At 52.1% G+C, this 55,387-nt stretch carries 47 protein-coding genes; 35 read left to right on the top strand and 12 right to left on the bottom strand.

The features are described 5' to 3' along the window. Positions 1-205 precede the first annotated feature (205 nt). On the top strand, positions 206-1,477 hold the full coding sequence (locus B2067_RS07095; protein ID WP_068438910.1) for a diguanylate cyclase: 1,272 nt from the start codon (positions 206-208) through the stop codon (positions 1,475-1,477). Between the two features lie 3 nt (positions 1,478-1,480). Here B2067_RS07095 and pgm read toward each other — a convergent pair whose 3' ends face one another. Then, the gene (pgm, locus tag B2067_RS07090) at positions 1,481-3,124 is read right to left on the bottom strand and encodes a phosphoglucomutase (alpha-D-glucose-1,6-bisphosphate-dependent) (protein WP_068438912.1); all 1,644 of its coding nucleotides are present in this window, start codon (positions 3,122-3,124) and stop codon (positions 1,481-1,483) included. 176 nt (positions 3,125-3,300) lie between these two features. Between pgm and B2067_RS07085 the strand changes: the two genes are divergently transcribed. Both B2067_RS07085 and modF read left to right on the top strand, forming a co-directional pair. Continuing rightward, positions 3,301-3,645 carry a histidine triad nucleotide-binding protein gene (locus B2067_RS07085; RefSeq protein ID WP_068438914.1) on the top strand — a complete coding sequence of 115 codons (345 nt, stop codon included), beginning with the start codon at positions 3,301-3,303 and terminating at the stop codon, positions 3,643-3,645. Positions 3,646-3,810: 165 nt separating this feature from the next. Further along, a complete protein-coding gene (gene modF, locus B2067_RS07080) occupies positions 3,811-5,232 on the top strand; it encodes a molybdate ABC transporter ATP-binding protein ModF (protein ID WP_068438916.1) in 1,422 nt (473 codons plus the stop codon). Between the two features lie 305 nt (positions 5,233-5,537). On the opposite strand, the gene serA is transcribed toward modF, so the two are convergent. After that, on the bottom strand, positions 5,538-6,767 hold the full coding sequence (gene serA, locus B2067_RS07075; RefSeq protein ID WP_068438917.1) for a phosphoglycerate dehydrogenase: 1,230 nt from the start codon (positions 6,765-6,767) through the stop codon (positions 5,538-5,540). Between the two features lie 200 nt (positions 6,768-6,967). Here serA and B2067_RS07070 point away from each other — a divergent pair, with 200 nt between their 5' ends. Continuing rightward, complete coding sequence (locus B2067_RS07070) at positions 6,968-8,371, top strand: FAD-binding oxidoreductase (protein ID WP_301387911.1); 1,404 nt, start codon at positions 6,968-6,970, stop codon at positions 8,369-8,371. 82 nt (positions 8,372-8,453) lie between these two features. Here B2067_RS07070 and B2067_RS07065 read toward each other — a convergent pair whose 3' ends face one another. Then, on the bottom strand, positions 8,454-10,925 hold the full coding sequence (locus tag B2067_RS07065) for a penicillin-binding protein 1A (protein ID WP_301387909.1): 2,472 nt from the start codon (positions 10,923-10,925) through the stop codon (positions 8,454-8,456). Positions 10,926-11,119: 194 nt separating this feature from the next. Here B2067_RS07065 and B2067_RS07060 point away from each other — a divergent pair, with 194 nt between their 5' ends. The 18 genes from B2067_RS07060 (at position 11,120) to B2067_RS06975 (ending at position 34,192) form a co-directional block, all read left to right on the top strand. Beyond that, positions 11,120-12,223, top strand: a complete 1,104-nt coding sequence (locus B2067_RS07060; RefSeq protein ID WP_348655068.1) for a pilus assembly protein PilM — start codon at positions 11,120-11,122, stop codon at positions 12,221-12,223. After that, a complete protein-coding gene (locus B2067_RS07055; RefSeq protein ID WP_068438921.1) occupies positions 12,223-12,789 on the top strand; it encodes a PilN domain-containing protein in 567 nt (188 codons plus the stop codon). The genes B2067_RS07060 and B2067_RS07055 overlap by 1 nt, the downstream gene beginning before the upstream one ends. Beyond that, positions 12,773-13,405, top strand: coding sequence for a type 4a pilus biogenesis protein PilO (locus tag B2067_RS07050; protein WP_301377926.1), 633 nt, complete (start codon positions 12,773-12,775; stop codon positions 13,403-13,405). The genes B2067_RS07055 and B2067_RS07050 overlap by 17 nt, the downstream gene beginning before the upstream one ends. A 1-nt stretch (position 13,406) precedes the next feature. Then, positions 13,407-13,949, top strand: coding sequence for a pilus assembly protein PilP (locus B2067_RS07045; RefSeq protein ID WP_068438925.1), 543 nt, complete (start codon positions 13,407-13,409; stop codon positions 13,947-13,949). A 2-nt stretch (positions 13,950-13,951) separates the two neighbouring features. Next, positions 13,952-16,051: a type IV pilus secretin PilQ gene (pilQ, locus tag B2067_RS07040; RefSeq protein WP_068438927.1), complete on the top strand. Its 2,100-nt coding sequence runs from the start codon at positions 13,952-13,954 to the stop codon at positions 16,049-16,051. Next, entirely contained in the window at positions 16,048-16,566 is a 519-nt protein-coding gene (aroK, locus tag B2067_RS07035) for a shikimate kinase AroK (RefSeq protein WP_245820122.1), read from the top strand. Before pilQ ends, aroK begins: the two co-directional genes overlap by 4 nt. After that, the gene (gene aroB / locus B2067_RS07030; RefSeq protein ID WP_068438931.1) at positions 16,566-17,651 is read left to right on the top strand and encodes a 3-dehydroquinate synthase; all 1,086 of its coding nucleotides are present in this window, start codon (positions 16,566-16,568) and stop codon (positions 17,649-17,651) included. Before aroK ends, aroB begins: the two co-directional genes overlap by 1 nt. 20 nt (positions 17,652-17,671) lie before the next feature. Next, the gene (locus B2067_RS07025; protein WP_068438933.1) at positions 17,672-19,168 is read left to right on the top strand and encodes an SPOR domain-containing protein; all 1,497 of its coding nucleotides are present in this window, start codon (positions 17,672-17,674) and stop codon (positions 19,166-19,168) included. Between the two features lie 175 nt (positions 19,169-19,343). Beyond that, positions 19,344-23,795, top strand: a complete 4,452-nt coding sequence (gltB, locus tag B2067_RS07020) for a glutamate synthase large subunit (protein ID WP_301387908.1) — start codon at positions 19,344-19,346, stop codon at positions 23,793-23,795. 30 nt (positions 23,796-23,825) lie between these two features. Then, the gene (locus B2067_RS07015) at positions 23,826-25,244 is read left to right on the top strand and encodes an FAD-dependent oxidoreductase (protein WP_068438938.1); all 1,419 of its coding nucleotides are present in this window, start codon (positions 23,826-23,828) and stop codon (positions 25,242-25,244) included. A 175-nt stretch (positions 25,245-25,419) separates the two neighbouring features. Further along, the gene (locus B2067_RS07010) at positions 25,420-27,033 is read left to right on the top strand and encodes a VWA domain-containing protein (RefSeq protein WP_068438941.1); all 1,614 of its coding nucleotides are present in this window, start codon (positions 25,420-25,422) and stop codon (positions 27,031-27,033) included. Between the two features lie 84 nt (positions 27,034-27,117). Continuing rightward, positions 27,118-28,182 (top strand): uroporphyrinogen decarboxylase, encoded by a 1,065-nt coding sequence (gene hemE, locus B2067_RS07005; RefSeq protein ID WP_301376576.1) that lies wholly within the window; start codon positions 27,118-27,120, stop codon positions 28,180-28,182. A 151-nt stretch (positions 28,183-28,333) separates the two neighbouring features. Further along, entirely contained in the window at positions 28,334-31,135 is a 2,802-nt protein-coding gene (locus B2067_RS07000; RefSeq protein WP_301376577.1) for a monovalent cation/H+ antiporter subunit A, read from the top strand. Continuing rightward, positions 31,135-31,563, top strand: coding sequence for a Na+/H+ antiporter subunit C (locus B2067_RS06995; protein ID WP_301376578.1), 429 nt, complete (start codon positions 31,135-31,137; stop codon positions 31,561-31,563). The genes B2067_RS07000 and B2067_RS06995 overlap by 1 nt, the downstream gene beginning before the upstream one ends. Next, the gene (locus B2067_RS06990; protein WP_301387914.1) at positions 31,563-33,068 is read left to right on the top strand and encodes a monovalent cation/H+ antiporter subunit D; all 1,506 of its coding nucleotides are present in this window, start codon (positions 31,563-31,565) and stop codon (positions 33,066-33,068) included. Before B2067_RS06995 ends, B2067_RS06990 begins: the two co-directional genes overlap by 1 nt. After that, complete coding sequence (locus tag B2067_RS06985) at positions 33,065-33,553, top strand: Na+/H+ antiporter subunit E (protein ID WP_349676796.1); 489 nt, start codon at positions 33,065-33,067, stop codon at positions 33,551-33,553. The genes B2067_RS06990 and B2067_RS06985 overlap by 4 nt, the downstream gene beginning before the upstream one ends. Next, complete coding sequence (locus B2067_RS06980) at positions 33,547-33,816, top strand: K+/H+ antiporter subunit F (protein WP_076517879.1); 270 nt, start codon at positions 33,547-33,549, stop codon at positions 33,814-33,816. Before B2067_RS06985 ends, B2067_RS06980 begins: the two co-directional genes overlap by 7 nt. Continuing rightward, entirely contained in the window at positions 33,809-34,192 is a 384-nt protein-coding gene (locus tag B2067_RS06975) for a Na+/H+ antiporter subunit G (RefSeq protein ID WP_301387907.1), read from the top strand. The genes B2067_RS06980 and B2067_RS06975 overlap by 8 nt, the downstream gene beginning before the upstream one ends. Before the next feature lie 34 nt (positions 34,193-34,226). On the opposite strand, the gene radA is transcribed toward B2067_RS06975, so the two are convergent. Further along, complete coding sequence (gene radA / locus B2067_RS06970; RefSeq protein WP_301387906.1) at positions 34,227-35,597, bottom strand: DNA repair protein RadA; 1,371 nt, start codon at positions 35,595-35,597, stop codon at positions 34,227-34,229. Positions 35,598-35,982: 385 nt separating this feature from the next. Between radA and B2067_RS06965 the strand changes: the two genes are divergently transcribed. Beyond that, positions 35,983-36,663, top strand: coding sequence for a hypothetical protein (locus B2067_RS06965; protein WP_301179595.1), 681 nt, complete (start codon positions 35,983-35,985; stop codon positions 36,661-36,663). Here the strand turns inward: B2067_RS06965 and B2067_RS06960 are convergent. From B2067_RS06960 to pomA, 4 genes are all read right to left on the bottom strand, one after another. Next, positions 36,626-37,366, bottom strand: a complete 741-nt coding sequence (locus B2067_RS06960; RefSeq protein ID WP_301387905.1) for a 16S rRNA (uracil(1498)-N(3))-methyltransferase — start codon at positions 37,364-37,366, stop codon at positions 36,626-36,628. The genes B2067_RS06965 and B2067_RS06960 overlap by 38 nt on opposite strands. Positions 37,367-37,465: 99 nt before the next feature. Beyond that, a complete protein-coding gene (locus B2067_RS06955) occupies positions 37,466-38,053 on the bottom strand; it encodes a PilZ domain-containing protein (protein ID WP_301387904.1) in 588 nt (195 codons plus the stop codon). 14 nt (positions 38,054-38,067) lie between these two features. Next, positions 38,068-39,045, bottom strand: a complete 978-nt coding sequence (locus tag B2067_RS06950; protein ID WP_297533104.1) for a flagellar motor protein MotB — start codon at positions 39,043-39,045, stop codon at positions 38,068-38,070. A 6-nt stretch (positions 39,046-39,051) separates the two neighbouring features. Further along, positions 39,052-39,810 carry a flagellar motor protein PomA gene (pomA, locus tag B2067_RS06945; RefSeq protein ID WP_076517870.1) on the bottom strand — a complete coding sequence of 253 codons (759 nt, stop codon included), beginning with the start codon at positions 39,808-39,810 and terminating at the stop codon, positions 39,052-39,054. Positions 39,811-39,953: 143 nt separating this feature from the next. Between pomA and B2067_RS06940 the strand changes: the two genes are divergently transcribed. The 5 genes from B2067_RS06940 to B2067_RS06920 all read left to right on the top strand — a co-directional run bounded on the left by B2067_RS06940 (position 39,954) and on the right by B2067_RS06920 (position 45,531). Beyond that, positions 39,954-40,199, top strand: a complete 246-nt coding sequence (locus tag B2067_RS06940; protein ID WP_076517868.1) for an exodeoxyribonuclease VII small subunit — start codon at positions 39,954-39,956, stop codon at positions 40,197-40,199. Beyond that, the gene (ispA, locus tag B2067_RS06935; RefSeq protein ID WP_301387902.1) at positions 40,196-41,071 is read left to right on the top strand and encodes a (2E,6E)-farnesyl diphosphate synthase; all 876 of its coding nucleotides are present in this window, start codon (positions 40,196-40,198) and stop codon (positions 41,069-41,071) included. Before B2067_RS06940 ends, ispA begins: the two co-directional genes overlap by 4 nt. Positions 41,072-41,220: 149 nt before the next feature. After that, entirely contained in the window at positions 41,221-43,092 is a 1,872-nt protein-coding gene (gene dxs / locus B2067_RS06930) for a 1-deoxy-D-xylulose-5-phosphate synthase (protein WP_301387901.1), read from the top strand. A gap of 119 nt (positions 43,093-43,211) precedes the next feature. Then, positions 43,212-44,210, top strand: coding sequence for a sensor histidine kinase (locus B2067_RS06925; protein ID WP_068440558.1), 999 nt, complete (start codon positions 43,212-43,214; stop codon positions 44,208-44,210). After that, positions 44,200-45,531 (top strand): HD domain-containing phosphohydrolase, encoded by a 1,332-nt coding sequence (locus B2067_RS06920; RefSeq protein WP_068440555.1) that lies wholly within the window; start codon positions 44,200-44,202, stop codon positions 45,529-45,531. Before B2067_RS06925 ends, B2067_RS06920 begins: the two co-directional genes overlap by 11 nt. A gap of 16 nt (positions 45,532-45,547) precedes the next feature. On the opposite strand, the gene ribA is transcribed toward B2067_RS06920, so the two are convergent. Beyond that, positions 45,548-46,162: a GTP cyclohydrolase II gene (gene ribA, locus B2067_RS06915; RefSeq protein ID WP_068440551.1), complete on the bottom strand. Its 615-nt coding sequence runs from the start codon at positions 46,160-46,162 to the stop codon at positions 45,548-45,550. Positions 46,163-46,339: 177 nt separating this feature from the next. Here ribA and B2067_RS06910 point away from each other — a divergent pair, with 177 nt between their 5' ends. The 5 genes from B2067_RS06910 (at position 46,340) to B2067_RS06890 (ending at position 51,432) form a co-directional block, all read left to right on the top strand. Then, the gene (locus B2067_RS06910) at positions 46,340-48,385 is read left to right on the top strand and encodes a hypothetical protein (RefSeq protein ID WP_301387900.1); all 2,046 of its coding nucleotides are present in this window, start codon (positions 46,340-46,342) and stop codon (positions 48,383-48,385) included. Beyond that, complete coding sequence (locus B2067_RS06905) at positions 48,378-49,202, top strand: mechanosensitive ion channel family protein (RefSeq protein WP_297533107.1); 825 nt, start codon at positions 48,378-48,380, stop codon at positions 49,200-49,202. The genes B2067_RS06910 and B2067_RS06905 overlap by 8 nt, the downstream gene beginning before the upstream one ends. After that, positions 49,202-49,879 carry a zinc metallopeptidase gene (locus B2067_RS06900; protein WP_301387899.1) on the top strand — a complete coding sequence of 226 codons (678 nt, stop codon included), beginning with the start codon at positions 49,202-49,204 and terminating at the stop codon, positions 49,877-49,879. Before B2067_RS06905 ends, B2067_RS06900 begins: the two co-directional genes overlap by 1 nt. A gap of 75 nt (positions 49,880-49,954) precedes the next feature. Beyond that, positions 49,955-50,563 carry a hypothetical protein gene (locus B2067_RS06895; RefSeq protein ID WP_301387898.1) on the top strand — a complete coding sequence of 203 codons (609 nt, stop codon included), beginning with the start codon at positions 49,955-49,957 and terminating at the stop codon, positions 50,561-50,563. Beyond that, complete coding sequence (locus B2067_RS06890; protein ID WP_301387897.1) at positions 50,560-51,432, top strand: ATP-grasp domain-containing protein; 873 nt, start codon at positions 50,560-50,562, stop codon at positions 51,430-51,432. The genes B2067_RS06895 and B2067_RS06890 overlap by 4 nt, the downstream gene beginning before the upstream one ends. A gap of 13 nt (positions 51,433-51,445) precedes the next feature. Here the strand turns inward: B2067_RS06890 and B2067_RS06885 are convergent, their stop codons facing one another. The 3 genes from B2067_RS06885 to B2067_RS06875 form a co-directional block, all read right to left on the bottom strand. Beyond that, positions 51,446-52,075 carry a hypothetical protein gene (locus B2067_RS06885; RefSeq protein ID WP_301387895.1) on the bottom strand — a complete coding sequence of 210 codons (630 nt, stop codon included), beginning with the start codon at positions 52,073-52,075 and terminating at the stop codon, positions 51,446-51,448. Positions 52,076-52,210: 135 nt separating this feature from the next. Further along, on the bottom strand, positions 52,211-52,696 hold the full coding sequence (locus B2067_RS06880) for a phosphatidylglycerophosphatase A family protein (protein WP_068440532.1): 486 nt from the start codon (positions 52,694-52,696) through the stop codon (positions 52,211-52,213). Positions 52,697-52,785: 89 nt separating this feature from the next. Beyond that, positions 52,786-53,748, bottom strand: a complete 963-nt coding sequence (locus B2067_RS06875) for an integron integrase (protein ID WP_301387893.1) — start codon at positions 53,746-53,748, stop codon at positions 52,786-52,788. A 356-nt stretch (positions 53,749-54,104) separates the two neighbouring features. On the opposite strand from B2067_RS06875, the gene B2067_RS06870 reads away from it, so the two are divergent. Both B2067_RS06870 and B2067_RS06865 read left to right on the top strand, forming a co-directional pair. Then, positions 54,105-54,350 carry a hypothetical protein gene (locus B2067_RS06870; RefSeq protein WP_301387892.1) on the top strand — a complete coding sequence of 82 codons (246 nt, stop codon included), beginning with the start codon at positions 54,105-54,107 and terminating at the stop codon, positions 54,348-54,350. Between the two features lie 119 nt (positions 54,351-54,469). Further along, positions 54,470-55,276 (top strand): AadA family aminoglycoside 3''-O-nucleotidyltransferase, encoded by an 807-nt coding sequence (locus B2067_RS06865; RefSeq protein ID WP_301387891.1) that lies wholly within the window; start codon positions 54,470-54,472, stop codon positions 55,274-55,276. Positions 55,277-55,387: the final 111 nt, after the last annotated feature.

Genomic DNA, 55,387 nt, shown 5'->3' with positions numbered 1-55,387 from the left:
CGCCGATGGTAGTGTGGGGTCTCCCCATGTGAGAGTAGGTCATCGTCAAGCTCTTATTCGAAACCCCTGATTGCCTACGCAGTCAGGGGTTTTTTCATTTGCTCACATCCCTGTCCAACCCTGAACAATTCTCCTGTCATATCTGTATTCCCCAGCGCACTACTCTGGATTATGCCTACACTCAATAGAGCTTCAGGAGGTGTATGTGTTTCTTATTATCGAAGACAGTCCGATCGTTCAGAAGATTTTGCAGCACACGTTGCGACAGCAGGGCATTGAGCCGGTGGTGTTTGCTTCTACCAAAGCCGAAGGAATTGAGCTGTATAACGAACACAAAGACAGCGTGGTCGCCGCACTGGTTGATCTGAACCTTCCTGATGCGCCTGATGGTGAAATGGTCAGTTACCTGCTTGATCAGCGTTTACCGGTTGTTGTTCTTACGGGTAGTGACGATCTGAATCAGCGTAAAGAGCTCCTCAAGAGCGGGGTCGTTGATTACGTTATTAAAGAGAACCGCTTCTCCTATCAGTATGCAGCGCGAATGCTTAACCGACTTGAGCGTAATCGCTCAATTACAGCGCTTGTGGTGGATGACTCTTCCACGATGCGACAGGCTGTGACGTCTTACCTCAGACTCCAGAATTTTCAGGTTGTTGAGGCTCATAATGGGGCTGAGGGACTTGAGAAGTTAGAGTCAGACATCTCTATCAAGCTCATCATTACTGATTATCATATGCCTGAGATGAATGGCTTTGCTTTTCTCCAGCAGGTGAGACATCGCTACGATAAGCGGCCACTGGCCATCATTGGCCTGTCGAGTCAGGAAGACGCGGATATCTCTGTGCAGTTTATTAAAAAGGGCGCGAACGACTTCCTCCAGAAGCCTTTTCAGCAGGAAGAATTCAGCTGTAGGGTGACGAACAATATCGAGGCGCTTGAGCAATTCGTTGCCGTTCAGGAGCAGGCCACTCTGGATTATCTGACAGGCCTCAGAAATCGTCGTTACTTTATCGAAGAAGGGGATGCGCTGGTTAAAAGGCTTCAGGCAGAGGGCAAGCCCTTTACTGTGGCACTAATGGATATCGACAGCTTTAAGGGGATTAATGATGAGTACGGTCACGATGCCGGGGATGCCGTCCTGAAGCAGTTGGCCGGATATCTACAGCAGACTTTCTTCAGGTTCCATATGGCTCGATATGGTGGCGAAGAGTTTGCGCTTATTCTGCCAGGTCTGGATACTGATAAAGCCTATGGACTGTTAGATCAGTTCAGATCTTATGTGGCTGATCAGTTATTTATTCTGCCCGATGATGATTACATCAGGGTGACGGTAAGCACGGGCGTAGCGCCTTTTTCACCTTCCAATAAGAGCATGTTGCATCAATTACTGCTGGATGCGGATGAAGCTCTGTACGCTGCGAAAGAGGGTGGCCGGAACCTGGTTGTGGTTCATGACCCGACCCTCTCTGCAGATTAGGTATCAGACTCCAGCTGAATCAAAAGTAGCACTGACTATCGCCTGAGCTTCTTCAATGATCTGAGCGAGATGCTCCTCACCTTTAAAGCTTTCTGCGTAGATCTTATAGATCTCTTCTGTGCCGGATGGGCGTGCAGCGAACCAGCCGTTCTCTGTGGTGACTTTCAGACCGCCAATCGCCGCACCGTTGCCTGAGGCATGGGTCAGTTTTTCTTTGATCTCTTCACCGGCAAGTTTTTCGGCGGTCACGTCACCGGCACTCAACTTTTTCAGTACGGATTTCTGTGGGCCAGTCGCTGCAGCATCAATACGCTTATAGACGGGTGCTGAGAATTTTTCGGTCAGGGCGATGTAGTGTTCACCCGGATCTTTGCCGGTCACGGCTTTAATTTCAGCGGCTAAGAGTGCGAGGATGATGCCGTCTTTGTCGGTCGACCATACCGTGCCGTCTTTCCGCAGGAAGGAAGCGCCTGCGCTCTCTTCACCGCCAAAACCGAACTTACCTGTGTACAGACCATCAACAAACCATTTAAAGCCCACAGGGACTTCTGAGAGTGTGCGGCCCAGATCAGCTGCTACGCGGTCGATCATGCTGGACGACACCAGTGTTTTACCAATGGCGAGATCCTGTGACCATTGTGGGCGATGGGTATACAGGTAGTTAATCGCTACGGCGAGATAGTGATTAGGATTCATCAAACCAACAGATGGCGTGACAATGCCGTGGCGGTCGTAATCCGGGTCGTTGCCCAGTGCGATGTCGAAATCGTCTTTTAAGTCGATGAGGCCCGCCATGGCGTATGGGCTGGAGCAGTCCATACGGATGTTGCCGTCTTTGTCTAACGTCATAAACGAGAAGGTCGGGTCAATGTTTTCGTTAACGACTGTAATATCCAGACCGTAGGTCTCAGCAATGACATCCCAGTATGCGATACCGGAACCACCGAGTGGGTCCACACCAATCTTAACGCCTGCTTTGGCGATGGCATCCATATCGATCACACTGGCAAGATCATTTACGTACGGTGTGATGTAGTCGTATTTAGTTACCAGATCCGATGCCCAGGCCTTGGCAAAGTCCATGCGCACAACGTCGTTACTGCCGCTGTTAATTATGTCGTTGGCGCGGTCCTGGATCTGAGAGGTTACGTCCGTATCGGCAGGGCCACCATTCGGTGGATTATATTTAAAGCCACCGTCCTGAGGAGGGTTGTGCGATGGGGTAATCACGACGCCATCGGCCAGCTCTGAGGTTTTACCTTGGTTGTACGTCAGGATCGCATGAGAGATTACTGGCGTTGGTGTATAGCCTCGGCCTTGCTGAACGCGAACGCAGATACCGTTAGCGACCAGCACTTCCACTGCGGTGATAAATGCACACTCGGACAGGGCGTGGGTATCCATACCGATGTAGAGCGGGCCGGTAATATCATTCTGTTGGCGGTATTCAACTAACGCCTGACAGATAGCGGCAATATGCGTTTCGTTAAAGGAGCCGTTTGCGGAACTGCCGCGGTGGCCGGAGGTGCCGAAGCTCACCAGTGTGTCGGCGGATGGCTGGCGGACATAATAGTCGGCGACAAGGCGTGGAATATTGGCAAGATCAGAAGCGAGTGCTTTCTGGCCGGCTCTTTCATGGTGACTCATGCAGAGAGTTTCCTTACAGAATGTCTAATAATGATAGGTATTGTGCCTTCTGCGTGTGACAGCTTCCAGATAGTTTCGGAAGAATGGCGGATGCATCGGTACTGTTGAACCGGACAGTGGTGATCACTGGGGCATTCGGTTACTCTCAGGCTAACGTTCATTAACGAGACTCTGTTATGTCAGAAGATACTATTTTCGGGAAAATCGCCCGCGGTGAAGCGGATGCTAAGATCGTTTATGAGGACGATCAGTGTCTGGCGTTCCGCGATATGTTTCCTGCGGCGCCGATGCATATTCTGGTGATCCCGCGTAAGCCGATCCCGCGTTTATGTGACGCCGAAGAAACGGACGCAGCGCTTCTGGGGCACATGATGCTGGTTGCCAATAAAGTTGCCGAGCAGGAAGGTCTTGGGGATAAATTCCGTTTGGTGATTAATAATGGTGAAGGTGCGGGGCAATCCGTATTCCATTTGCATATGCATGTCATAGGCGGCCGTGATCTGTCTTGGCCTCCGGGCTGATAATAAAGCTACCTGCGTCGCTGTGGCGGTGTTAAAAGTTCGCTCAAAGTGCTCGCTTACAACCAGTAGGCTCCGCCTTCTCGCGAACTTTTGCCTTGCCACACCTTCCTCGCTGACGCTTTTTCAAAAAACCCCTTCGTTAATTTAAGCTCCTTAAGTTTCGCTATGAAAACTGAATTTAAAGAACTCCGTGCGCGTCTGCATGACGGGCGAAATCTTGTTGTTGATGACTGGTCGGTGTCGGCGGATCAGACCTGGGGCATTATCGGGACGAATGGCAGCGGTAAGACAGTGCTGTCGCGCTTGTTTGCCGGTGATGTTCGCCTGAGTCACGGTGAGGTCTCAGGTCTGCCAGAGCGCGTCGCGTTCGTGTCGCTGGAAGCGCAGGCGGCGCTGATTGAACAGGAGCGTCGGGAAGATGAATCTGATCTTATGGATCAGAAGGATATCGGAACGCTGGTCAGTGAATTGCTGGCACCGGTCGAGGAAGTCGCCGAGTGGATTCAGTTACTGGGGATGGAGCATATTCTGTCGCAGGGTTTCCGCTCGTTATCTACCGGTGAGAGTCGTAAGGTGATGCTGGTGAATGCGGTACGGCAGAAGCCTGACCTGTTGATCCTGGATGAACCGCTCGAAGGTCTGGATGCAAACAGTCGCGAGGCGCTTGCAGAGGCGCTGTTTAAGCTTCATGAAAGTGGCCAGCGTCTGCTGTGGGTAGCGAACCGTTTGGATGAACTGCCAGACTGGCTGACGCATCTGGCGTTTGTTCACGATGCCCGCTTATTAGTTCAGGGCGAACGTGAGTCGGTACTTACCTCGCCTGAAGTCCATTCTTTACTGCATTTTGATAAGCCTTTGTCGGAATTCCCGGAAGCGCCGGTGAAATATGGACTGAACTCTGGTGAGCCGCTGGTGCGTCTGGTGAATGGCTCGATCGTCTATGGCGAGCGCACTTTGTTTTCTGAGCTCAACTGGCAGGTCGATCCGGGAGCGCACTGGGCGATTACAGGCCCGAACGGTTGCGGTAAGACCAGTCTGTTGCAGATGATCACAGGCGATAACCCACAGTGCTACCGCAACGAGCTGTATCTGTTTGGTATGAAGCGTGGCAGCGGCGAAACCATCTGGGACATCAAAAAGCATATAGGTCTGGTGTCGTCGTCGCTGCAGTGGGAATACCGGGCAACCACGAACGTGCTGACGACGGTGATTTCTGGTTTATACGACAGCATTGGTTTGTATCAGGCGGCGGGGGATGACGACCGGCGTCTCGCGGAGCAGTGGCTGGAGATTATCGGCTTGCGCCATAAAGCCAATCAGAGCCTGCATCACCTGTCGTACGGAGAGCAGCGTGTGGTGCTTATCGCTCGTGCTCTGATCAAGCAGCCGCCGCTGCTGATTCTGGATGAGCCTTGCCAGGGATTGGATGACCCAAGCCGCGAAATGGTGCTGGCGTTTATCCGTCGTTTATCAGAACAGAAAACCATTACGCTTCTGTATGTGACCCACCACGCGGACGAGATTCCGGCGGGGGTAAGTCATCACTTACGGTTGGGTGCCGAAAACACCTACAGGTACGAGATTTGAGCCGTTGGTTTGTCGATACTGAGCGGAAGGACGCAGCGAGTACATCCCTGTATGCTCAGTTGTGACATCTATCTCTACAGGGAATGGGTCACAAATACCTTCCTTCTCAGCATCGGCAACTCATCGTGATAAATCTCAGCCAATAAAAAAGCACCCGAGGGTGCTTTTTGTTTTCGTGCGTCGCGGAAGCGTTATGAGCGAAGGTCAGGCTAGGCGGAAGTGGCTGAGGACGCGCAGTTTACATGGGGTAAATGAGCATTCCGAAGCCACTTCCAACAACGCATGGCCGAGCGCAATAGCTTCTATCAGTAAAGGACGCGGGCGCGAATGGTGCCCTCAACCTCTTTGATTTTCTCCAGCGCCAGATCTGACGCATCAGCCGCAACATCGATCACAACGTAGCCAACTTCTTCAACGGTCTGCAGGTACTGACCACAGATGTTGATGTTGTTGTCGGCGAGAATGCTGTTTATGGCATTCATAACGCCAGGTACGTTTTTGTGGATGTGCAGAATACGGTGAACGTTCGGGTTGGATGGCAGAGCCACCTCAGGGAAGTTCACTGAAGAAGTGGTGGTGCCGTTGTCGCTGTACTGAGCCAGCTTCTCACCTACTTCTTTACCGATGTTTTCCTGAGCTTCCATGGTAGAACCACCGACGTGCGGGGTCAGGATCACGTTGTCGAATTCGCGCAGTGGTGAGACAAACTCTTCGCTGTTAGAGCGTGGTTCAACCGGGAATACGTCGATGGCCGCACCCAGGAGTTTGCCGCTGCGTACGGTATCTGCCAACGCATCGATATCAACCACAGTGCCGCGTGACGCGTTCAACAGGATAGAACCCTGTTTCATTTGCTCAAACTGCTCTGGGCCCATCATCCATTTAGTGGAAGGTGTTTCCGGAACGTGCAGAGATACAACGTCAGCAATGTTCAGCAGTTCGTTCAGAGTCCCGACCTGCTTAGCATTACCGATTGGCAGTTTCGTTACGACGTCGTAGAAGAGTACTTCCATACCCATGCTTTCGGCCATGACCGACAGCTGAGTACCGATCGAACCGTAACCCACGATACCCAGCTTCTTGCCACGGATCTCGTAAGAGTTAACCGCAGACTTGCTCCAGCCGCCGCGATGACATTCGGCGTTTTTCGCAGGGACACCGCGCATCAGCATGATGATTTCTGCCAGTGACAGTTCTGCTACAGAGCGGGTGTTTGAATATGGAGCGTTAAATACCGCGATACCACGCTTGGTTGCTGCTTTCAGGTCAACCTGGTTGGTGCCAATACAGAAGCAACCGACGGCAATCAGCTTCTCAGCAGCGTCGAAGATCTCTTCGGTTAGCTGAGTGCGTGAACGAATGCCCACAAAATGAGCGTCTTTGATGGCGGCTTTCAGCTCGTCATCCGGCAGCGAAGTCTTTAGATACTCGATGTTGGTGTAGCCAGCAGCCTGCAGTGTATCGAGAGCAGACTGGTGTACGCCTTCCAACAAGAGGAACTTGATCTTGCTTTTATCCAGGGACGTTTGTGCCATGGTGGTACCTATAGTCAGTAAGTAATAGCTGTCAGGTCCCCTCCGCCTTGCAGCGAGCGGGGCTGGGCGGCTTAAAACCGCTCCGAAAAATAAGGCGCGTATGCTAGCATATACCTTTATTAAAGTGAGCCTCAGAGCATGAATTCAACACGAATATTGCTCAATTCGAGGTGAATATGATTCAAACATCGGGTAACTCCATGACCACGTTGACACAAGACGCTCTGGTTGAGCAGCTTTCAGCCATCGTTGGCGCAGACAAAGTGCGCACTGATGCCGATTCTCTTGAGACCTTTGGTAAGGACTGGACCAAGATCTATCCACCGAAGCCATCTGCAATTGTTTTCCCGAAGACAACGCAGCAAGTCGCTGACATTGTAAAATTTGCAAACGCTCAGAACGTTGCCCTGGTACCATCGGGTGGACGTACAGGTCTGAGTGCTGGTGCTGTTGCTGCTAACGGCGAGGTTGTGGTTGCCTTTGATTACATGAATCAGATTTCTGATTTCAATGCGACTGACCGTACGGTTAAGTGTGGTGCGGGTGTCATTACAGAGCAGCTGCAGACCTTCGCTGAAGATAATGATTTGTTCTATCCGGTTGATTTTGCCTCTGCGGGCTCCAGTCAGATTGGTGGAAACATCTCAACGAATGCCGGCGGTATTAAAGTGATCCGATGGGGTATGACCCGGGACTGGGTTGCTGGTATGACGGTCGTGACGGGGGAGGGCGAGATCCTCGAACTGAATAAAGACCTGATGAAAAACAACACCGGTTACGATATGCGCCAGCTTTTCATCGGTGGTGAAGGTACGCTCGGCTTTGTGACTGAAGCGACCATGCGCCTGACTCGCACACCGAAAAACCTGACCGTGCTGGTGCTTGGTATCCCAGAACTCGACGACGTAATGAAAGTACTGAGCCAGTTCCAGTCGACTATGGACCTGACCGCATTTGAGTTCTTCTCTGACAAAGCGATGCAGAAAGTACTGGCACGAGGCGATGTGCCTGCTCCGTTTGAAACCAGCACAGACTTTTACGCTCTGATCGAATTTGAAGCTGTGACTGATGCCGATATGGATCAGGCGATGGTGCAGTTTGAGAAGTGCATGGAAGAAGGTTGGGTCGTAGATGGCGTCATCAGCCAGAGCGAAACTCAGGCGGCGAACCTGTGGCGTCTGCGTGAAGACATTTCAGAAACGATTTCGGAATGGACACCGTATAAAAACGACATCTCGGTTGTTGTTTCTAAAGTACCACCGTTCCTGCGTGACATTGATGAAATCGTGACCCGCGAGTATCCAGACTTCGAAATCATCTGGTTTGGTCATATCGGTGACGGCAACCTGCACCTGAATATCCTCAAGCCTGATGACCTGGCGAAAGAAGAGTTCTTCGAACGCTGCAGCAAGGTATCAACCTGGGTATTTGAAATCGTGGAAAAATATCAGGGCTCTGTGTCCGCGGAACACGGCGTCGGTATGACCAAAAAACCATATCTGGAATATACGCGCTCAGCGGCAGAAATCGCTTATATGCGTGCAGTTAAAAAGGTGTTTGACCCGAACAACATCATGAACCCGGGTAAGCTGATCGACGCCTGAGTAGACGACTGAATAGACACCCAGACAGTAAAAAGCCCGGCAATTGCCGGGCTTTTTTGTTTCTGAGTGACGGGTGCCGCAGTCAGAAAAGCTGTTCTGGGATGACGCTGCCTCCCCCTGAACCACCTTCGTCTTCCTGATAGGGGATGATGTCTTTCGTTCTGGCATATTCCGTTGGAGCAGATCCAGCCTTGAAGTATTCAAATATGGCATCTTTCTGGCCCGGTGAAGCCAGTAGCCCACTGTCTGGATCAATTCGAACAGTGACAATCCCTTCAGGCTGTTCGAAATGCTCTTCCGGAGCGCCATCAAGAGCTTCTCTCATATAATCGACCCACACCGGAAGCGCGGTACCGCCACCAGATGCCCAGCGTCCTAATGTGGTTGGTTGGTCGAAACCGATCCAGACAGTGGCTACGAGGTCGGGATTAAAGCCCGAAAACCAGGCATCCTTCTGATCATTGGTCGTACCTGTTTTTCCTGCAAGATCATTTCTACCCAGCGCCAGCGCTTTTCTACCTGTGCCTCTGCGCACAACATCCCGCATCATACTTACTGTCAGATAATGGTTCTCTGGAGACATTATGCGCTCTGCATAAAGTGTGGGCACTTCAATGTTCTCTACTTGCTCGGAGTCATCCTCAGTCGGCGAATTGTTATTGTTAAGCCCTTCGCTGATTAAGTTACCGGTTGCATCCTCTTCTGGCGGTGTCATTGCGAGTGTTGGGTTGGCCTCGTAAAGTATTTCGCCCGTGTCGGAGATAATACTCTGCATAACGAAGGGGCTGACCTTGTAGCCACCATTGGCGAAGGCACTATAGCCAGTCGCCATGTCGAGAGGGGTAACAGCTGATGCGCCCAGTGCCAGTGAGAGATCTTTGTTCAGACGTGCTGGGTTAAAACCAAAATCCTGAATGTAGCGAACGGCTGTGGCCGGCCCCATCTGTTTCAGAATGCGGATCGACACCAGGTTCTGTGAGCGATAAAGAGCCTGCCGTAGGCGGGTCGGACCGTAAAACTTGCCGCTGTAATTTTCGGGGCGCCAGGTGCTTTCGAGGCTGGCATCTTTGAATACGACAGGTGCATCGTTAATCAGGCTGGCTGTAGTGAAGCCATTGTCCAGCGCCGCGCTGTAGATAAAGGGTTTAAAAGCGGAGCCTGGCTGGCGCTCGGCCTGAGTCGCCCGGTTAAATTGGTTGTCTGAGTTTGAGAAACCACCTACAAGGGCTTCGATCGCTCCGTTGTGAGGGTTCATAGACACCAGAGCGCCTTCTGCTTGCGGGACCTGGGCAAGTTTCAACCCCGATGAAGTTGATTCGAGCCAGATCAGGTCACCGTTACTGATAACATCGAGGGCATTCTCGGGAGCATTTCCAACCGAATTAACGCTCAGGTACGGCGCTGCCCAAGTCATTCCTGCAAAAGGTAGCCAGCGTATTTTACCGATACCGTATACCCAGGCACCCTCTTCAGTAGCGTTCATGACGATGCCTGGTTCGATAATACCGAAGTCGCCCAAGTCACGAAGCTTCTCTTCCCATGCTTCAAGGGTCTGCGGCCAGTCTACATCCTTTGCTGGGTCGGCCTGTGCTATCCACTCTTCGAGCTCCGGCGCCTCCGGAACGTTCAGGGGAATAACAGCATAGGAGGTCTGAGCACCGCGGTAACCATGGTCCCGGTCGTACTTCAGCAGGCCTTTCTGTAAGGCTGCGTTGGCAGCACGCTGTCGCGCTGAATTAATGGTGGTGTAGACGCTGTACCCAGAAGTGTAGGCCTTGTTGCCGTAACGTCTGATCATTTCCTGACGAATCATCTCGGCAACATAAGGAGCACTGATCTCGGAGGTTGCACCGTGATATCGAGCTGTTGCGGGCTGACGGATACTCTGTTGGAACTCGGCTTCGGAGATTTTTCCGAGGTTATGCATGCGAGCAAGCACGTAGTTACGACGAGAAACAGCCCGCTCCGGGCTGCGTATCGGATTTGCTGCCGAGGGTGCTTGCGGCAAGCCGGCAATCATCGCCAGCTCTGCCAGGTTCAGCTCGGTGATTGACTTACCATAGTAGACCTGAGAAGCGGCCTCGATCCCGTATGCGCGCTTACCCAGATAGATTTTGTTTACATAGAGCTCAAGGATTTCTTCTTTGGTCAGTGCCTTCTCAATTTTGAGTGCCAGCAGGATCTCGGTGAACTTCCGGGTAAAGGTCTTTTCGCTGCTCAGGTAGTAGTTTTTGGCTACCTGCATGGTGATCGTACTGCCCCCTGATTTCTTCCGGCCGGTGGTCACCAGATCAAATACTGCCCTCGCGAGGCCTTTCAGGTCTATTCCTGAGTGCTCAAAAAAGCCGTCATCTTCAGAAGCGAGAAGTGCGTCAATGAATTGAGGGGGGATTTCCTGATATGTAATAGGGGTTCGGCGCTTCTCGCCATACTCCGTTATCAGAAGTCCGTCTGCCGTGTAAACGCGCAGAGGGGTTTGAAGATCTACATCCTTCAGGGTTTCTGCATCGGGGAGCGTCGGCGCTAAATAAAGATAAACACCGGTTATGGCCATGGTCGTTCCGGCTCCGATAGACAAAAACAGCCAGATTGTGAACTTAAGGAGCGGAGTTGCCATATTCATATAAAAAGATCGTTAAATTCCTGAAAAAGCCAGCTATCATGCGGGATGCGGCATTATAAGGGTTTTTTGTTCTTTTCGCAGGATTGTGCTTATAATGGCCGGAATTATATAGGATCTGTGTGAGCTTGCGCGCGCAAGTTCGCGAAACAGAAGGGGATTTTGTCGTGCTGGGCAGCCTGTTTAAGAAGAAAAATAAGGCGCTTCTCGGGGTGGACATAAGTTCAACGTCCGTCAAAGTGCTGGAGTTGAGTCGCCAGGGGGAACGCTATCAGGTAGAAGCCTACGCAACGGTAGCCTTGCCTCCTAATGCCGTTGTTGAACAGGGTATTAACAACGAAGAAGCCGTCGGTGATGCAATTCGTCAGGCGGTAGTTCGCTCGCGTTCTAATGCTAAAAACGTTGCTCTTGCTGTCGCGGGTTCGGCAGTTATTACGAAAACCATTGATATGAGCGCTGGTCTTAGCGACGACGATATGGATTTTCAGATCCGAACTGAAGCTGATCAATATATTCCTTACCCCCTGGAAGAGGTTGCTCTTGACTGGGAAGTGACCGGTCCGAGCGATAAATCTCCAGATATGGTCAGCGTTCTGCTGGCTGCTTGTCGTTCTGAGACTGTTGAACGCAGAAAAGATTCCGTAGAAATCGCGGGTTTTGAAGTCAGCAAAGTAGATGTTGAAGCTTTCTGTACCGAACGCGCTTTCTCCTTGCTCGATGCACAGCTGGAAGGCGAAGAAATAGAGACGGTGGCAGTAATTGATATCGGCGCCACGATGACAACCCTGAGTGTTATGCACGAAGGTAGGTCGATATATACCCGTGAGCAGCTGTTTGGTGGCAGTCAGCTGACAGAAGATATTATGCGTCGCTATGGTTTGAGTGAAGAGGATGCCAATCGAGCCAAGCTTGAGGGTGGCGTGCCTGACGATTATGAGTCTGAAGTGTTGGGTCCCTTCCGCGAGGCGGTTGTTCAGCAAGTGAGTCGCTCTCTGCAGTTTTTCTATTCCTCCAGTCAGTTTAACGACGTTGACTATATTGTTCTCGCCGGGGGTACCTCCTCCATTCCGGGGCTGGAAGAACAGGTTCAGTCTGCGCTGGGCACGCCGACAGTCGTCGCCAATCCATTTATCAGCATGACGCTCTCGCAGCGAGTGAATGCTACCTGGCTTGCGAATGATGCGCCTTCGCTCTTAATTGCAGCTGGCCTGGCAATGAGGAGCTTCGACTGATGGCGAATATTAACTTATTACCTTGGCGTGAAGAGCTACGAGAAGAACGTAATAAAAATTTCTACGTTGTTATCGGGGTTGTTGTTGCAGTAGCGGCTGCATGTGTGTTTGGCGTATATCGTTACTATGATGCAGCGGCAGCGACTCAGAACTCGCGTAATGCTTTCCTGAGAAATCAGATAACAGCAATGGATCAGAAGATTGTCGAGATTCAGGAACTGAAAGAAACCCGGGCAGAGCTGGTAGAGCGCATGGAGCTGATTCAGCGTCTGCAAGGGGATCGTCCGGTTATTGTTCGTGTATTTGATGAGATCGTGCGCTCGGTTCCCGAGGACCTTTATTTCCGGGAGCTTGAGGTCGAAGGCAATAAAGTCCGGATTTCTGGCATTGCATCGACAAATAACCGTGTTTCAGCCTTAATGCGTAATTTCGATCAGTCAGAGTGGTTCAGAGATCCGTCGTTGATCAAGGTGGAATCTAAATCTCCGGGTGTGAACGAATTCGAAATTGTTATGACGAGGATTAATCCGAGAGCAGAGGAGGATGACAATGGCGGAGTCAAATAAGCCATCAGGCTCTGTTCTGGAGCAGCTGCAAAGCTTCGATATTAATGATATCGATTGGCAAAATATGGGATCCTGGCCTCTTGTCGGTAAGGTGTCTTTTTGTATAACCGTGGTCGTGGCCTCGGGTGTGCTTGCTTACATAGGGCTTGTTCAGGGGCAGCAGGCGTCGCTGGATTCTCTTGAGAGGCAAGAGCAGCAGCTCAAGCGGGATTTTGAAACTAAAGCATTTCGCGTCGCGAATCTGGATGAATATAAGGCGCAGATGGTTGAGATGGAGGCCAGTTTTGGCTCGCTACTCAAACAGTTACCCAAAGACACTGAAGTCCCGGGGCTTATCGATGATATCAGTGCAACTGCGCTGAATTCTGGTCTTGACCTGAAACGGATTGACCCTGCAGATATGAAGAAAGAGGAGTTCTATAAAGAACTACCGATAAATATCGAAGTGACAGGGGGCTACCATGAGATGGGGGCCTTTGTTTCTGGGGTCGCTTCTCTGCCGCGAATTGTAACGTTGCACGATTTTAATATCGTGAAAACTCAGGGGCAGGATCGCCTTTCAATGGAGATCCAGGCTAAAACCTATCAATACGACGCAGATAGTAAGGGACAGTGATATGAAGACAATACGATTGCTGTTTCTGGTTGCTGCATCTTTGGCCACTGTAGCTTGTTCATCATCAGGTGATGTTGCTGATCTGCAGGTTTACGTTGATGATGTGGGCTCGAAGCCGAGAGGGCGGGTAGAGCCCATTCCTGAGTTTAAACCATACGAGGCGTTTACCTATCGCGCGTCTGCGTTGAGGTCGCCATTCAGCCTGCCAGCAGTGCCAGAAGAGTCGGAAAGACTGAACTCTAACGGTATGGATGTCCGCCCAGATAACGACCGCTCGAAAGAATATCTGGAACAGTTTGATATTGATCAGCTGGGCATGGTGGGTACGCTTCAGAAGCCGAAAGGAGATCTCTTTGCACTGATTAAAGACGGCTACGGTGGAGTTGTCCGGGTGCGGGAAGGTGAGTATATGGGTCGAAATCACGGACGTATCGTGTCGATTCAGAGCGACAGAATGAATCTAATTGAAATCGTACCTGATGGACAGGGTGGGTGGCTTGAGCGGCCCAGAACGTTGGCTCTGAATGGGGCGCCAGGAGAATAACTATGAAAATCATGAACAACATTAGCACCCTTGCCCGCGCTTTTGTGTGTGTGACTGCAATCTGGTCGGTTGAGGCTGTTTCGGCCACTCTGACTGACCTGAACTTTTCCACCGCCCCGGGTGATGTTACTCAGTTGGAGCTGGTATTTGACTCTGCACCACCAGAAGTCAGCGGCTACACCATTGAAAAACCAGCGCGGATTGCTTTGGATTTACCAGGTGTTGATAGCGCGCTTACTACTAAGCGACACAATATTGGTAACGGTAATGCGCGAAGCGCTACTGTAGTAGAGGCAAAAGACCGTTCCCGGCTAGTGATCAACCTGAATCAGCTGGTTGGCTATACCACCACAGTGCAAGGTAATCGTCTCTTTGTCCGTATCGGTGAGGCTGATGTGAATGAAGAGTTCGCAGGTAATCAGCAAACGACTCTAACAGGAGAGGTTGTTCAGCCTGGTTCCGAAGTTAAGGTTGTAAACGTTGATTTTCGCCGTGGTAATCAGGGCGAAGGTCAGGTTCAGATTACTTTGAGTGATGATAGCGCCTCGGCAAATATCCGCCGAGAGGGTGCAAAAATCATCGCTGATATCGAGGGAGCATCACTGCCAGACGCCTTAAGTCGTCGCCTTGATGTCACCGACTTCGCTACGCCTGTGAAATATGTAGACACGACGGCTACCGCTGGTCGCGCGCGAATCGTTATCGAGCCTGTTTCTTCTGAGTTTGAGTACCTGGCGTATCAAACTGATAAGTTACTCTCAATTAATGTTTCTGAGCCACCGGCTGATGAAGAGGCGGTGGCTGAGAAGCAATTTCCTTTCACTGGTGAGAAACTGTCCCTGAACTTCCAGGATATTGAAGTGCGTGCGGTACTTCAGTTGATTGCAGACTTCACCGGCCTCAACCTCGTCGCTTCAGATTCAGTCGGCGGCAACATTACACTGCGCCTGCAGAATGTGCCTTGGGACCAAGCGCTGGACCTTGTGTTGAAAACCAAGGGGCTTGGCCAGCGTCAGATGGGGTCGGTATTGCTCATCGCTCCTGCTGAAGAGATCGCAGCCCGTGAAAAAGTTGAACTCGAAGCTGTGCGCCAGGTTGAAGAGCTTGCCCCTCTAGTTACAGAGTATATGCAGCTCAAATATGCGAAAGCATCGGATCTTGCTGAGCTCCTGACATCTGAGCAGGGCTTGCTGTCTGAGCGTGGCACTGCGGTGGTTGATGGTCGTACCAACACGCTGTTGATGAAAGATACCGCTAAGAATCTTGAGAAAGTTCGTGAAGCTCTTCAAATGCTCGATGTGCCAGTGCGGCAGGTGTTAATTGAAGCCCGCATCGTGGTTGCCAGTACAAGTGTCGGTGAGGAATTAGGTGTGCAGTGGGGTGGCGCTGGTTTCCAGAATAATGGCGATAACTGGACTACCTTCGGGGGCAGCAAGACTACTCTGCGTGAAGGCAATCAGATTTTGTTTGACCGGGCGACTACCGGTTCATCAACTCAAACCATTGATCTTGAGGCTTCGGATGTTGTCGATTTCGGTGTTGAGGATGCTGCAGCATCGACCTTTGCTATTGGTTACCAGACCGCTGATTTCCTATTGGATCTGGAGCTATCTGCTATTGAAACTGAAGGGCGCGCAGAAATTGTCTCTCAGCCTCGCGTAATCACTGCTGATGGCCAGACTGCATCCATTGAGTCGGGTACTGAGATTCCTTATCTGCAGGCAAGCTCAAGTGGTGCTGCGAACGTAGCGTTTAAGTCAGCGGTACTGCGTCTTGAGGTTACTCCTCAGATTACGCCGGATGATCGTATTATCATGGATCTGGTGATTAATCAGGATTCCGTTGGAGAGTTGACTACCGCTGGTCCTGCTATTGATACCAATGCAGTTGAGACTCAGGTGCTGGTTGAAAACGGTGAGACCATTGTGCTTGGCGGTATTTTCCGCTCAGAGGAAATTCGCCAGGTATCTAAAACGCCATTCTTTGGTGATCTGCCATTAATCGGAGCTCTGTTCCGTCGTACTAGTGAGCAGGAAGAGAAGAGTGAGCTTCTCGTATTTATCACTCCTCGACTGGTTAAGGAAACGCTCTCAGCACGTTGAAGATGACACAGTCTGTATTTCTTATTGGGCCGATGGGTGCTGGAAAAAGCACCATCGGCCGTCTGCTTTCTCAGGAACTTAAATACGAGTTCTTTGACTCAGATAAAGTAATAGAGGAACGTTGCGGCGCCGATATCCCCTGGATCTTTGATAAAGAAGGTGAGGCGGGCTTTCGCGAACGTGAAGAGTCTGTCATAGATGAACTGACTCAGCAGAAGGGGATCGTACTATCTACGGGTGGTGGCGCTGTGTTACGAAGTGAGAATCGCCAGCACCTCGCCTCGAGAGGAACGGTCATCTATCTGTGTACTTCTGTGGATCAGCAGCTGGCCAGAACGGCTCGAGACCGTAACCGCCCGTTACTCCAGACGGCCGACCCTGAGGCAGTATTGCGCAAGCTTTTTGCGGAGCGCGATCCGTTGTATCGCTCTGTCGCCGATATCATTATTGAAACGGATCAGCGCAATCCAAGATGGGTAATTCAGGAACTCAAAAAACGTTTAAAAGGTGAATAATGCAGACCCTTACCGTAGATCTTGGCGATCGTAGTTATCCAATTTACATCGGCCCTGGCCTTCTGCGGAACAAAGAGCTGTACTCTCCCCACATTAAAGGGCGGCAGGTGCTTATTGTCACCAATGAAACGGTCGCTCCAATCTATCTCGATGATGTGAAGTCGGCGCTGACCGATTATCAGGTCGACACCGTCATTCTGCCGGACGGTGAAAAATACAAAGATCTCGATACCTTGAATATGATCTTTGATGAGCTCCTCGACAGACGCCATAACAGAACGACTACTCTTGTTGCGTTGGGTGGAGGCGTTATCGGCGATATGACGGGTTTCGCTGCGGCCACTTATCAACGCGGTGTTAATTTTATTCAGGTACCCACGACGCTGCTTTCACAGGTTGATTCGTCAGTAGGCGGTAAGACAGCGGTCAATCACCCTTTGGGCAAGAATATGATCGGTGCTTTCCATCAGCCGCAGGCTGTGATTGCCGATACCGGCACGTTGGAAACTCTGCCGCTTCGTGAAATGGCAGCAGGGATGGCAGAGGTGATCAAATATGGCTTGATCTCTGACTCTGAGTTTTATCTCTGGCTACAGGACAATGTAGCAGGCCTGATGTCGGGGGATGATGAATCACTTGCTGAAGCTATATATCGTTCCTGTGAAAACAAAGCGGATGTCGTTGCTCAGGATGAGCGCGAGGGCGGAATTCGCGCGACACTGAATCTGGGGCACACGTTTGGCCATGCCATAGAAGCGCATCAGGGCTACGGAAAGTGGTTGCATGGTGAGGCGGTCGGTGCGGGTATGATGATGGCAGCTGATCTGAGCAAAAGACTGGGTTACCTGACTGAAAAGGACGAACACGATCTTTTACGTTTGCTGCAGGCGGCGCACCTGCCAGTGAAAGGGCCAAAGGACATGTCTTGTGATGACTACATCAGTCGTATGGCGGTGGATAAAAAAGTTCTTGATGGCGCGCTGAGGCTGGTCTTGCTTAAGGGGATTGGACAGGCCTATATTACCTCAGACGTTCCACGAGACCTGCTTGAAGAGACTCTGATGGCTTATGGCGCAACTCGCTGAATATAACAACTGGGGGAGTTATGGAAACGGATTTTGATCTGGACCTTTCAGGTGTGAATGTGGCGCCCAGTTCCGCCGGTAACGAGGCATTTTCTATGCACAGCCTTCTTGATTCTCAGAAACGTCATGTCGAGCTCCTATCCCACCTGGCGTCCTACAGCGAGCTGCTGGTTGCGGTCACCGGCTTCGAGGGGGCTGGAAAGTCCTTTATTGCCAATAACCTGGCAGCGCAAAGAGAGGCTCCTGATGAAACCTTGTTATTAACAGCAAGCGTCATGTTGGGGATGCCTGGGATACTTTCTTCAATCGCTGCTCATTGGGATATGCCGGCTATTCATGAAGATGGTGCTCAAGCACGTGAGGCCATCCGTAACGAGGCAATAGACAGAAGCCAAGCCGGTGGCAACCTGTTACTGATTATTGATCAGGCGGATCAGTTAGATGCTGAGACGCTGAATGATATCGCTCATTTTGCGTTGTTAGCGCCTCAGGCGATATCTGTGATTCTGTTCGGTGCACCAGGCTATGAAACTCACTTCAGAAATTCGCCGGCTCAGGCTCCTGTCCATGTATTGGCGGTCGAACCTTTAACCGATTCTGAAATCGCCGCTTTGATGGCCAGTGTTTTCGGTGATGGTGAGGTCTGTCCGTTCGGTGATAAGGAATTGGCAGACATTATGATGGACTCCGGGTGCTTGCCTGGTCCTGCACTACGTCAGGGTGAACGGATACTTTCTTCCTCGACGCGCCCAGCGGCGACGGCATCAGCGGCTGGCTTTCCCCTCCGCAATATCCTTGCTATTGCTGGTGTAGTTACTGCTATCGCAATGGTATTCATTTATCAGTGGGGAGCTTCCTCGCAGGATGATGAACTGTCGCCCGAGATTCAGGCTCAGTTGGATTCCGTTAAGGACTTTAATTACCCCGGCTCTGACGTTGGTCATCAGGCTGAGGCAGGGAACAGCGAAGGGGTAACGCTTGCCGACAGAGTCGTCGTGGAAGCCACGGATGGAGAGGAGGCAGGTGCTGTAAATGAAGAGACGCCGAGCGCCGACTCAGGTAGCGAAATCGTCAAAGCAAATACAGAAAGTTCTTCTGAAATAGATGCAGTCTCGATGACTGAAGGCGCTGGCTCAGGCACTCCGGCTGTGAGAGCTGAAGCAGCTCAGCCTCAGGCGGCACAAGTAGAAGCCATAACTGCTCAGCCAAAGACTCCGTCTTACACTCCTGACGAACAAGCCTTGTTGGCGCCTGAGTCAGGGTATATCGTGCAACTACTGGGGTCGCACAGCTCCACGGGTGCTGAAACCTTTCGCGATCAGTGGCAGAGTCAGGTCACCGGGACTTTGTATCGATACCAGACAACCTACAAAGGTAAGGACTGGTTTGTGGTGGTGTCGGGTGTCTACTCCAGCCGTGCGGAAGCGAGAGCAGCGGTAAATGCAATGCCATCCTCGCTGCGTAAACAGTCACCTTGGGTTCGTCCTGTGGGAGATGTACAGAAGGTTATCCGGTAAGTCCTGAGCCTGTTTATCCCGGGGGTGTCAATCCGGGCCTTTCCTCTGTTCATTTGTGGCAACCGCCTCAGATGTGTAGAATGAGCGTCCTTTTGTCTCAAGGCTGCTTATTTCTTGATCGCTTTTCGATTGTAAGCCCTTGATATTTAAACGATTTATTGGTGAGAGCTGTTCTATGAGAACTGGTCTGTATACTCCAGGCGAATTTAAGGATAACTGCGGCTTCGGTCTGCTTGCCCATCTTGAAGGTGAGCCAAGCCACAAACTGCTGCAGACATCTATTGAGTCCCTGACCTGCATGACACACCGTGGCGGTATCGCTGCGGACGGTAAAACCGGCGATGGCTGCGGTCTGCTGATTCAGAAACCAGACTCATTCCTGCGTGCCGTCGCTCAGGAACAAGGCATTGAGCTGCCTGAGCAGTATGCTGTGGGCATGCTGTTTATGGATCTGGACGATGCTGTTTACGAAGAACAGAAAGCGGCTGTTGAAGCGGCTGTTTCAGGCCAGGGCCTTAAGGTTCTGGGCTGGCGCACAGTGCCAACCAGCAATGACTGCCTCGGTCCTATGGCCATTGACTGCCTGCCACGCTTTGAGCAGATCTTCATTGCGCCAGCCGAAACGCTGGACGATACCGACCTGTCGGTAAAACTGTTTTATGCCCGTCGCTTTGCTGAAAAAGCGCTGGAGCAGTACCCTGATTTCTATATCGCCAGCTTCTCTGATCGCGTACTGTCGTACAAAGGTCTGATGATGCCGGTCGATCTGCCGAACTTCTATCTGGACCTCGGCGACGAGCGTCTGGAAACCGCTATCTGTGTTTTCCATCAGCGCTTCTCGACCAACACCATGCCGCGCTGGCCTCTGGCTCAGCCATTCCGCATGTTGGCGCACAACGGTGAGATCAACACCATTCGTGGTAACCGCAACTGGGCGAATGCCCGTGCGAGCAAGTTCGCCAGTGAGCTGCTGCCAAACCTCGAAGACATCTCTCCAGTCGTGAATACCACCGGTTCAGACTCTTCCTCCATGGATAACATGCTGGAACTGCTGGCGACTGGCGGTATGAATGTATTCCGTGCGATCCGTATGATGATTCCGCCAGCATGGCAGAATGTTGAAACTATGGATCCTGATCTGCGTGCCTTCTACGAGTACAACTCCATGCACATGGAGCCGTGGGACGGTCCTGCAGGTCTGGTAATTACAGACGGCCGCTACGCGGTATGTGGTCTGGACCGTAATGGTCTGCGTCCATCCCGTTGGGTAATCACCAAAGATAACTTTATTACTGTTGCGTCAGAAGTGGGCGTATACAACTACAAGCCTGAAGATGTTGTAGCGAAAGGCCGCGTAGGCCCAGGTGACATTCTGGCGATCGATACCAAAGAAGGTAAGCTGCTGCGTACCGACGATATCGATACCATGATGAAAACCTCTCAGCCATACAAGCAGTGGCTGAAAGAAAATGCGCTGCGCATCGAAAGCCGCCTGCATCTCGAGAAAGTCGACGGTCAGGAAGCTCTGTCAGGCGATGCATTGAACACTCATCAGAAACTGCACCTTGTAACGCGTGAAGAGCGTGATCAGGTTCTGCGCCCTATGGCCGAAGACGGTCAGGAAGCAACTGGTTCAATGGGTGACGATACCCCAATGGCGGTGCTGTCTCAGCGTGTTCGTCACGTGGCTGATTACTTCCGTCAGATGTTTGCTCAGGTAACCAATCCACCGATCGACCCGCTGCGTGAGTCTATCGTGATGTCGCTGGAAACCTGTATCGGTGCAGAGAAAAACGTATTCGAAGAGACGCCAGACCACGCTAACCGCGTAATCCTGACTTCTCCAGTACTGTCACCACTGAAATTTGTTGGTCTGAAAGATACCGGTCGTGATGAATTCCGTCACGTGACTCTGTCGATGGCTTACGACTCAGCGCTGTCTCTGAAAGACGCGATTGTTGCGCTGGCAGACAAAGCTGAAGCGGCGATCCGTAACGGTGACGTGATCCTGATCCTGAGCGACCGTGAAGTGGCTGAAGGTCAATCTCTGATCCCCGCGCCAATGGCAACCGGTGCCGTTCACCACCGCCTGAGCCAGAAAGGCCTGCGTACCAACGGTAACATCGTGGTTGAAACCGGTTCTGCCCGTGACCCGCATCACTTTGCTGTGCTGCTGGGCTTTGGTGCGACCGCTGTTTACCCATGGCTGGCGTACGACATTCTCACCGACCTGCACCGCAGCGGTGAAGTACTGGGCGACCCACTGAAATCTCAGGCGAACTACCGCAAGGCGATCCGCAAGGGCCTTCTGAAAGTCATGTCGAAGATGGGTATCTCCACCATCACCTCATACCGTGGGTCGCAGCTGTTTGAAGCGATCGGCCTGAGCAGAGATATTGTTGATCTGTGCTTCTGTGGCGTAACCAGTCGTATCGAAGGCGCGAGCTTCACTGACTTTGAAGAAGACCTGATGGTCATCAACAACGTTGCCTGGAAGCCGCGTAAGCAGATCGAACAGGGTGGCCTGCTGAAGTACGTTCACGGTGGCGAATATCACGCCTACAACCCAGACGTAGTGAAGAACATTCAGGAAGCCGTTCAGACCAACTCTCAGGCGGCCTATGATCGTTTCGCCGAGCTGGTGAACACGCGCCCGATGGCTACCATTCGCGACATGCTGACCTTCCGCAAAGATATCAAGTCGATTGATATCTCAGAAGTTGAGCCGGCTGAGAAGATCTTCCCTCGCTTTGATACGGCGGCTATGTCTCTGGGTGCTCTGTCACCAGAAGCGCATGAAGCTCTGGCGATGGCAATGAACGAGCTGGGTGGTCGCTCTAACTCGGGTGAAGGCGGCGAAGACCCTCTGCGTTACGGCACTACGCGTAACTCTAAAATTAAGCAGATCGCTTCCGGTCGTTTCGGTGTCACCCCGCACTACCTGTCCAGCGCTGAAGTGCTGCAGATTAAGGTAGCTCAGGGTGCTAAGCCGGGCGAAGGTGGCCAGCTGCCAGGTGGTAAAGTTAACCAGCTGATCGCGACTTTGCGTTACTCAGTACCAGGCGTGACTCTGATTTCTCCACCGCCGCATCACGATATTTATTCGATCGAAGATCTGGCGCAGCTGATCTACGACCTGAAACAGGTGAACCCAACCGCACTGGTATCGGTGAAACTGGTATCAGAACCGGGTGTCGGCACGATCGCGGCGGGTGTGGCTAAGGCCTACGCTGACCTGATCACCATCTCTGGTTACGACGGTGGTACCGCAGCGTCTCCGCTGACGTCCATTAAATACGCGGGCTCTCCATGGGAACTGGGCTTGTCCGAAGCGCATCAGGCGCTGCGTGGCAATGACCTGCGTGGTAACGTACGCGTTCAGACCGACGGTGGTCTGAAATCGGGTCTCGACGTGGTGAAAGCGGCGATTCTGGGGGCCGAATCCTTCGGTTTCGGTACGCTGCCAATGGTTGCTGTGGGTTGTAAATACCTGCGTATCTGTCACCTGAACAACTGTGCGACTGGTGTTGCGACGCAGAACGATGATCTGCGTGAGAAGCACTACATCGGTACCAAAGACATGGTCGTGAACTACTTCCGCTTCGTGGCTGAAGAGGTTCGTGGCTGGATGGCGAAAGTCGGTGTTCGCACGATGGAAGAGCTGGTAGGTCGTACGGACCTGTTGGAAGTTCTGGAAGGTAACACCGAGAAGCAACGTCACCTTGACCTGTCACCGCTGTTTGGTAGTGATCTGATTCCGGCTGATAAGCCACACACGGTGAAAGTTGAGCGCAACAAGCCTTATGACGAAGGTCTGTTGGCTGAGCGTATGGTTGAAGAGACCCTGTCTGCGATTGAGAACAAAGCTGGCGGTGAATTCAGCTTCCACATCACCAACTGTGACCGTTCTGTCGGTGCTCGCCTGTCCGGTGAGATCGCCAAGCGTCACGGTAACCAGGGCATGGCTGACGCGCCAATCCGCCTGAACCTGACCGGTATTGCCGGCCAGTCGTTCGGTGTCTGGAACGCCGGCGGTCTGGAAATGGTGCTGGAAGGTGATGCTAACGACTACGTCGGTAAGGGCATGACTGGCGGTAAGCTGGTGATCCGTCCGCCTCAAGGTTCTACCTTCAAGACCAACGAAACCTCGATCGTAGGTAACACCTGTCTGTACGGTGCGACCGGCGGTAAGCTGCTGGCGGCAGGCCGCGCGGGTGAGCGTTTCGGTGTGCGTAACTCCGGTGTTCACGCTGTAGTTGAAGGTGCAGGTGACCACTGCTGTGAATACATGACCGGCGGTATGATCTGCGTACTGGGCGAAACTGGCTATAACTTCGGCGCGGGTATGACAGGCGGCTTCGCTTACGTACTCGACCGTGACAACACCTTTGTTGATAAGTACAACCACGAGCTGGTGGATATCCACCGTATCAGCAATGAAGAGACCGAAGCACACCGCAACCACCTGCGTAGTGTTATTCGTGAATTCGTGGAAGAAACCGGAAGCGAATGGGGTCAGCAGATTCTGAATGACTTCGATGGCTTCATCGGTAAATTCTGGCTGGTTAAGCCGAAAGCGGCTGACTTACAACAACTGCTGAACAGTACCCGTGCTCGTCCTGAGTAATTGGTCCGGGACGAGAGAGAGAGGTTCGAGATGACACAACGTCTGAACAATAATTTCCAGTTTGTGGATGTGGGCCGTCAGGACCCATCCAAAAAAGCGATCGACGTTCGTAAGGCGCAGTTCGTTGAAATTTACGAGCCCTTCCAGCAGGAAGAGGTGACCGACCAGGCACACCGTTGTCTGGCCTGTGGTAACCCTTACTGTGAGTGGAAGTGCCCGGTGCACAACTACATCCCTAACTGGCTGAAACTGGCCAGTGAAGGCAACATCATGGAAGCCGTTGAGCTGAGCCATGCGACCAATACGCTGCCAGAGGTATGTGGCCGTGTATGCCCACAGGATCGTCTGTGCGAAGGTTCATGTACTCTGAACGACGGCTTTGGTGCGGTGACCATCGGTAATGTTGAGAAATACATCACAGATACCGCCTTCGCGATGGGCTGGCGCCCGGATATGTCGGATGTGAAGCCAACGGGTAAGCGCGTTGCGATTATCGGTGCAGGCCCTGCGGGTCTGGGTGCTGCTGACATTCTGGTGCGCAACGGTGTTACTCCGGTTGTCTTCGATAAGTACCCGGAAATCGGTGGTCTGCTGACCTTCGGTATTCCAGAGTTCAAACTCGAGAAGAGCGTGATGTCGAACCGTCGCGAAGTATTCGAAGGCATGGGCGTTGAGTTCCGCCTGAGCACAGAAGTCGGTAAAGACATTGAGTTTCAGGCGATTGTTGATGAGTTCGACGCCGTATTCCTGGGCATGGGTACCTACAACTACATGAAGGGTGGCTTCCCGGGTGAAGATCTGCCGGGCGTTCATGACGCACTGGACTTCCTGATCTCTAACGTGAACCGTAACCTCGGCTTCGAAAAAGATGCTGCAGACTTCGTCAGCATGAAGGGTAAGAAAGTGGTTGTTCTGGGTGGTGGTGACACCGCGATGGACTGTAACCGTACTTCTATCCGTCAGGGTGCAGATACTGTGACCTGTGCTTATCGTCGTGACGAAGAAAACATGCCGGGTTCTAAGCGCGAAGTGGTAAACGCGCGCGAAGAAGGCGTTAACTTCCTGTTCAACCGTCAGCCTGTTGCCATCGTTGGTGAAGATAAGGTTGAAGGCGTGAAGGTTGTAACCACCAAGATGGGTGAGCCAGACGAGAACGGTCGTCGTCGTCCTGAAGTGGTTGAAGGTTCTGAAGAGATCCTGCCAGCAGATGCGGTACTGGTGGCCTTTGGTTTCCGTCCAAGCCCTGCGCCATGGTTTAAAGATTTCGGTATTGAACTGAACAGCTGGGATGGTGTGGTTGCACCGGAAGAGCAGGAGTTCAAACACCAGACCTCTAACCCGAAAGTATTCGCCGGTGGCGATATGGTTCGTGGTTCTGATCTGGTAGTGACTGCGATCTATGAAGGTCGTCAGGCGGCAGAAGGCATCCTGGACTTCCTGGATGTCTGATCTGAACATCTGATTCGATATCTGAATGACATAGCCGTCGGACGTGACCGACTGCGCCAGAAAACGCGACTTCGGTCGCGTTTTCTTTTTTTGCGCTAGAGCTGAAATGGCAAGCAAGGTATGCTGACCAGTCATTTGATATAACTTTCTGACTGAATCCAGATGGAGCTGCACCATGAGTACGTATCGTTTTTATCTAACCGCGTTGATGGCTGGGGTTTTGGCTGCATGTGGTGATGGGGATCCGGTCGTAGCCTCGGATGGAGAGACTGACTCAGGTGACGAAGATGTGGCGGGAGAGGTTAGTCAGGCGGTCTCATCATATTATCCCTTACAGTTCTACATGACTGGGGAGGGCTACACGGAAGAGAGCGACGTATTTCAGGGCGTATGGTTTAGCCCCTTGATACACGGGTATGTTATTTCGCCCGTTCATGCTGAAACACTGGCCCCATTAGAAAATCCCGATATCAGCAATTATGTGGTTACAGTTGACGGCGAACCGGTGTCGGCCTCAGAGCAAGGCCTTATGATGCAAAAGATTGTCGGTCTTCCTGTTAACCTTCGGACCGCAATTGTCCTTGATACCAGTGCGAGTAACAGTGCTGCTGCAGGTGTGTCCGTCAGCGCTTTGGTAAATGAAGTAAAAGATTACATTGCAGCTGCACAGGCGAGCAGTAATCCGATCATAGCTCAACAGCAATATACACTGGTCGCGTATGCTGACGCTGGTGATGGTGTGGATGCGCTAGTTGCTGACTTCACTACTGATGCTGCCACTTTAAATGCTGCTCTTGATGCCCTTCCGGCTACCTGGGGCGACCGTGGAGCGAGCTCTGCAACGTATGAAGCAATTGTCAGGGCCGTAGGTCGGTATGTCGGCACTGGTAGTGGTGGCGTATCAGCTGATATTGATCTCTTTACAGATGACCTCGATGATCTTACCGAGGGCTATACATATAATGGCACCTTTTTTGGAAATACGGCTTACCAGCTAACAGGGGTGAGCGTATCGAATATTGTTCTGGTGTCTGCTGGAGCGAACACGAACACGCAGGCATTTAATAAAGAAGATGCGTTACAGGCGTTGAACTGGCAGTCGCTTCTTCAGTTTGTAGAAGATGATGGCAGTGGAGCAACAGAAGAGGACCAGGCGGATGGCGAGGCGGAAAGTCAAAATTCAGATACAGTGGGTATCGGCAAACCTCTGATCTACGTTTCAGTCGCAGATTCGGGAGTTGAGCCCGCGGCGGGGATCGCTGAGCTGGCTTCTGAGGTCATCAGTACTAACTCTCTGACATCTTTCGATTTCGCATCTCAAGTCATTGCGGCACAGGAGGCAGCGTTTGATGAGCGTATGTTGCTCGATAACCAATACTTGGTGCGGTTTGCGATGTTTGAACGTGACGGGACGCATGAAACGATATTTCAGAGTGAGTCCGATGGCTACAACTACGCTCTGACAACAGATGTTGATATGAGCGATGGTAGCTTTTTACTGTTTCCTGAGACTGAGCCTGTTGTTGAAATTGCAGCGCCGAAAAATGGGTATTTGCCGGCAGGTTCAGTCAGCCTGTCTGATGTGACCAGCCTTTACCCTGCAACTCGCTGGACTGTAGCGAGTTATGAATCAGCTGACTACAGCTGGACTGTCGGAGGGAGCCCACGCTCCGCCAATGCTGATGGCTCAATCACGATTTCGTCAGAAGATATTGGTCAGGCTGTCGTGTTGACCAACGATTCACTCAGTTCTGGAACAACAACAGCCTCATTAACTGTCGTTCAATAATTCTGCTCCTGTCACAAACCCGGCCTCGTGCCGGGTTTTTTGTTATTATCCCTCACCGAAATTTTGATTACCTGCGGAAGTTTTATGTCTGAGCTGAAGAATGATCGTTTCCTGCGTGCCTTGTTGCGTGAGCCTGTGGATCGCACACCGATATGGATGATGCGTCAGGCCGGGCGCTATCTGCCAGAATACAAGGCAACACGTGCTCAGGCTGGCGACTTTATGTCTCTGTGCAAGAACGCTGAGCTGGCGTGCGAAGTGACGATTCAGCCGCTGGAGCGCTTTCCGCTCGATGCCGCGATTCTGTTTTCAGATATCCTGACTATCCCGGATGCTATGGGTCTTGGTCTCTACTTCGAAACCGGCGAAGGGCCACGCTTTAAAAAGGTGATTCGTACTGAGCAGGATGTTACTGATCTTCCGATTGCCAATACCGAAGCGGATCTGGATTACGTGTTGAAAGCGGTTTCGACCATCCGCAGCGAGCTGAATGGCCGTGTGCCTCTGATCGGCTTCTCGGGTAGCCCATGGACGTTGGCGACTTACATGGTTGAAGGCGGTTCATCTAAGGACTTCCGGCACGTTAAGGCCATGATGTACGACACGCCAGAGGTAATGCATGAGCTCTTGAATAAGCTGGCGCTGTCTGTGATTGACTATCTCAACGGTCAGATCAAAGCCGGTGCTCAGGCGGTTCAGATCTTCGATACCTGGGGTGGCAGCCTGAGTGATGTTGCTTACCGCGAGTTCTCTCTTAAGTACATGAAGCAGATTGTTGATGGCCTCATTCGTGAACACGACGGTCAGAAGATTCCAGTCATCCTGTTCACTAAAGGTGGCGGTCAGTGGCTTGAGTTGATGGCGGATACAGGAGCCGATGCTCTGGGACTCGACTGGACGACGGACATTGGCAATGCGCGCGGCCGTGTCGGTGATCGGGTTGCCTTGCAGGGGAATATGGATCCATCGGTTCTTTATGCATCGCCAGCGACTATTCGCGCAGAAGTGAAGCGTATTCTCGATAGCTACGGCCAGGGTTCTGGGCACGTATTCAACCTTGGGCATGGGATTCATCAGTTCGTTGACCCCGAGCATGCGAAGGCCTTTGTTGAAGCTGTTGTTGAGCTGAGTCCTCAGTATCACGGCTGAAACCGCGAAGATACAAAGCCCTGTCACTCGGGGTTTTTTATCGTCTATAGTTAGTGACTCGAGCTGACAATACTTCGCAAATGGCACTTCTGTCTTAAAAGTGCGGAGCTGATACACTTATTGTACAACTGTGAGTGGAGACTCTCTGAATATGAACCTCATCTGGGTTCCTCTTCTGCCCCTACTGGGCTGCCTGGTTTCACTGTTACTCGGGCGCTACCCTCGATCGACAATGGCGCTTGGTGCAGCCATTCTGCCTGCTATTGCGCTAGGTATTGTCGTCTCTCTCGCACCAGAGGTCATGTCGGGCAATAACCCGGTCGTTACCTATGACTGGGTACCTGCGTTATCCCTGCAGATCAGCTTTATGCTCGACGGGTTGGCCTTGATGTTCACCCTGTTGATCCTCGGGATTGGCCTGCTGGTTATTCTCTACGCCCGCTATTATCTGTCTGAGGCGGATAATGCAGGGCGCTTTTATGCCAGTCTGTTGCTGTTTATGACAGCGATGCTGGGTGTTGTACTCTCAGCAAATCTGATCCAGCTCTGGTTTTTCTGGGAACTGACGAGCGTCAGTTCGTTTATGTTGATCAGTTACTGGTCGCATCGCTCCGACGCCCGCAAGGGCGCCCGTATGGCGATGACGATTACCGGCGCTGGTGGCCTGGCTTTGCTGGCGGGCCTGATTCTTATTGGCGAAGTCGTAGGGAGCTACGACTTGCGTACAGTATTAGCCAGTGGCAGTTTAATAGCAGAGCACAGCCTCTACCCGGTCATTGTCGTTCTGGTGCTTCTCGGCGCGTTTACGAAGTCAGCGCAGTTCCCATTCCACTCGTGGCTGCCTCAGGCAATGGCCGCCCCTACACCGGTGTCGTCATACCTGCATTCTGCGACCATGGTGAAGGCCGGTATCTTCCTGATGGCGCGTTTTTATCCGGTTCTGTCTGATACCCAACTCTGGTTTGCCTTGGTGAGTCTTGTCGGTCTGACGACTTTGCTGGTGGGTGCCTACACGGCCTTGTTTAAGCACGACCTGAAAGGTCTGCTTGCGTATTCGACCATCAGTCACCTCGGCCTGATCACTCTGTTACTTGGTCTGGATACAGAGCTGGCTTCCATCGCTGCCATGTTTCACGTGATTAACCACGCTGTTTTTAAGGCATCGCTGTTTATGGCCGCCGGAATTATCGATCACGAGTCCGGTTCGCGTGACATGCGAAAACTCAACGGCCTGTTCCGTTACATGCCCTATACCGCGACCCTGGCCATGGTGGCAGCGTCGTCGATGGCGGGTGTACCGCTGTTGAATGGCTTCCTTTCTAAAGAAATGTTGTTTGCTGAATCTCTGCAACAGGAAACCTTCGGTTCTCTGTCATGGTTGATTCCTTTGCTGGTAACGGTGGGCGGAGCTCTGGCCGTTGCTTACTCTCTTCGTTTCGTTCACGACGTCTTCTTTAATGGAGAGCCGATCGGGCTTGAGAAAACACCTCACGAGCCGCCGCGCTACATGCGGGTGCCGGTCGAGATTCTGGTGGTTCTGTGTCTGTTAGTCGGTGTTTTGCCGGACCTGATCGTTGGCGATCTTTTAGTCGCCGTGGGTGCGTCTCTGATGCCTGCCGGGGTGCCTGAGTTCAGCATTTCTATCTGGCACGGATTTAACATCCCGCTATTGATGAGCTTTCTGGCTGTACTGGGCGGTGTTGCTCTCTATCGCCAGCGTCGGCATATGTTTAACTTTCAGGCCCGCTTTACTGAAGTTGATCCTAAACTGGCGTTTGAGCATATGATCCAGACGCTGGTGGAGCGTGCCCGCAGTGTTCAGCTTTGGCTCGATAACGGCAGCTTCCAGCGTTACGCGCTGTGGTTATTACTGATGGCGATCGCCGCGATGAGTGTCCCTATGGTGAACATTCCTCATGCGCGTGGAAGCCTTGAAGTCACTGAACTGGATATGGTTGCCTTCGGTGGTGCTCTCCTCATGATTGTTGCTTCTGTGGCGACGGCGATGCTTAGTCATCAACGCCTTCTGGCACTGGTAACGATTTCCGTGGTGGGTCTGGTGGTGTCGGTAGCGTTTGCCTGGTTCTCAGCCCCGGATCTGGCTCTGACGCAGCTGTCGGTTGAGGTTGCGACCATTATTCTTTTCCTGCTGGCACTTTACTTTCTTCCCCAGAAAGTCAGCCTCAATCACCTTTCTCCCGGGCGCATCGTCCGCGACATGGGGATAGCCACGGCCGCGGGTGCCATCGTGGGTACCCTGACCTATGCCATGCTGACACGTCCGTTTGAGAGTATCAGTAGCTTCTTCACCGCCAACGCGAAAACCGGCGGTGGTGGCACCAATGTCGTTAACGTCATTCTGGTTGATTTCCGTGGCTTCGATACCTTTGGTGAAATTACCGTTCTGGCGATTGCAGCGATTGGTATCTACAAATTGTTGGCGGGTGTACGCCTGTTCGTACCTGCTGCGGATATGGACGGCCGGCCATGGTCCAAAGACAGTCACCCACTTATGTTGATGCAGATTTCTCAGAGCCTGCTCCCACTCGCTCTGCTGGTGTCTGCCTATATTTTCCTCCGTGGACATAACCTGCCCGGTGGCGGTTTCATAGCAGGCCTGATTACGGCGATTGCCCTGATCCAGCAATACGTGGCCAACGGTGTTGTTTGGATGCGCGATCGTGGCGACCTGAAATTCCAGTGGTTTATCGTCTGTGGTTTGTTTATTGCCTTCGGGTCAGGTGTCGGAAGCTGGTTATTCGAGCGTCCATTCCTGACGTCCTGGTTTGATTATTTCTATCTGCCGTTAGTCGGTAAGTTCGAGTTGGCCAGTGCCATGGCATTTGATCTTGGTGTCTATCTGACAGTAATCGGTGCAACGCTGTCGATTCTTGCCAACCTTGGCAAGCTGACGACGACAGATCGACCAACACGGCCTGGAAGGAGATCCTGATGGAATTGATTTTTGCAGTCACTGTCGGCGTGATGGTGACCTGTTCGGTGTTTCTGATGCTGCGGGGCCACACCTTTGCGGTTGTGATTGGCCTTACCCTGATGTCTTACGCCGTAAACCTGTTTCTGTTTGCCAGTGGTGGTTTGGCGCTGCACGAGCCAGCTATTCTGGCCGACGGCGCAGAATATTCCGACCCTCTGCCTCAGGCCCTGGTGCTTACTGCGATCGTTATCGGTTTTGCTATGACAGCGTTTGCTCTGATTCTTGCCATCCGGGCACGTGCAGATCTTGGTAATGATCAGGTCGATGGACGCGCTTTGCCGGGCGACTCTCTGGCGAATAAAGAGCCACAGGGGAAAGTCCGTCAAAGCACCGTCAAGAGTACCGCAAGCAATACCGCGAAGAACTCAGGAGGTAAGACAAGGTGATGCATTTGCCGGCACTTCCTGTGCTACTGCCATTTTTCGCGGCAATTCTGATTCTGTATCCGTGGTTTAATAAGCGCCTGCACCTTCAGCGTCTGGTCGCTCAGTTCGCCTTGCTGATGTTGGTAGCGGTATCCATGCTGACACTGTTCAAAACACTGGCAGAAGGCCCAATAGGATATGCCATGGGCGACTGGGAAGCGCCATTCGGTATTTACCTGCTTGCCGATCCACTCGCAGCCTTTATGCTGGTGGTTACTTCTGTTCTTGCGCTCTGTACGCACCTTTTCGCATGTGGCGGCGAGGATAAAACAGGGCGCTTTTTCCACCCTTTGTTCATGTTCCAGCTGATGGGCCTGAATGGCGCCTTCCTGACTGCTGATGCTTTTAACCTCTTCGTATTCTTTGAGATTCTTCTCATCGCCTCGTACTCGCTGCTGATACATGGCGGCGGTCGTGAGAGAACCCGGGCAGCTCAGCACTATGTGCTCTACAACCTGATAGGTTCAGCTTTCTTCCTTATTGCATTGGCCTTGCTCTACAGAGCCTTCGGTACTCTGAATATCCCGGATATGGCGTCGCGAGCACCTACCTTGCCAGAAGAAAGTATTCCGTTCGCTCAGGCGGGTGGGCTACTGCTGATGGTTGTTTTCGGTGTGAAGGCGGCACTGTTACCGCTGCATTTCTGGTTACCAAGAACCTACAGTACAACCTCAGTGCCGGTAGCGGCACTGTTCGCTGTGATGACCAAGGTAGGTGTCTATAGCCTCTGGCGTATCCACAGTGTTGTGTTTGGTCACGACAGTGGCGAACTGTCTGATCTTGGGGTTGTTCCACTGGCGTGGCTGTCAGGCCTGACGGTAGTTGCCGGGGCGATTGGTGCTCTGGCGAGCCAGACGCTGCGCTGGCTCATTGCTAACCTGATTGTTATTTCCGTTGGCACGCTGCTGATGACGGTCGCCATGGGCACGACTCAATCGGTTGCGGCAGGTCTGTATTATACGTTGCATAGCACGCTGATGAGTGGGGCCTTCTTTCTGGTCGCTGGCCTGATTCTTATGCAGCGTGGCCAGGCGGAAGATAGATTCGTGCGTTCCCGCCCATTGCTGTATCCGGTATTTACCGGCGTTCTGTTTGCTGTAACTGCGATGGCTATGATTGGTTTACCTCCGTTCTCGGGTTTCTTAGGTAAAGTCTTTATCCTTCAGGCTGCTGTCGACAGTGGCGATGCCATCTGGGTTTGGCCGCTCGTCCTTATCTCTGGTCTGGCTGCGCTCATTGCCTTGTCTCGCGCTGGAACTACATTGTTCTGGAGAACCCAGGGTTCCGTTGTTCCAGAAGCTAAGGAGAAGCTGAGCAATGTTCACCTTGTGGCTTCAGGACTATTGGTCGCAACGACGCTTGTTCTTGTTATTGGCGGCGGACCACTGACTGAATGGTCTCTGAGGGCTGCTCAGGACCTGCACGCTGGTGTGACGTTGAATTATCTGAACGGAGGGCAGCCATGATGAAGCGATTGCTGCCGATGCCATGGCACTCAGTGATGCTGATTGTCGTATGGCTTTTATTGAATGGTTTCTCCTACGGGCAGTTAGTGCTGGCGGTGATTCTGGCCTGGCTGATTCCCATACTTACTTATCCGTATGTACGTGGACATGCGCCGGTTAAAAAGCCTTTAGCCATGATGACTTACTCGCTGCGACTCCTCTACGACATCGTGGCCGCGAACGTTGATGTGGCCCGCCGGGTAGTGCTACCCAATCGCTATCTCAAACCGGGCTGGTTAGCCTATCCGTTATCAATGACCGAGCCCTTTCCGGTGACCTTGTTGGCGAGTTCGGTGTCGCTGACACCGGGAACTGTCAGCGTTGAGTTTTCAGAAGATCGTACGTGCCTTTATATTCACGTACTCCATCTTGAAGACGAAAAAGAACTTCAGGCGTTTATCTTCAAACGTTACGAACAGCCGCTGAAGGAGATATTCGGATGCTGAGTAATGTCATCATGATCTGTACCGGGATGATTGGTCTGGCGATGCTTTTCTGCCTCTGGCGCTTGATAAAGGGGCCAGATATTACTGATCGTATCCTTGCTCTGGACACGCTCTATATCAACAGTATTGCGTTGATTATTCTGCTGGGCCTGTATTACGGGACTGCTCTCTATTTCGAAGGGGCTCTTCTGATCGCTATGCTTGGCTTTGTCAGTACGTCGGCCGTCGCCAAATATCTGTTGCGGGGTGACATCATTGAATAATCTGGCTGTGTATAGCGATTATGTTGTCGCTGCGCTCCTGATCGGTGGTGCGTTATTTATGCTCGTAGGTTCGTGGGGGTTGGCAAAGCTGCCTGACTTCTACACCCGGCTCCATGCGCCGACAAAAGCATCGACGCTTGGGATGGGGGCTACTCTGCTCGGTTCACTCGTCTGGTTCAGTGTGCAGGAAGAGAGTCTGCACATTCATGAGCTGGTAATCAGTATTTTCCTCTTCCTGACCGCTCCTGTGTCAGCATACATGATGGGCAAAGCTGCGATTCATCGCCGCCGTCCTTTGGCAGAGGGCACCCGTAATGCAGAAGAAGCGGAACGAGCTGCTGAACGAAAGGGCATTAACGAGCGTGACGACGACTGAGTCCGGATGGCTTAGTCCCGATGACCGGGTCGTCTTACAGGCGTTCGATAGCTTCCTGAAGCTTATCAACGCCGATCACTTCCATTCCTTCGACGGGTTGCTTGGGTACATTCGCTTTTGGCACAATTGCCCTCGTAAAACCATGCTTCGCCGCTTCTTTAATCCGTTCCTGACCCGATGGCACCGGTCGGATTTCTCCGGATAAACCTACTTCTCCAAAGACAATCAGGCCTTGCTCAAGAGGTTGATTGCGGAAGCTGGACAGTGCCGCTAACAAGAGCGCCAGGTCGGCTCCTGTTTCGTTTACCTTCACGCCACCCACCACATTGATATACACATCCTGATCGCCAAGGTGGATACCGCCATGGCGATGTAATGCTGCAAGCAACAGGTTCAGACGATTCTGATCAAGGCCAACGGCGACCCGTTTCGGGTGCCCGAAATGGCTGTCGTCGACCAAGGCCTGAATTTCGACAAGCAGTGGACGAGTGCCTTCCCAGATCACCATAACGACACTGCCTGCAGCAGGTTCATCGCCGCGACTGAGAAAAATTGAACTTGGGTTTTTAACCTCTTTCAGACCGCGCTCAAGCATAGCGAAGACGCCCAGCTCGTTGATAGCACCGAACCGGTTCTTGATACCGCGCAGTACACGATAGCGACTGTCGCCTGAGCCCTCGAGCATGATTGAGCAGTCGATCATATGCTCAAGGACTTTCGGCCCCGCCAGTGAACCATCTTTCGTCACATGCCCGACAAGAAACAGAACTGTTCCTGTCTGTTTCGCAAAGCGCGTCAGATACGCTGCGCTTTCACGGACCTGAGAAACACTGCCCGGCGCAGACTCTATGCCATCCACATGCATGACCTGAATAGAATCGATCACGACGATACGAGGCTTATGCTGCTGCAGCACATTAGTCAGTCGCTCGACGTTGGTTTCACTCAGCATCTGTAACTGATCAGTCGGCAACCCAAGGCGGTTTGCGCGCAGCGCTACCTGTTGCAGGCTTTCTTCACCAGTCACGTAGATGGCTGGCATCTGTGTCGCCAGATAACACAAAGTCTGAAGCAACAGCGTTGATTTACCGGCGCCAGGGTGGCCACCAATAAGAATGGCGGAGCCTGGCACCAGACCGCCACCTAACACGCGATCGAATTCCTGCATTCCGGAACTGAACCGTGGTAGTTCAGCGAGATCGACGTCAGCGAGTTTGATGACATCACTGGCACCGGCATCGCCGGCATAACCACTGAATCGGGTATCCCGCGCAGCGGCCTTCGCTGAAGACACGACAAATTCCTGCAGAGTATTCCACTGCCCGCAACCGGCACACTGGCCTTGCCATTTGCTGTGATCGGCGCCGCATTCATTGCAGACGTAGGCGGTTTTCTTTTTGGCCATGTAGCGTTCGCTGTTTCTCGTACTGGATAGTGTTCAAAAGTGTACTCGTATTTGAGTGTATCTTCGACATACTCGAACCAGATACCACGGTGTTGCGGTTTTAGCGAATGTATGGACTGCAGGGGACTGTCTATGGAGTAGAAATATTGCGAATGCGCTGTTAATAAAAGCAGGGTTCGATGGCCCGCCGTAAATACGTCCCTGTAGGCTCGGGCACAGCATCCATGCTGTGCACGGCCCTCGCCACCTGCTTTTACCAACAACTACCCGCAGCCTCGGTGGTTACCTGTGAATCTCTAGTGATAAACGTTCTACCTGATGGGATTGATTGATACTATGTCGCCACATTTTACTGGGCTGCAGATCAGCCTATTCGGGAGGTTTCGTGTCGTTCGGTCAGTTTATTGCCTTAGCATCCTTCGTACTCTCAATGGGTACGATTGCGGTGACTTATTTTGTTGGAACCTCGGCGGGTACCGCAGAACTATGTAACCCGTTTTTCGATGGCTGTACGGATATAACTCATACCGGAATGAAAGGTGACGCAGGCTTTATCTTTCGTGGGGGAATGATTGCCGCATGTGCATTTTTCGTTATCTGGTGGCAGGTTTATCGTGTTTGGCTGAGCCCGTATTCCGGGCGTGTTGCGCTGGGCTCAATGCAGTTTTTTGGTGTGTTGGCTGCGGTTGGTCTGTTGGCAGGTACGGCCGTGTTGCTGCCCGAGAAATCAGATACCCGTTGGGGGATACACGTGCGCGGTGCCAATCTGTTTTTTCAGGGGATGTTGATTGCACTTACGACCGCGTACGTTCTTACCTTTAAAGCGAGGAAAAAAGGGCTACAGGTACCGAGTTTTGCAGTGAAGACTGCAGTCATGGGCATTCTCTGGTTTATGTTTATTGCTTTCGCCGGAGTGACTGTTGGGATAGAAATGAGCCACGGTAAGCGCATCATTGAATGGTGGGCGACCCTGTTTATCGGGATTTACTTTCTGTCATCCTATTGGGACTGGAAAAGTATCCGCCTCATCAGCGAAAGTCACCCCACACATACTGGAGAACGCTGAGAGCTGTCAGCGCTGCGGTCTCGGTACGAAGTATGCGAGGCCCGAGTAGTAAACCATCAAACCCTGACTCCTGACATTGAGTCACCTCAATGTCAGAGAAACCGCCTTCGGGGCCAACCAGAAGCGCAATGCTTTGTGGAGACTGGCCGGAGGACACCTCAGATTCGAGGGGCTTCTGGTTGTGAGGGTGAAGCAGCAACTTTCTGTCGGCATCTGTGTCAGTGCTCCAGTCACTCAGCGACTTTGGTGGATGGATTACCGGAACGGTATTTCTTCCACTCTGTTCGCAGGCAGAGATGGCAACTTTTTGCCAGTGCTCGAGTTTTTTCTCCATGCGATCGCCTTTCAGGCGCACATCACAACGTTCACTCGTCAACGGCGTAATGTCAGTCACGCCTAATTCCGTTGCCTTCTGAATAGTAAAATCCATCCGATCACCTTTTGAGATGACCTGACCCAGATGTATCTCCAGTTTCAGCGGAGCATCCTGTCGGATGGCATGCGTCACTGATGCCGATGCGGATTTCTTACTTTCAATAATGAGCTGTGCCTGATACTCGGAACCGTCACCATTGAAGAGACGAACATCGTCGCCTTCCTTCATACGCAAAACTCGAACGAGGTGCGTTACTGCCTGGTCATCCATTGCGACGGTCGTATTTTCAGTGAGTGGCTCGGGAGTATAAATTCGAGGGCCAGACATCATGCGCTCTCAACAGAGTATTAGTGAATGAAGTAAAGCGCATGATAGCAGAGGGGAGGCCTCTTTTACTGCAGTAAATGAGGCCTTTTGAAATGAAGTTCAGCAAGCCGCATCGTTCTGAGCTTCGCGCTCTGAGCGCAAGCGGCGTGATTGTAGCTGGAACAGGTGGTGAATCAGAATTTCCTGTTCTGCCTCTCTGAGACCTTCGAAGTCAACTCGTACAAGGTAGGGAGCATCAGGGTCTGCCGTATGCTCCACACCAACAATCGTCCCCATAAGCGTCACTGGAATATTGGACGGCTTCAACTGCATCTGTAAACGCAAGTTGTCACTCTCACTGAGCGGTTCTGTAGAGTGGAACGCCATGCCGCAGGCGCTCAGATTCACCCGCGTGCGCACTTCGGTTTGTGACAGTTCGGGTTTTGCGTCTGGCCCAACAGGGGAGTTCAGCAAGTTGACCTTCTGGTTCAGCAGTTCAAACAAGCGAGCAACAGTGGGGTTCTGTGCCTGTACCTGATGAAGGACACCAGCGATGTCCCGCTCCAGCTCTGCCAACTCATTGATATGATCCTGATGGCGGGCCTTCCAGCGTTGTACCTCTTCTTGTGAGATGGCTTCAAAGTCCAGGATGACCTCATCATCCAGGCGGAAATAACGGCGTCTCTCTTCCATTGTTCCAGTTTCCATCGTCTCTCTCCCGATCAGAATATTTCGTTGGGATTTAATTCAAAATCTTCCGGGCGGGCTGTCGCCGCGTCATCAATCTCCTGTTGCGTCGGAGTGATTTCCGGTTGATCGTCATCATCAAATTCGTGCGTACGCAAAATGACGATCTCCACGCGTCTGTTACGTGCGCGGGATGCGTCATCAATATTAGGCACCAGTGGCTTTTTATCTGCGTGGCCCACCACCTGGAACCGATCCGAGTTCATTTCGGGAGCAATAAACAGCTCCTGTGCAAATGCAACTGCACGAGCAGTCGATAGTCCCCAGTTCGAACGGAATGGGCCGCCCGCGAGCGGAATATCATCGGTGTGCCCTTCCACAGATATCTTGCCCGGAATATCAACGAGTACTTCCCGGATTTTGTCGATCACAGGTAAGAAACGATCCTCGATATAATCTGAACCCGAGCGGAAAGCGCCTCTCTGCTGAATGCGGATAATGATTTTCTTACCCACGGTTTCAATCTCGACCTGACCCTGTGCGATTTCATTTTCAAGCTGAGCAGCCATTTCGACGGCCATTTCTTCGCTCTTTTTATTTTCGATGTCCTCGCGTGGCACGACGACTTCACGCGTTTGCATACCGCGGTCGCCCTGACGTTCTTCCTGCTGCGTCACCTCATCCTGACACAGAACCTCCAGTGAGCTTTTGGTGATGTCGCTGGTTTTTTGCCGGACTTCATTAATCGGTGTCGGTTCAGGAATCGACGGACTGAAGTGCCGGGCAATCACACTGGTCCCCTTGGGCGGATCGCTGGCATTAACAACCGTCTGCACACCAAAGGCATCTCTGAGTTCGCCGGCCAGACGTTTGAACTTTCGTGCGTCCATTTCTGAGAAAGACAGCAGGAGTACGAAAAAGCACATCAGCAGCGACATCAGGTCGGCAAAGGTCATTACCCAGCCGGGTATCCCATCGGGACAGGGTGGACATTCGTCTTCTTCTTCAGCCATGACTTACTACTCGCTCGCCGCTACGCGTTTGCCTTCCTGGATGTAGGCTTGCAACATGGATTCAATAACACGGGGGTTCTGACCGTTCTGGATTGCCAGCAGTGCGTCGATGATCATCGACTTCAGGCGATCTTCTTCGTCTTTACGCAAGGTCAGCTTGTCGGCCATAGGGAGTGACAACATGGTCGCCACCATGGCGCCGTAAAGCGTGGTGAGGAGTGCAACCGCCATCGCGGGGCCGATGGCCTTCGGGTCGTCCATGTTGGCCAGCATAGCAACCAGGCCAATGAGAGTACCGATCATCCCCATCGCGGGAGCAACGTCGCCAAGCGATTTAAAAATGCTGATACCTGTGTCGTGGCGAGCGCTGGCGAGTTTCATTTCTTTGCTGAGAAGGGTTTTTACAACATCCGGGTCGTGGCCATCGACCAGCAGCTGAATACCTTTACTCAGGAACTCATCACTGACCTCTTTCCCCTCAAGAGACAAAAGGCCGCCTTTACGGGCTAGGCCGGCAAGTTCGACGATTTCGCCGATCAGGTCTTCCGGTTTGATCAACTTGAAGGAAAATGCTTTGCCCGCGACTTTGGCTGCGGCGAGAAACTGGCCCAGCTCAAATTTCATCATTACAGCAAACAGACTTCCGACAATAACAATCAGCAGCGACGGCACGTTAACAAACATGGTGATATCGCCACCGAGAATCATGGCGAAAATTACGATACCGAACGCGCCGACGAGGCCTACTAATGACGCGAGATCCACACTCACTCCTTTCCATACTGAGGTAGCTTCTGTAACAGAGTTTAGACGCTTCCTGCGGTTCTTCCTGTCATCTGACAAAAAAAGCCTGTGTTGACCCGCTCATGCCTTGGGTTTAGTGTTCGAGCCTTACGACAGGAGTAACTATGTCTGATAAATCCTCTTCCTTCGGTTTCGAGTCAGCCTTATCGGAACTCGAAGCTCTGGTCACCCGCATGGAAAGTGGCGAATTGACCCTTGAAGACAGCCTGGAAGCATTTGAAAAAGGCATCGGCCTCACTCGTCAGTGCCAGCAGGCTCTGGCGGCAGCAGAGCAGCGTGTGCAGCTACTGATGGAACGGAATGGCCAGAGTGACGCTCAGCCCTTTCAGAGCGGAGACGCCAGCGAATGAATTTGCAACCTTTGCAGGCCAGAGTCGCTGAGCTGGCAGAAGCCAGACTTGCAGAGCTTGGAATTGCAGATCAGCGTCTCGCAGACGCAATGCACTATGGCCTGATGAATGGTGGTAAGCGCCTGCGGCCTTATCTTGTGTACGCGACCATGGATGCTCTTAATGCCGAGCATGCAGCGGCAGATTGCGCCGCCGTCGCGCTTGAAATGATTCATAGCTACAGCCTGGTTCATGATGACCTGCCTGCGATGGACGATGATGATCTGCGTCGCGGTAAGCCAACTTGCCATATAGCCTTTGATGAAGCGACGGCGATCCTTGCCGGAGACGCACTTCTCAATGGCGCCTACGAAGTATTAGCCTCTGCGAAAGAGTTGTCAGAAAAGCAGCGCCTGCAGCTGGTGCAGGTGCTCGGTCGTGCTGCTGGCAGCGCGGGTATGGTGGGCGGCCAGGCGATTGATATTAACAACGTCGGCAAGTCGATGACCGTTGAACAGCTCGAACATATGCACTTGCATAAAACCGGAGCGCTGATCAGAGCGGCCGTGCAAATGGGCGCCATCTGTGCAGCTAAGAATACCGATACCTCAATCACCGAAGCCCTTGATAAATATGCGAAAGCCGTTGGCCTGGCCTTTCAGGTACAGGATGACATCCTCGATATCGAGGGCGATACCGCGGTATTGGGAAAACAGCAGGGCGCAGATGAGGCGTTGAAAAAACCAACGTATCCGTCACTGCTTGGGCTTGAAGGCGCCCGTACGCGTGCGAAAGTCCTTGTCGATGAAGCGATTCAGGCACTCGCAGGCTTGCCCGGTGATACCTCTACACTCGAGTCGCTGGCCCGCTACATTATCGAGCGCGATCACTGATACCTCTGTGACAGCGACAGAGCTCACCTGTTCGTATTGGCGGGCAGGGGAGTTTTAACTACTCATCTTGTCTCTCAGCCGGTAGAATGCATCCCTTTAGTTTTCCGGCGCTGCCGGTGCACTTTTTCTACCGGAAGCAGTTCCTTCAGATGTTTACAGAGATTCCCAAACACAGACCAGAGACGCCACTGCTGGATCAGATTGAATCCCCAGCGGACCTGCGCGAGCTGAGCCCTGCTCAGTTACAGCCTCTGTGTCGTGAGCTGCGTGAATATCTCATTTATAGCGTTGGACAGTCGGGCGGCCATTTTGGTGCCGGTCTGGGCGTTGTTGAACTGACGGTAGCTCTGCATCACGTTTTTGATACCCCAGACGATCGCATTGTCTGGGATGTGGGTCATCAGGCCTATCCGCACAAAATTCTGACAGGCCGGCGCGAGCAGTTGCCCAAGATCCGTTCTGCCGAAGGCCCGGCTGCGTTTCCTCTGCGTACCGAAAGTGAGTACGACACCTTTGGCGTTGGTCACTCCAGTACCTCGATCAGTGCGGCTTTGGGGATGGCGCTTGGTTTCCGTCAGCGTGGCCTACCGAACAAAAGCGTTGCCGTGATTGGTGACGGCGCCATGAGTGCCGGAATGGCCTTCGAGGCTCTCAACCATGCCGGGCACGAAAAAGCCGATATGCTGGTTATTCTTAACGACAATGACATGTCGATCTCGAATAACGTCGGTGCACTGAACAAATACTTCACCCGTATCTGGTCGAGCCAGACCTACTCCGCCATGCGTGAAGGCAGTAAGCGTGTTCTTGAGAATATTCCGGCCGCCTGGGAGTTCGCTAAGCGAACGGAAGAGCACATGAAAGGCATGGTGGCACCGGGTACTTTGTTCGAAGAGCTGGGCTTCAATTATTACGGTCCGGTCGATGGTCATGACCTGAACGAGCTGGTGGCAACACTCGCTAGTCTGAAGAAACTCAAAGGCCCGCGCTTCCTGCACATCGTCACTCAGAAAGGCAAAGGTTTTACCCCTGCGGAAGAAGAGCCGATTCGCTACCACGCGCTGAAGGCCCAGAAAGGCGGGCCGGCAAAGGCATCGAAACCGAGTTATTCCAACGTATTTGGTCGCTGGTTGTGTGATGTTGCAGCTCAGGACGAGCGCCTCGTGGGTATTACGCCAGCGATGCGTGAAGGTTCAGACCTCATTCGTTTCTCGCAGGAATTTCCCGACCGTTATTTCGACGTTGCCATTGCCGAGCAGCACGCTGTGACGCTGGCTGCGGGGATGGCCTGTGAACAGGTGAAGCCGGTCGTCGCTATCTATTCGACCTTCCTTCAGCGTGCATATGATCAGCTAATTCATGACGTTGCGCTCCAGGATCTCGATGTACTGTTCGCCATCGACCGCGCGGGGCTGGTCGGTGAAGACGGCCCAACGCACCACGGTGCATATGACCTTAGTTACCTTCGCTGTATTCCTAAGATGGTCATCATGACGCCGTCCGATGAAAATGAATGCCGACAGATGCTGAATACCGGTTATCTGCATGAAGGACCGGCAGCAGTTCGCTATCCGCGAGGTTCTGGCACAGGGGCTGTCATCGATGCGCCACTTGAAGTCTTGCCGATGGGTAAGGGTTTGGTTCGTCGCGCATCGCAAAGCAAAAAGGTCGCTATCCTGGCGTTTGGTGCTCCGTTAGCCGCTGCGCTGAAAGCAGCAGATGTCGTTGATGCTACCGTTGCTGATATGCGTTTTGTGAAGCCAATGGACGATGCTCTGGTGGCCGAACTGGCAGAAACGCACGACCTCTTAGTGACTGTTGAAGAGAACGCCCGAATGGGGGGCGCAGGTTCTGCTGTACTCGAGTCGCTGGCTCAACAGGGGCTCAAGTCGGTTGTTGAGGTGCTTGGTATTCCGGATACCTACATTGAGCACGATTCACCGACCCAGCAGCATGTCGTGGCCGGTATCGATGAGTCATCTATCCTGGCTGCTATTCGTCGCCACTTCCCTCAGGACTGATTATGATCAGGGTGTGCGCGCCCTAAGTGTCTGATTAGTCACTCATTATTTGCCCCTGTCGCCGAGCGCTTCACATAGAAGCTGCTTAACTGAATTAAGGTTCAGTTCCGGAGGGGCTCATGCCGCTGCGACGCCAGTTTACCGCTATTTCTGCACTGATTATCGTGACCTTGTGTGGCTACGCTGTTTCCGCATTGTTTGGTCCTTTATCTCCGATAGCGAGTGCGGCACTGGTGCTCTTCTCCGCGTTGGTTATCTGGCGAGTGTCTGCCTGGTGTCGCAAACGAGCCGAGGCGCGGATAGAAATTCAGGCCCTCTCGGCTGAGCGCCTTGCTACGTTAGGCGAGGCCGCGGCTGGTATCGGTCACGAAATCAACAATCCACTCGCCTACATCCACAGCAATCTGCATGGTCTGAATGAAGATATTGAGGCCTATAACGCTTTCATCAGTGTTCTTGATTCAGCTTCCGACCATCTTGAAATACGTAACCCGTTTTACCAGAAGGCATTGTCTGCCTATCACAATCTCGATGTTGCTGAGGTGTGTAAGGGCGCGCCGGAGCGCCTGAAAGATTGCCTTGAAGGCATCGCCCACATCGAACGTATCGTGGCTGACATGCAGACGCTGAGCCGTCGCGGTGACGCCAGTATGCAGGTTGCTGATATCAATACAGATCTGCAGGCGGTCTTTAACATTATTCGCAGCAGGCTACCTGCGAATGTAACTCTTGAGCTGGATCTGATTACCCCTCCGCTAATGTTATGCCACCCGTCGCGCTTCGCACAGGTGATCATGAATATGATGATTAATGCATTGCATGCTATTGGTGAAGAAACGGGTACCGTCAGTGTCCGTCAGTACCATCGCGGGGATATCTTCTATACTGAAATTTCAGACAGCGGGTGCGGAATGTCCCCGGAGGTGCAGGCCCATATATTTGAGCCATTTTTTACGACCCGTGCAGAAGGTAAAGGCACGGGCATCGGTCTGGCCTTGTGCTACAAATTAATAGAAGAGCATCAGGGGACTATCTCAGTAGATAGTCGCGAGGGTGAAGGCACCCGTTTCACTCTGGCGCTACCCGTTCGCAATGGAGAGAAAGACCATGTCAATTGAAACCACAGGCCGGGAGAAAAGTGGCCGGTTACTGCTGGTCGATGATGAGCAGGGGGTTCTGCAGGCGTTAAAGCGTCTGTTCTACCGTCATTACGATGTCGTGCTGGCAAATGGCGGTGAAGAAGCACTCAGCATTCTCGAAACTGATTCTTTCGATATGATTATTTCGGACATGCGTATGCCTGGTATGTCCGGCGCTGAGCTGCTGAAGTCCTGCTTTGAACAATATCCGGCCATGATCCGGGTTCTGCTTACCGGGTATTCTGATCTGGATTCAGCCATCAAGGCAGTGAATGAAGGGAATATTTACCGCTATATCTCGAAGCCCTGGGACAACGATCAGCTCAGGGATATGGTCGCCGAAGCACTTGAATCAAAAGAGCTGAAGTCAGCGAACCAACGTCTGAGCGCGCACATCGTCGAGCAGAATGACGAGCTGGCGCGTCTTAATCGCGAACTGCAGGCGAAATATGAAGCCTCTTCAGATGCGGTGGGTGAAGCGGAAGCAAAGCTGCAGGATGCTTATAAAACACTGCGCCACGAGTTTGATGCCATGGTGCATATTCTTGTGGGGAGCATGGAAGACCGCCTGGGAATGGAGAAAGGCTCCACCGAAAGATTCGCCGAACTGGTTCGTTCATTTGCGAAGAATGCGGGCCTCGATGAATCTCAGATTAATGACACCTATTACGCAGCACTTCTGAAAAATCTCGGCAAAATGTCTTTGTCAGACTCTGTGTTGATTAAAGCCATTCCGCAAATGAGCAATGCGGAGAAGCAGGAATACGCGCGCTTTACCATTAATGGTCAGACCTCGCTGATGCTGCTTGAGCCGCTGCAGAATGCCGCCAATATTATCCGCTCACACATGGAGCTTTATAACGGTAAGGGGTTTCCTGATCGACTGGCGGGGGACGCGATTCCTAAGTCATCACGGATTCTCCGCATCGTTTGCGACTACGCAGAGCTGCAGCGTGAAAGTAACTTCCTGGGCGAGCCCCTTTCCGAAAAAGATGCCCGTGTGTACCTGCTGAAGTTAGCCGGACAGCGCTATGACCGTGAGCTGGTGGATATCTTTGCAGAAACGCTGGAAACCTATGATGGCGGTGCGATTTCCAGCATGGAGCGCCTGAATATTGCGGATGTGAAAGAGGGGATGATCCTTGCGGGTAACCTGGTCAGCCCTGGAGGTGCGGTTCTGCTTTCCAGTGGCACTCAACTAACGGAGCGCCATGTGGCTAAACTTCAGGCACTGATGCGTCAGTTTGAAGGTCACGAGATTTTCGTGCATGTGAGGAAACCGCCGCAGGATGAAGAGTAACCTGCGGCGCAGATAGTTATGCTTCCGGCTCGTCGTCCTGATGAGTCGATAGGTAATGGCCGAGCTTGCTGGCTTTTGTGTTCAGATAGCCATTGTTGTGGGGGTTGCGACCAACTTCGATAGCAACGCGCTCTTCGATCGTGACACCGGCATCACCCAACGCCTTCACTTTACGCGGGTTGTTGGTCATCAAGCGGATGGAAGTGATACCCAGATGCTCCAACATTGGCTGGCACATGCCGTAATTTCGCATGTCGGCGCCAAAACCAAGCTGCTCGTTTGCTTCGACAGTGTCTGCACCCTGATCCTGAAGGTTGTAGGCTTTCACTTTGTTCAGAAGCCCGATACCACGACCTTCCTGTCTCAGGTACAGAACAACGCCACGTCCGGCCTCAGACACGGAGCGCAGGGCCTCTTCCAGTTGGTAACCACAGTCGCAGCGCATGCTGAAAAGCGCATCACCCGTCAGGCATTCGGAATGGGCGCGCAGCAGAACTGGCTCGCCGTCATCGAGCGTGCCCATGGTCAGCGCGATATGTTCTTTCCCTGTTTCTGCTTCCTCAAAACCATGCATGGTAAACACACCGAAAGGTGTTGGCAGCTTACATGAGGCGACGAAATTGATGTTCAAGGGGCTTACCCTCTGAGTAAAACAGGGCGCGTATTCTATCAGCAGGTGCTCTTATTGCCTAATCTATGAGCGGAACAGGATGTTTCTTTGCGTAACCCCGGTTGACGACAGGGCCGTAGTAGCCGCTAATAGGCGTCAGGTGGCGTTTCCTTTGCCTGCCTGTAATTCAGGAAGAGTATGACACTACATAAGACCACATTTTTTACCCTGTTGTTTGCGCCGTTAAGTGTGTGGGCTGCAGTCGATCGGACTGCAGTTGTATCTCTGCTGGAGCGTGAGTGGGGCGAGCTTCAGTCAGTGATAGCTGGCGTTCTGGGAGCCTGGACACTGTTACTACAAGGCATGCCGAGTGGTGAAGAAATCAGCATTATCGCACGGACGGGCCTCCCTCTCCTGCTACTACTGCCACTGCGATCGCTGTCGCGCTGGTTTGCTGCCTGGCTCACCGGATACCTCCGCGGGCTGCACAATCAACTGGTATCGGGCGACATAAAACACAAGGGGCTGCGCGCCCTGACCCGGTTTGTTACCAGTATCACGCCGTTGGTCCCCTGGTTGCTACTTCTCTGGGGAGCGATGATCGTCCCTGTATTCCCGTCATCAGAAGCAGGGCCGGGCGGTGCTTTGCCGCTGCTCTATGCTGTGTACGTTGTTTATGTGCTCGTAAATCTGTCTCTGGAGTGGTTTCTTCTCAGTGCCTGTCAGGGCGCCGGCAGCTACCTGAACAGTGAAACAACCGAGCTTCTGGAGCGACGCTCCCATTCGGTGACGTCGCTTTTACTGCTGCCTTGGGTAGTGATTACCTTGTCCGAATATCTGCTGCAAAGTACCGCAGTGAGCCATCTGATAGGCGCACTGGTCTGGCTGTTCAGCTGGTTGATGCTGAGCTATCTGCTGCATTTTTATCGCGAACCCCTGGTCACCAATCTCAAGCGACTGACACCTGAGCGTTTCGACCCGGTTATCGAGCCTCTGGCGGCGGGGCGCATAACCGTTTTCTTATTGCCTCTGCTGATTCCGCTAAACCTGGTGTTGTTCTTTCGTGCCTTCCTTGAGCAGTTGCTGGGTGAGTTTGCATGGTATCAGCGCCTGAGCGCACGCTGGTTCCGGATGCGGAATCAGCTGCAGGAAGACGCAGAAGAAGCCGAAGTCGCAGAGTGCACCGATGAGAACTATCTGCGCTGGTTCGAGAGCTACGGTGAGGCCGAGTATCCGATCATCAACACCGGACTGAGTGATGTCTTTCAGCGGTACTACAGTGCCTGGATTGCTGATCGCGGTGATGACAATGTCTTACTGATGACGGGCGAGCCGGGTATCGGCAAAAAATCGGCGGTGAAGCGCTTCTGCAAGGAAATTGCAGCTGGTAGCCAGGAAGTTCGCATTTCGATGCTGGATATCCCGGCGCGGACCCTGGATGCAAATACTCTGTTTGGGCTGGTGGGCGAGCAGATCGGCGTCGATCTCGCGGATGGCCCCGTCGCTTTGGCTAACGCCAATGAAGCACTTGAGCCGACTGTCCTGGTTCTTAACAACGCCGAGAACCTGTTCCTTGCTGATGTCGGGGCTCTCGATGCCTGGCAGGCACTGCTCAGCTTGACGAATGCCCGGGCAGGTAATCTGTTCTGGATGATTGTGATCAATAACCAGAGCTGGGCTTACCTTTGCAATGTATTTGGGCGTGATTATCAGATGCGTAATGTTGTTCGGGTGAAGCGCTGGACGCAGGCGGAAATCCGCTCTTTGATTTTATCGCGTAATCAGCAGAGCGGTTACCGGCTGCGGTATGACGATGTTTTAATGGATACGCGGGCGCCGGCTAATAACTCACTGCGTAATGCCGAACAGAGGCACTTCAGCCTGTTATGGGATGCAAGCCGAGGTGTTCCTGTCACTGCGCTGCGTTTGTGGCAGGAGTCCGTAACGACACGCCGGAACGAAGTGACGGTGCGTGTGCCTCGTATTCCTTCAGGCAGCCGGATTGAAAAATCTGGCTCAAATCAGTCGTTTATTCTGGCGGCCATCGTTATCCACGGTACGCTCAATACTGCTGAAATTATGCGGGTGACAAATCTCTCCGAGAACGTAGTCCGTTTCTCACTCAAGGCGACGTTGGAAGATGAAATCGTCGAAAAAGGAGAGGACGGGCGCTATCGGATAACTGCGCTCTGGTACCACACCGTTGTCAGTATTCTTAACAGGATGAATATGTTGCATGAATGATACCAGTGGTCTTGTTGATGGCCTGCTGAGTGTTGCAGGCATTTTTAACTTTTACGCTATTTTCCTGTTGTTTGCAGGGGGCGTTGCACTCTGGGCGTTAGCTAAAACACTGAATAATGTCAGTAACCGCCTGATGGAAAAAATCCCTGCGCGGCGATTTTTTATTCTTCAGATTTCGACGTTATTAAGTTTTGCTCTTTATATCTTCGGGACGGTCGGCTTATTAATTGGTGTGCTACAGCCCCCTAAGGAGCTGATATTTGCTGCGGCTGGCTCTGTCGCTGTTGCCTTGGGTTTTGCATTAAAAGATATCGCGGCCTCACTGGTTGCGGGTATTTTATTGTTGTTCGATCGCCCATTCAGGGTTGGTGACCGGGTTAGTTTTGGTGATACCTACGGTGAGATTGTATCCATCGGGCTACGTACAGTGCGTTTAGTCACGCTGGACGATAATCTGGTTACGATTCCTAATTCCCGCTTTATTACTGACGTCGTGTCGTCTGGTAACGCTGGCGAACTGGACATGATGGTGGTGACCGATTTTCATCTTGCGCTGGATGCCGATATTCCGTGGGCGCGTAAGCTTCTTGAAGAGGTCGTGGTCACGAGTCGCTACGCCTATCTCAAAAAGCCGGTTTCATTCGTTGTCGAAGAACTCGAAGTCGCTCATATGCTGGCAATCCGCCTGCGTGTTAAAGCGTATGTTCTTGATGTGCGCTACGAGAAAGCATTTCAGAGTGACATTGTGCTGCGTGGTACCCAGTTATTAAACGAGCATAAAATCGCTCGCCCGAAGATTTCATCAGAGAGGACGTGATGTTGTACCTGGTTCTCGTTTTGATTGTTCTGGCGATCATGTATCTGCCCGGTCTGTGGGTGAAATCCGTACTCAAAAAACACGGTCAGGAGCGTAGCGACTTTCCGGGCAATGGTGCAGATATGGCCAAGCACCTGCTCCAGAAACTCAACATTGATGACGTCAAAGTCGAGGTTACCGAACACGGTGATCATTACGACCCTCAGGACAGAGCGGTACGCCTGACCCAGGATAAGTTTGAAGGGCGTACACTGACCGGTGTTGTCGTGGCAGCTCACGAAGTAGGGCATGCGATTCAGCATCACAATAACGAGAGTTTGTTTACCCTACGCGGTGGCCTGGCCCGCTTGAGCTGGATTGTAAGCAAGGCTGCACCTCTGTTTCTGGCGGCAACGCCCCTGCTGATCTGGATTAACCCGGCGCTTTCCCGTTGGACACTCATCGCAGCGGTTGGCTCCATGCTTATTGGAGTGCTGGTAAACCTGGTGACCCTGCCCGTTGAATGGGATGCCAGTTTTGGTAAAGCACTGCCCATGCTCGAAGAGGGACAGTATCTAAGCTCTGCGGACATGGCCTCTGCGCGCCATATTCTGATGGCAGCAGCCATGACTTATGTTGCTGGTTCCCTTGCGAGCTTACTTAATCTGGGCGCACTTGCCCGGATACTCAGGCGTTAAACAGGCGCTTACGGACGTTGAAGCTTAAAGGTTCGGGCGGTAGTCTTACAGGTGTCTTTTATCTATGGTGGTTTTATGCAGTTGCTGCGAAACATATTGGTGGTCTCATTTGTTCTGTTCCTGGGTATCGGTGTTCAGGCTGAAGAGCTAAAGCCCGCGGACGTTGTTCCCGTCGTGAACGGCGAGGTTTACTCCCGAATTGCGCGCGTTGAAGGAGAAGAGGGGGTTACCTCTTTGCAGTACATCAGACCGAATGAAGACTTCAAGACCTGGACCAGCACGGTTATTTACGCCAATTATCGAATAGAAGAGATTGGTGATGATCCTCAGAAAGTAGCGGTCCGCCTTGTTGAAGGGCTGCAGGCTCTGAATCCCGGCGCAAAGTATCAGCTGGTGGGTGATGAGAACGGAAAGGTCGTACTTCTGGACTTCCTTTCATGGCCGCCGAATCGCCAGTATATGGAATTGAGCGTTTACCGTATTCAGAAAGACGAAGCAGGTGAAGGTGTATTTACGGTACAGATGTCAGTACGCATGCCTTTTTACACTGAGATGACAGATGAGCTTGCTACCGAACTGAAGACTTTACGTGGCTCCCTACTTCAGCAGACCATTCAGTTTGATATGAAAAAAGTAATCTCATTGCTGAAAAGTCAGCGCATGACTGCTGAAAACGGATCATGACACAGCGCCTCATCATCATTTCTGATGAGCCGGAAGAAGACCTGACTGAACAGTTAGTTGCGGCGGCTCATGCTCACGAGCTTAAGCCGATTATTATCGAGCCAGCGTTATTTGATCATGTTGAGCCTCCTGTACTTAATCATGGCGACCTCCTTTATCGGGTTGCCATTACTCACGAGTCTTGTGTGATAGAGCAGCAGCTTGTGCATCCGGGCGTAGCGACCTGCTACCGCGATGCTCTGGGGGCTTTTCTGATCTGGGATAACCAGACACTCTTCCTTGCTCGTAATGGCATCGAAACGCCCCGTACTTTCCATGCCATGACCACCGACCGCGAAGAACTTAAGCGCAGGGTTGAAGCGCTGGGTGGCCTTCCGGTAATTTTTAAAGTCCCGGGTAAATCATTGGGCGTTGGTGTCGTTCGTGTCGATAACTGGCCAACCTTTTATTCTGTTGCTGATGCGCTTGAAAGCGCACACGGCCAGTACGTTCACTTGATGGCATGCGTCGAACCGGCAGAACACTGGCGGATGCTTGTAGTAAATGGTGAAGTCGCTGCAGCCTATCAGAACATCCCTCAAGAGGGGGACTTCAGAACCTGCGTCGATGAAGACAAGAAAGAGTGCTTTACGACACCTCCTCCTGAGTCTGCGAAACAGCTGGCGATTGATGCCTGTGCGGTGCTGGGGCTGGAATTTGGTGGCGTTGATGTGCTGGTGCACACCTCAGGACGAGAATACGTTCTGGAAGTGAACTTTCCCTGCTACTTTGCTCATCCTAAGCACGCAATTGATCTGGATGTTGCCGACCACTTAGTTCGTCATCTGAAACAAAAAGGCCAGCGACTCAAAGAGCAGCTGGCCGGTTAAGCTCGGCAGTTTCTTACTGTACCGCTTTGCGCTTAGATTCCTGCTGAGCGCGTTTCGACTTTTTCTCCATGGCCGCTTCACGCTGCTGAGTTGCTTTGCTGCGTTTTTCAGCGGCTTGTTTAGTTGCCTGCTTTTTACGCTGCTCAACGACTTTCTGCTGGCCCGCTTTCTGATCCGGCTCCGACGCTTTGCGTTTCTCGACTACTTTATGCCGCTGCTCAGAAGCTTGCTTGCGGTGTTGCTCCTTTGGTCGCTTCAGTTCTGCGGCATGGGTGTCGACAGCTGGGTTTGTGCCCACAGAAATGTCTCTGTTCGCAAATACCTGAGGGGCGTTCATCAGTGCGGTCGCTCCTAAGGCACCCATCATCACCTTACTCATAGCTTCACGGCGACTCAGCAGTGCTGGGTGTGGCGTTGCAGAAGGTGGAGCCACTCGCTCAGAAAGTGCATTCTGATCGGCCAGACGATCAAGAGCCGTCCAGCATTCTTTAACAGAAATGCCAGCATCACCGGCCAGCGTTTCAATTGAGCGGCTGCCGTCTGCAAGGCGCCACACGGCGTAAGCCACCGGGTCGGCCTTTTTAAGAAAGTCTTGAGTGTCGTCGGCAACTGCCGAAGCAACAGGAAATACTGATTGTGTCATGGGAAGCTCCTCATACCCCAGAATACGTCGCCAAAGAACATACCACTAAATGACCTCAGGATTATGACTCTGCCTGCACAATCACCCGTTAGGGTGATCAGCGTGGTACAATAGTGCCCTGAAAATAGCTAGGCGTCAGAGCAGAGCAGCCGTTAACTGCACGACCACAAGGCCGAAAATACCGGCGATTACATCGTCGATCATAATGCCAAAGCCACCGTGGACTTTGGCATCGAGCCATTTGATGGGCCACGGTTTAATAATGTCAAAGAAGCGGAACAGAGCAAACGCATAAGCCAACCACAGCAAATCGGTGCCTAAACTGCCCGACATCGGCAGCCACAACAGCGTAATCCACACCCCGATCCACTCGTCCCAAACGATACCGCCAAAGTCATGTACCCCCATATCACGGGACGTGATTTCACATATCACCACACCAAAGGCGAAACCCGCGAGCAATACGCCGATATACGGTAAGGTCGGTACACCCTGCAATAAAAACCACCACACAGGCAAAGCGGCGAGAGTGCCCCAGGTACCCGGCGCCTTCTTAGCCAGACCAGAGCCCAGACCAAAGGCCAACAGGTGAATCGGGTTTTTCATATCAGGAGGTGTCATAACATACTCAGCACAGATCAAAACGTACCCGAGAGTATACCGGCAAAACGCCTATGTAGGAGCGCAACGCGAAGCTTGCGCGAAACATCTCAGCCCAGAAGATCCAACGGACTGGAGGTCCCGGCAAAGTGCTGCCCTATAACATGCGTATAGATTTGGGTCGTTGCTACATCGCTATGCCCCAACAACTCCTGAACTGTACGAATGTCACGGCCGCTGCGTAACAGCTCAGTAGCAAAGCTATGACGGAAGGTATGGCAGGATATTCGTTTTGACGTCAGCCCGGCACTGATGACTGCCTGCTTTAACGCTTTGCGAGGCACAGAGTCGTGCAAATGATGGCGGCAAAGTACTTTGGTATAGGGATGGCTGCATACAGTCGTAGATGGGAAAACGAACATCCATGCAGGTTGCAAATGCGCAGACGGATACTTCTTACCCAGTGCTCCAGGTAGTGAAGGGCCAACCCCACGTTTGTTATCTTCCTTCTGCAAAGCGATGGCTATTTCAAAAAACTCATGACAGGCAGGCTTTAAGCTTTGCGGAAGGATAGTTACCCGATCTTTAGCCCCCTTCCCATCGAATACCGTCAGGGTACCTCTTGAAAAGTCGAAATCTTTGATCCTCAACCGTAAACACTCAGTGATACGTAGCCCTGATCCAAACAGTAGAGAAAAAATTAAGCGGTCTCGCTCATTGCACACGTCGAGTAGTTTCCCCACTTCGGCTGAGGACAGCACAGTAGGCAGGTGCCGGGGGCGGGTAGCGAACGTGAAGCCAATATCCCCCAATGGCTGGTTAAGGTATTTGTTATAAAGGAAGGCCAAGGCATTCAAGGCAACCTTTTGAGTATTGATTGCGACGTCCCGGCGGTTAGCAAGAAAGCTGAGGAACATAACGACATGCTCAGGCCCAAGGGTTGATGGGTGTTGCAACCGACGGAAGCGGATATAGAACCTGATCCAATAGATATACGTATGTTCGGTACGAATACTGTACCCATGCAGCCGCATGAACTCGCGCACTTCTGTCAGAAATTTGCTCTTAGCCATCCTGACCTCCAAATGTAAAGGTATACTGGTTAAACATACAGTATGATTTGCGAATTTCAAGAAAATCTGGCACGCTCTATTTTCGTGCTTGCGCGTTTTGTCGGAGCGGGGTAACGTAAACTCCAATCGAATCAAAGACTTGCAAACTTGGTTTACAAGTTTATGTGCGCAGGGTTGCCGAAATAACAGGCGTGCGCGTTTTTCTTGATGGGAGATTTGAGTTATGGAAGATTCTTCATTATTTTCAATAAGTTACCAAGGGAAGCTCGAAAGAGTATCCCAGGATAAACGCGCACGCACACTAATAAGCTGTTAGGTGTTGTTCATACCGCATGTAGCGATTTATGGAGACAAGAATGAGAGTTTTATCAATAGTTATTTTAACCTTCCTATTACAGGGATGCTTTGGTACCGAATATGAGCTTAAAAAATACTACAAAGATCCTAATTCTCCTGCCGCCAAAATGATGGGTGGCACCTACGCTGGCGTCGTGGAAACCTTTAACTCCATGGAGGCATGTTTGCAAATGAAAGAGCAAGTAGAACGCGACGATAGAAATATTGGCTATACAAACTCAAGATTTGTATGCGATGAAAAATAAGCACCTAACAAGGCGGTCAATCTGACGGCTTTTCCGTTGCTTGTCTTATGCGCTTAATCGCTACGCTAGCACAACACCAACCAACTACAAAGCCGCAGCTTACCGCGGCGTTAGACATCATGACTGACTCAGTACCAACCGAAATTTCTCCGCAACTGTCACAGACACTTGACGTCATTAAGCGTCATTTGGCATCGACGTTATTGGCCGTACATTTGTATGGTTCGGCGCTGGATGGTGGTCTGAGGCCATACAGCGACGTTGATCTACTGGTTACGGTGACTGCACGGCTCGATGAAGCTGTGCGGCGGGCTCTGATGGTCGAACTGCTAGAGGTCTCGGCACCACCCGGGCAAAGTGAAGCTTTTCGCGCACTGGAGATTACCGTTGTCGTACACGATGACATTGTGCCTTGGCTTTATCCAGCTAGGCGAGAGCTGCAATTTGGAGAATGGCTGCGCAGAGACCTTCTTGCAGGCATCATCGAACCAGCCGGCATTGATGCTGATCTGGCGATCTTACTAACGAAAGTGAGGCAACACAGCATCGCCTTGGTAGGTCCATCGGCGGAGCAGATTTTTGATCCGGTTCCTAAAGGTGATTTTCTGAAGGTGCTGGCCGACACTTTGAAGCTGTGGAACTCGCCCCCGGACTGGGCAGAGGATGAGCGAAATGTAATGCTCACACTCGCTCGCATTTGGTACAGCGCATCAACAGGCAAGATCGTACCGAAGGATGTCGCTGCCGATTGGGCGATGGTGCGTTTGCCGGTCGATCTTCAACCCGTAATGGTGGAGGCTAGGGAGGCTTACCTTGGATGTGGCGAGGATCGTTTAGTCTCACGCGGGGATCAGCTGACAACGTTCGTTCAATACGTGAAGAACGAAGCCTCTCAATTACTCAATGTCAGAACCAACAGTGTCTAACAAAGCGCTGCTGTCGGACAAATGATCTTGCCCCGATAAAACGGACACCAAAGTCAAACTGACGAGGTGTCCAATGCCAAAATATACTCAGCCAAGAAAGACCTGGCAGTA

Origin of the sequence: Thalassolituus sp. UBA2590 (assembly GCF_002339775.1) — a bacterium.
Lineage (GTDB): Bacteria > Pseudomonadota > Gammaproteobacteria > Pseudomonadales > Oceanobacteraceae > Thalassolituus.
The sequence above is the reverse complement of the archived record's forward strand: the minus strand, read 5'-3'. Positions and strand labels throughout refer to the sequence as shown.

What these genes read in the sequence shown, in the direction of transcription:
- aroB (WP_068438931.1), top strand. Translation starts at nt 16,566, where the DNA reads ATGCAGACCCTTACCGTAGATCTTGGCGATCGTAGTTATCCAATTTAC.
- B2067_RS06900 (WP_301387899.1), top strand. Translation starts at nt 49,202, where the DNA reads ATGTTGTACCTGGTTCTCGTTTTGATTGTTCTGGCGATCATGTATCTG.
- B2067_RS07085 (WP_068438914.1), top strand. Translation starts at nt 3,301, where the DNA reads ATGTCAGAAGATACTATTTTCGGGAAAATCGCCCGCGGTGAAGCGGAT.
- pilQ (WP_068438927.1), top strand. Translation starts at nt 13,952, where the DNA reads ATGAAAATCATGAACAACATTAGCACCCTTGCCCGCGCTTTTGTGTGT.
- B2067_RS07000 (WP_301376577.1), top strand. Translation starts at nt 28,334, where the DNA reads ATGAACCTCATCTGGGTTCCTCTTCTGCCCCTACTGGGCTGCCTGGTT.
- B2067_RS06890 (WP_301387897.1), top strand. Translation starts at nt 50,560, where the DNA reads ATGACACAGCGCCTCATCATCATTTCTGATGAGCCGGAAGAAGACCTG.
- dxs (WP_301387901.1), top strand. Translation starts at nt 41,221, where the DNA reads ATGTTTACAGAGATTCCCAAACACAGACCAGAGACGCCACTGCTGGAT.
- B2067_RS06905 (WP_297533107.1), top strand. Translation starts at nt 48,378, where the DNA reads ATGAATGATACCAGTGGTCTTGTTGATGGCCTGCTGAGTGTTGCAGGC.
- B2067_RS07065 (WP_301387909.1), bottom strand. Translation starts at nt 10,925, where the DNA reads ATGGCCATAACCGGTGTTTATCTTTATTTAGCGCCGACGCTCCCCGAT.
- B2067_RS06895 (WP_301387898.1), top strand. Translation starts at nt 49,955, where the DNA reads ATGCAGTTGCTGCGAAACATATTGGTGGTCTCATTTGTTCTGTTCCTG.
- modF (WP_068438916.1), top strand. Translation starts at nt 3,811, where the DNA reads ATGAAAACTGAATTTAAAGAACTCCGTGCGCGTCTGCATGACGGGCGA.
- B2067_RS06920 (WP_068440555.1), top strand. Translation starts at nt 44,200, where the DNA reads ATGTCAATTGAAACCACAGGCCGGGAGAAAAGTGGCCGGTTACTGCTG.
- B2067_RS06870 (WP_301387892.1), top strand. Translation starts at nt 54,105, where the DNA reads ATGAGAGTTTTATCAATAGTTATTTTAACCTTCCTATTACAGGGATGC.
- B2067_RS06910 (WP_301387900.1), top strand. Translation starts at nt 46,340, where the DNA reads ATGACACTACATAAGACCACATTTTTTACCCTGTTGTTTGCGCCGTTA.
- serA (WP_068438917.1), bottom strand. Translation starts at nt 6,767, where the DNA reads ATGGCACAAACGTCCCTGGATAAAAGCAAGATCAAGTTCCTCTTGTTG.
- B2067_RS06865 (WP_301387891.1), top strand. Translation starts at nt 54,470, where the DNA reads ATGACTGACTCAGTACCAACCGAAATTTCTCCGCAACTGTCACAGACA.
- B2067_RS06940 (WP_076517868.1), top strand. Translation starts at nt 39,954, where the DNA reads ATGTCTGATAAATCCTCTTCCTTCGGTTTCGAGTCAGCCTTATCGGAA.
- B2067_RS07055 (WP_068438921.1), top strand. Translation starts at nt 12,223, where the DNA reads ATGGCGAATATTAACTTATTACCTTGGCGTGAAGAGCTACGAGAAGAA.
- B2067_RS07010 (WP_068438941.1), top strand. Translation starts at nt 25,420, where the DNA reads ATGAGTACGTATCGTTTTTATCTAACCGCGTTGATGGCTGGGGTTTTG.
- hemE (WP_301376576.1), top strand. Translation starts at nt 27,118, where the DNA reads ATGTCTGAGCTGAAGAATGATCGTTTCCTGCGTGCCTTGTTGCGTGAG.
- B2067_RS06875 (WP_301387893.1), bottom strand. Translation starts at nt 53,748, where the DNA reads ATGGCTAAGAGCAAATTTCTGACAGAAGTGCGCGAGTTCATGCGGCTG.
- B2067_RS07015 (WP_068438938.1), top strand. Translation starts at nt 23,826, where the DNA reads ATGACACAACGTCTGAACAATAATTTCCAGTTTGTGGATGTGGGCCGT.
- B2067_RS06980 (WP_076517879.1), top strand. Translation starts at nt 33,547, where the DNA reads ATGCTGAGTAATGTCATCATGATCTGTACCGGGATGATTGGTCTGGCG.
- B2067_RS06955 (WP_301387904.1), bottom strand. Translation starts at nt 38,053, where the DNA reads ATGGAAACTGGAACAATGGAAGAGAGACGCCGTTATTTCCGCCTGGAT.
- B2067_RS06995 (WP_301376578.1), top strand. Translation starts at nt 31,135, where the DNA reads ATGGAATTGATTTTTGCAGTCACTGTCGGCGTGATGGTGACCTGTTCG.
- ispA (WP_301387902.1), top strand. Translation starts at nt 40,196, where the DNA reads ATGAATTTGCAACCTTTGCAGGCCAGAGTCGCTGAGCTGGCAGAAGCC.
- B2067_RS06950 (WP_297533104.1), bottom strand. Translation starts at nt 39,045, where the DNA reads ATGGCTGAAGAAGAAGACGAATGTCCACCCTGTCCCGATGGGATACCC.
- B2067_RS07025 (WP_068438933.1), top strand. Translation starts at nt 17,672, where the DNA reads ATGGAAACGGATTTTGATCTGGACCTTTCAGGTGTGAATGTGGCGCCC.
- B2067_RS06990 (WP_301387914.1), top strand. Translation starts at nt 31,563, where the DNA reads ATGCATTTGCCGGCACTTCCTGTGCTACTGCCATTTTTCGCGGCAATT.
- B2067_RS07070 (WP_301387911.1), top strand. Translation starts at nt 6,968, where the DNA reads ATGACCACGTTGACACAAGACGCTCTGGTTGAGCAGCTTTCAGCCATC.
- B2067_RS06885 (WP_301387895.1), bottom strand. Translation starts at nt 52,075, where the DNA reads ATGACACAATCAGTATTTCCTGTTGCTTCGGCAGTTGCCGACGACACT.
- B2067_RS06925 (WP_068440558.1), top strand. Translation starts at nt 43,212, where the DNA reads ATGCCGCTGCGACGCCAGTTTACCGCTATTTCTGCACTGATTATCGTG.
- radA (WP_301387906.1), bottom strand. Translation starts at nt 35,597, where the DNA reads ATGGCCAAAAAGAAAACCGCCTACGTCTGCAATGAATGCGGCGCCGAT.
- B2067_RS07045 (WP_068438925.1), top strand. Translation starts at nt 13,407, where the DNA reads ATGAAGACAATACGATTGCTGTTTCTGGTTGCTGCATCTTTGGCCACT.
- B2067_RS06960 (WP_301387905.1), bottom strand. Translation starts at nt 37,366, where the DNA reads ATGTCTGGCCCTCGAATTTATACTCCCGAGCCACTCACTGAAAATACG.
- B2067_RS07050 (WP_301377926.1), top strand. Translation starts at nt 12,773, where the DNA reads ATGGCGGAGTCAAATAAGCCATCAGGCTCTGTTCTGGAGCAGCTGCAA.
- pgm (WP_068438912.1), bottom strand. Translation starts at nt 3,124, where the DNA reads ATGAGTCACCATGAAAGAGCCGGCCAGAAAGCACTCGCTTCTGATCTT.
- B2067_RS06985 (WP_349676796.1), top strand. Translation starts at nt 33,065, where the DNA reads ATGATGAAGCGATTGCTGCCGATGCCATGGCACTCAGTGATGCTGATT.
- gltB (WP_301387908.1), top strand. Translation starts at nt 19,344, where the DNA reads ATGAGAACTGGTCTGTATACTCCAGGCGAATTTAAGGATAACTGCGGC.
- B2067_RS06880 (WP_068440532.1), bottom strand. Translation starts at nt 52,696, where the DNA reads ATGACACCTCCTGATATGAAAAACCCGATTCACCTGTTGGCCTTTGGT.